Annotated in this window: 74 protein-coding genes (1 of these 74 running past the window's edge); 13 read left to right on the forward strand and 61 right to left on the reverse strand. The window is 54.0% G+C overall.

Translation table 11 applies throughout. The annotated features are described in order from the left end of the window. Nucleotides 1-2: 2 nt before the first annotated feature. The 27 genes from H8F22_RS31085 to H8F22_RS31215 form a co-directional block, all read right to left on the reverse strand. Nucleotides 3-158 carry a hypothetical protein gene (locus tag H8F22_RS31085; protein WP_194941090.1) on the reverse strand — a complete coding sequence of 52 codons (156 nt, stop codon included), beginning with the start codon at nt 156-158 and terminating at the stop codon, nt 3-5. Nucleotides 159-520: 362 nt separating this feature from the next. Further along, nucleotides 521-1,390, reverse strand: a complete 870-nt coding sequence (gene rpoH, locus H8F22_RS31090; protein ID WP_078465964.1) for an RNA polymerase sigma factor RpoH — start codon at nt 1,388-1,390, stop codon at nt 521-523. A gap of 51 nt (nt 1,391-1,441) precedes the next feature. Beyond that, entirely contained in the window at nt 1,442-1,930 is a 489-nt protein-coding gene (locus H8F22_RS31095; RefSeq protein ID WP_194941091.1) for a hypothetical protein, read from the reverse strand. Between the two features lie 101 nt (nt 1,931-2,031). Then, nucleotides 2,032-2,184: a hypothetical protein gene (locus H8F22_RS31100; protein ID WP_161952149.1), complete on the reverse strand. Its 153-nt coding sequence runs from the start codon at nt 2,182-2,184 to the stop codon at nt 2,032-2,034. A 110-nt stretch (nt 2,185-2,294) separates the two neighbouring features. Continuing rightward, nucleotides 2,295-2,750: a hypothetical protein gene (locus H8F22_RS31105; RefSeq protein WP_194941092.1), complete on the reverse strand. Its 456-nt coding sequence runs from the start codon at nt 2,748-2,750 to the stop codon at nt 2,295-2,297. 76 nt (nt 2,751-2,826) lie between these two features. Further along, nucleotides 2,827-3,402, reverse strand: a complete 576-nt coding sequence (locus tag H8F22_RS31110; protein ID WP_194941093.1) for a hypothetical protein — start codon at nt 3,400-3,402, stop codon at nt 2,827-2,829. A gap of 90 nt (nt 3,403-3,492) precedes the next feature. Continuing rightward, the gene (locus H8F22_RS31115; RefSeq protein WP_078465969.1) at nt 3,493-3,846 is read right to left on the reverse strand and encodes a hypothetical protein; all 354 of its coding nucleotides are present in this window, start codon (nt 3,844-3,846) and stop codon (nt 3,493-3,495) included. Nucleotides 3,847-3,892: 46 nt separating this feature from the next. After that, nucleotides 3,893-4,528, reverse strand: a complete 636-nt coding sequence (locus H8F22_RS31120) for a hypothetical protein (RefSeq protein WP_194941094.1) — start codon at nt 4,526-4,528, stop codon at nt 3,893-3,895. A 542-nt stretch (nt 4,529-5,070) separates the two neighbouring features. Then, nucleotides 5,071-5,403, reverse strand: a complete 333-nt coding sequence (locus tag H8F22_RS31125) for an Arc family DNA-binding protein (protein WP_011923151.1) — start codon at nt 5,401-5,403, stop codon at nt 5,071-5,073. Nucleotides 5,404-5,799: 396 nt separating this feature from the next. Beyond that, nucleotides 5,800-6,156: a hypothetical protein gene (locus H8F22_RS31130; protein WP_078465972.1), complete on the reverse strand. Its 357-nt coding sequence runs from the start codon at nt 6,154-6,156 to the stop codon at nt 5,800-5,802. A gap of 955 nt (nt 6,157-7,111) precedes the next feature. After that, nucleotides 7,112-7,423 carry a hypothetical protein gene (locus H8F22_RS31135; RefSeq protein ID WP_116827200.1) on the reverse strand — a complete coding sequence of 104 codons (312 nt, stop codon included), beginning with the start codon at nt 7,421-7,423 and terminating at the stop codon, nt 7,112-7,114. Between the two features lie 20 nt (nt 7,424-7,443). Beyond that, nucleotides 7,444-7,926, reverse strand: coding sequence for a hypothetical protein (locus tag H8F22_RS31140; protein WP_194941095.1), 483 nt, complete (start codon nt 7,924-7,926; stop codon nt 7,444-7,446). Nucleotides 7,927-8,270: 344 nt separating this feature from the next. Then, complete coding sequence (locus tag H8F22_RS31145) at nt 8,271-8,960, reverse strand: hypothetical protein (protein WP_011923146.1); 690 nt, start codon at nt 8,958-8,960, stop codon at nt 8,271-8,273. 67 nt (nt 8,961-9,027) lie between these two features. Next, on the reverse strand, nt 9,028-9,354 hold the full coding sequence (locus H8F22_RS31150) for a hypothetical protein (RefSeq protein ID WP_011923145.1): 327 nt from the start codon (nt 9,352-9,354) through the stop codon (nt 9,028-9,030). A gap of 50 nt (nt 9,355-9,404) precedes the next feature. Further along, nucleotides 9,405-10,322, reverse strand: coding sequence for a hypothetical protein (locus H8F22_RS31155; RefSeq protein ID WP_011923144.1), 918 nt, complete (start codon nt 10,320-10,322; stop codon nt 9,405-9,407). A gap of 136 nt (nt 10,323-10,458) precedes the next feature. After that, nucleotides 10,459-10,788 carry a hypothetical protein gene (locus H8F22_RS31160; protein ID WP_078465977.1) on the reverse strand — a complete coding sequence of 110 codons (330 nt, stop codon included), beginning with the start codon at nt 10,786-10,788 and terminating at the stop codon, nt 10,459-10,461. Nucleotides 10,789-11,060: 272 nt separating this feature from the next. Beyond that, the gene (locus tag H8F22_RS31165) at nt 11,061-11,660 is read right to left on the reverse strand and encodes a hypothetical protein (RefSeq protein ID WP_078465978.1); all 600 of its coding nucleotides are present in this window, start codon (nt 11,658-11,660) and stop codon (nt 11,061-11,063) included. Between the two features lie 87 nt (nt 11,661-11,747). Continuing rightward, the gene (locus tag H8F22_RS31170) at nt 11,748-12,533 is read right to left on the reverse strand and encodes a hypothetical protein (RefSeq protein ID WP_194941096.1); all 786 of its coding nucleotides are present in this window, start codon (nt 12,531-12,533) and stop codon (nt 11,748-11,750) included. A gap of 114 nt (nt 12,534-12,647) precedes the next feature. After that, complete coding sequence (locus tag H8F22_RS31175; protein ID WP_194941097.1) at nt 12,648-13,589, reverse strand: hypothetical protein; 942 nt, start codon at nt 13,587-13,589, stop codon at nt 12,648-12,650. Nucleotides 13,590-13,680: 91 nt separating this feature from the next. After that, the gene (locus tag H8F22_RS31180; protein WP_169922128.1) at nt 13,681-14,091 is read right to left on the reverse strand and encodes a hypothetical protein; all 411 of its coding nucleotides are present in this window, start codon (nt 14,089-14,091) and stop codon (nt 13,681-13,683) included. A 263-nt stretch (nt 14,092-14,354) separates the two neighbouring features. Beyond that, nucleotides 14,355-14,633, reverse strand: a complete 279-nt coding sequence (locus H8F22_RS31185) for a hypothetical protein (RefSeq protein ID WP_078465982.1) — start codon at nt 14,631-14,633, stop codon at nt 14,355-14,357. Between the two features lie 125 nt (nt 14,634-14,758). After that, the gene (locus tag H8F22_RS31190; RefSeq protein ID WP_078465983.1) at nt 14,759-15,115 is read right to left on the reverse strand and encodes a hypothetical protein; all 357 of its coding nucleotides are present in this window, start codon (nt 15,113-15,115) and stop codon (nt 14,759-14,761) included. 77 nt (nt 15,116-15,192) lie between these two features. Further along, nucleotides 15,193-15,840: a hypothetical protein gene (locus tag H8F22_RS31195; protein ID WP_194941098.1), complete on the reverse strand. Its 648-nt coding sequence runs from the start codon at nt 15,838-15,840 to the stop codon at nt 15,193-15,195. Nucleotides 15,841-15,900: 60 nt separating this feature from the next. Beyond that, nucleotides 15,901-16,233 carry a hypothetical protein gene (locus H8F22_RS31200; RefSeq protein ID WP_078465985.1) on the reverse strand — a complete coding sequence of 111 codons (333 nt, stop codon included), beginning with the start codon at nt 16,231-16,233 and terminating at the stop codon, nt 15,901-15,903. Between the two features lie 66 nt (nt 16,234-16,299). Then, nucleotides 16,300-16,563, reverse strand: a complete 264-nt coding sequence (locus H8F22_RS31205; protein WP_078465986.1) for a hypothetical protein — start codon at nt 16,561-16,563, stop codon at nt 16,300-16,302. A 157-nt stretch (nt 16,564-16,720) separates the two neighbouring features. Next, nucleotides 16,721-17,230: a hypothetical protein gene (locus tag H8F22_RS31210; protein ID WP_194941099.1), complete on the reverse strand. Its 510-nt coding sequence runs from the start codon at nt 17,228-17,230 to the stop codon at nt 16,721-16,723. Nucleotides 17,231-17,713: 483 nt separating this feature from the next. Next, nucleotides 17,714-18,412 (reverse strand): hypothetical protein, encoded by a 699-nt coding sequence (locus H8F22_RS31215; protein ID WP_078465989.1) that lies wholly within the window; start codon nt 18,410-18,412, stop codon nt 17,714-17,716. Nucleotides 18,413-18,655: 243 nt separating this feature from the next. Between H8F22_RS31215 and H8F22_RS31220 the strand changes: the two genes are divergently transcribed. Next, complete coding sequence (locus tag H8F22_RS31220; protein ID WP_078465990.1) at nt 18,656-19,084, forward strand: hypothetical protein; 429 nt, start codon at nt 18,656-18,658, stop codon at nt 19,082-19,084. Nucleotides 19,085-19,217: 133 nt separating this feature from the next. Here the strand turns inward: H8F22_RS31220 and H8F22_RS31225 are convergent, their stop codons facing one another. From H8F22_RS31225 to H8F22_RS31290, 14 genes are all read right to left on the reverse strand, one after another. Continuing rightward, nucleotides 19,218-19,661 carry a hypothetical protein gene (locus H8F22_RS31225; protein WP_078465991.1) on the reverse strand — a complete coding sequence of 148 codons (444 nt, stop codon included), beginning with the start codon at nt 19,659-19,661 and terminating at the stop codon, nt 19,218-19,220. A gap of 31 nt (nt 19,662-19,692) precedes the next feature. After that, the gene (locus tag H8F22_RS31230) at nt 19,693-20,214 is read right to left on the reverse strand and encodes a hypothetical protein (protein ID WP_078465992.1); all 522 of its coding nucleotides are present in this window, start codon (nt 20,212-20,214) and stop codon (nt 19,693-19,695) included. 65 nt (nt 20,215-20,279) lie between these two features. Then, nucleotides 20,280-20,645 carry a hypothetical protein gene (locus H8F22_RS31235; RefSeq protein ID WP_078465993.1) on the reverse strand — a complete coding sequence of 122 codons (366 nt, stop codon included), beginning with the start codon at nt 20,643-20,645 and terminating at the stop codon, nt 20,280-20,282. Between the two features lie 169 nt (nt 20,646-20,814). After that, a complete protein-coding gene (locus tag H8F22_RS31240; protein ID WP_194941100.1) occupies nt 20,815-21,297 on the reverse strand; it encodes a hypothetical protein in 483 nt (160 codons plus the stop codon). A 28-nt stretch (nt 21,298-21,325) separates the two neighbouring features. Continuing rightward, entirely contained in the window at nt 21,326-21,748 is a 423-nt protein-coding gene (locus H8F22_RS31245; RefSeq protein ID WP_194941101.1) for a hypothetical protein, read from the reverse strand. A gap of 132 nt (nt 21,749-21,880) precedes the next feature. Further along, nucleotides 21,881-22,453 carry an oligoribonuclease gene (gene orn / locus H8F22_RS31250; protein WP_194941102.1) on the reverse strand — a complete coding sequence of 191 codons (573 nt, stop codon included), beginning with the start codon at nt 22,451-22,453 and terminating at the stop codon, nt 21,881-21,883. 76 nt (nt 22,454-22,529) lie between these two features. After that, the gene (locus H8F22_RS31255; RefSeq protein WP_078465997.1) at nt 22,530-22,991 is read right to left on the reverse strand and encodes a hypothetical protein; all 462 of its coding nucleotides are present in this window, start codon (nt 22,989-22,991) and stop codon (nt 22,530-22,532) included. A gap of 97 nt (nt 22,992-23,088) precedes the next feature. Further along, nucleotides 23,089-23,706, reverse strand: a complete 618-nt coding sequence (locus H8F22_RS31260; protein WP_153045978.1) for a hypothetical protein — start codon at nt 23,704-23,706, stop codon at nt 23,089-23,091. A 990-nt stretch (nt 23,707-24,696) separates the two neighbouring features. Then, entirely contained in the window at nt 24,697-24,912 is a 216-nt protein-coding gene (locus H8F22_RS31265; protein ID WP_078466001.1) for a hypothetical protein, read from the reverse strand. Between the two features lie 834 nt (nt 24,913-25,746). After that, complete coding sequence (locus H8F22_RS31270) at nt 25,747-26,265, reverse strand: NADAR family protein (RefSeq protein WP_011923119.1); 519 nt, start codon at nt 26,263-26,265, stop codon at nt 25,747-25,749. A gap of 217 nt (nt 26,266-26,482) precedes the next feature. Then, nucleotides 26,483-27,073 carry a glutathione S-transferase family protein gene (locus H8F22_RS31275; protein WP_078466004.1) on the reverse strand — a complete coding sequence of 197 codons (591 nt, stop codon included), beginning with the start codon at nt 27,071-27,073 and terminating at the stop codon, nt 26,483-26,485. A gap of 168 nt (nt 27,074-27,241) precedes the next feature. Beyond that, complete coding sequence (locus tag H8F22_RS31280) at nt 27,242-28,039, reverse strand: hypothetical protein (RefSeq protein ID WP_078466005.1); 798 nt, start codon at nt 28,037-28,039, stop codon at nt 27,242-27,244. 187 nt (nt 28,040-28,226) lie between these two features. Beyond that, a complete protein-coding gene (locus tag H8F22_RS31285; RefSeq protein ID WP_078466006.1) occupies nt 28,227-28,553 on the reverse strand; it encodes a hypothetical protein in 327 nt (108 codons plus the stop codon). 75 nt (nt 28,554-28,628) lie between these two features. Continuing rightward, nucleotides 28,629-28,946 carry a DUF5983 family protein gene (locus H8F22_RS31290; RefSeq protein WP_078466007.1) on the reverse strand — a complete coding sequence of 106 codons (318 nt, stop codon included), beginning with the start codon at nt 28,944-28,946 and terminating at the stop codon, nt 28,629-28,631. A 296-nt stretch (nt 28,947-29,242) separates the two neighbouring features. On the opposite strand from H8F22_RS31290, the gene H8F22_RS31295 reads away from it, so the two are divergent. Further along, complete coding sequence (locus tag H8F22_RS31295) at nt 29,243-29,938, forward strand: GNAT family N-acetyltransferase (protein ID WP_169904092.1); 696 nt, start codon at nt 29,243-29,245, stop codon at nt 29,936-29,938. 351 nt (nt 29,939-30,289) lie between these two features. Here the strand turns inward: H8F22_RS31295 and H8F22_RS31300 are convergent, their stop codons facing one another. Next, nucleotides 30,290-30,610 (reverse strand): hypothetical protein, encoded by a 321-nt coding sequence (locus tag H8F22_RS31300; RefSeq protein ID WP_169904091.1) that lies wholly within the window; start codon nt 30,608-30,610, stop codon nt 30,290-30,292. Nucleotides 30,611-31,125: 515 nt separating this feature from the next. Between H8F22_RS31300 and H8F22_RS31305 the strand changes: the two genes are divergently transcribed. Together H8F22_RS31305 and H8F22_RS31310 are read left to right on the forward strand one after the other, a co-directional pair. Beyond that, complete coding sequence (locus H8F22_RS31305; RefSeq protein ID WP_169904090.1) at nt 31,126-31,428, forward strand: hypothetical protein; 303 nt, start codon at nt 31,126-31,128, stop codon at nt 31,426-31,428. A gap of 52 nt (nt 31,429-31,480) precedes the next feature. Then, nucleotides 31,481-31,669, forward strand: a complete 189-nt coding sequence (locus tag H8F22_RS31310) for a hypothetical protein (protein WP_169904089.1) — start codon at nt 31,481-31,483, stop codon at nt 31,667-31,669. A 61-nt stretch (nt 31,670-31,730) separates the two neighbouring features. On the opposite strand, the gene H8F22_RS31315 is transcribed toward H8F22_RS31310, so the two are convergent. Further along, nucleotides 31,731-33,044, reverse strand: a complete 1,314-nt coding sequence (locus H8F22_RS31315; protein ID WP_169904088.1) for a phospholipase D family protein — start codon at nt 33,042-33,044, stop codon at nt 31,731-31,733. A gap of 122 nt (nt 33,045-33,166) precedes the next feature. On the opposite strand from H8F22_RS31315, the gene H8F22_RS31320 reads away from it, so the two are divergent. The 3 genes from H8F22_RS31320 (at nt 33,167) to H8F22_RS31330 (ending at nt 34,781) form a co-directional block, all read left to right on the forward strand. Next, complete coding sequence (locus tag H8F22_RS31320; RefSeq protein ID WP_169904087.1) at nt 33,167-33,598, forward strand: hypothetical protein; 432 nt, start codon at nt 33,167-33,169, stop codon at nt 33,596-33,598. 106 nt (nt 33,599-33,704) lie between these two features. Continuing rightward, nucleotides 33,705-34,217, forward strand: a complete 513-nt coding sequence (locus H8F22_RS31325) for a hypothetical protein (RefSeq protein WP_169904086.1) — start codon at nt 33,705-33,707, stop codon at nt 34,215-34,217. A 180-nt stretch (nt 34,218-34,397) separates the two neighbouring features. Further along, nucleotides 34,398-34,781, forward strand: a complete 384-nt coding sequence (locus tag H8F22_RS31330; protein WP_169904085.1) for a hypothetical protein — start codon at nt 34,398-34,400, stop codon at nt 34,779-34,781. A 435-nt stretch (nt 34,782-35,216) separates the two neighbouring features. On the opposite strand, the gene H8F22_RS31335 is transcribed toward H8F22_RS31330, so the two are convergent. The 3 genes from H8F22_RS31335 to H8F22_RS31340 all read right to left on the reverse strand — a co-directional run bounded on the left by H8F22_RS31335 (nt 35,217) and on the right by H8F22_RS31340 (nt 37,278). Then, the gene (locus H8F22_RS31335; protein ID WP_169904084.1) at nt 35,217-35,675 is read right to left on the reverse strand and encodes a hypothetical protein; all 459 of its coding nucleotides are present in this window, start codon (nt 35,673-35,675) and stop codon (nt 35,217-35,219) included. A 90-nt stretch (nt 35,676-35,765) separates the two neighbouring features. After that, nucleotides 35,766-36,143 carry a DUF6283 family protein gene (locus H8F22_RS33255; protein ID WP_222937097.1) on the reverse strand — a complete coding sequence of 126 codons (378 nt, stop codon included), beginning with the start codon at nt 36,141-36,143 and terminating at the stop codon, nt 35,766-35,768. Between the two features lie 148 nt (nt 36,144-36,291). Then, nucleotides 36,292-37,278 carry a ParB/RepB/Spo0J family partition protein gene (locus H8F22_RS31340; protein ID WP_169904083.1) on the reverse strand — a complete coding sequence of 329 codons (987 nt, stop codon included), beginning with the start codon at nt 37,276-37,278 and terminating at the stop codon, nt 36,292-36,294. A 168-nt stretch (nt 37,279-37,446) separates the two neighbouring features. Here H8F22_RS31340 and H8F22_RS31345 point away from each other — a divergent pair, with 168 nt between their 5' ends. The 3 genes from H8F22_RS31345 to H8F22_RS31355 all read left to right on the forward strand — a co-directional run bounded on the left by H8F22_RS31345 (nt 37,447) and on the right by H8F22_RS31355 (nt 39,519). Continuing rightward, on the forward strand, nt 37,447-37,830 hold the full coding sequence (locus H8F22_RS31345; RefSeq protein ID WP_194941103.1) for a hypothetical protein: 384 nt from the start codon (nt 37,447-37,449) through the stop codon (nt 37,828-37,830). A gap of 205 nt (nt 37,831-38,035) precedes the next feature. Next, a complete protein-coding gene (locus H8F22_RS31350; RefSeq protein ID WP_169904081.1) occupies nt 38,036-39,025 on the forward strand; it encodes a hypothetical protein in 990 nt (329 codons plus the stop codon). A 26-nt stretch (nt 39,026-39,051) separates the two neighbouring features. Continuing rightward, nucleotides 39,052-39,519 (forward strand): hypothetical protein, encoded by a 468-nt coding sequence (locus H8F22_RS31355; protein ID WP_011923104.1) that lies wholly within the window; start codon nt 39,052-39,054, stop codon nt 39,517-39,519. A gap of 21 nt (nt 39,520-39,540) precedes the next feature. Here H8F22_RS31355 and H8F22_RS31360 read toward each other — a convergent pair whose 3' ends face one another. Both H8F22_RS31360 and H8F22_RS31365 read right to left on the reverse strand, forming a co-directional pair. Beyond that, nucleotides 39,541-40,038 carry a hypothetical protein gene (locus H8F22_RS31360; protein ID WP_169904080.1) on the reverse strand — a complete coding sequence of 166 codons (498 nt, stop codon included), beginning with the start codon at nt 40,036-40,038 and terminating at the stop codon, nt 39,541-39,543. Nucleotides 40,039-40,220: 182 nt separating this feature from the next. Further along, nucleotides 40,221-40,859, reverse strand: coding sequence for an SOS response-associated peptidase (locus H8F22_RS31365; RefSeq protein ID WP_011923102.1), 639 nt, complete (start codon nt 40,857-40,859; stop codon nt 40,221-40,223). A 226-nt stretch (nt 40,860-41,085) separates the two neighbouring features. Here H8F22_RS31365 and H8F22_RS31370 point away from each other — a divergent pair, with 226 nt between their 5' ends. Next, nucleotides 41,086-41,493 carry a hypothetical protein gene (locus H8F22_RS31370; RefSeq protein ID WP_169904079.1) on the forward strand — a complete coding sequence of 136 codons (408 nt, stop codon included), beginning with the start codon at nt 41,086-41,088 and terminating at the stop codon, nt 41,491-41,493. A gap of 542 nt (nt 41,494-42,035) precedes the next feature. Here the strand turns inward: H8F22_RS31370 and H8F22_RS31375 are convergent. Further along, on the reverse strand, nt 42,036-42,254 hold the full coding sequence (locus tag H8F22_RS31375; protein ID WP_169904078.1) for a hypothetical protein: 219 nt from the start codon (nt 42,252-42,254) through the stop codon (nt 42,036-42,038). A 523-nt stretch (nt 42,255-42,777) separates the two neighbouring features. Then, nucleotides 42,778-43,149, reverse strand: coding sequence for a hypothetical protein (locus H8F22_RS31380; protein ID WP_169904077.1), 372 nt, complete (start codon nt 43,147-43,149; stop codon nt 42,778-42,780). Nucleotides 43,150-43,169: 20 nt separating this feature from the next. Between H8F22_RS31380 and H8F22_RS32995 the strand changes: the two genes are divergently transcribed. Both H8F22_RS32995 and H8F22_RS31390 read left to right on the forward strand, forming a co-directional pair. Further along, nucleotides 43,170-43,880 (forward strand): CPBP family intramembrane glutamic endopeptidase, encoded by a 711-nt coding sequence (locus H8F22_RS32995; RefSeq protein ID WP_169904076.1) that lies wholly within the window; start codon nt 43,170-43,172, stop codon nt 43,878-43,880. Between the two features lie 12 nt (nt 43,881-43,892). Continuing rightward, nucleotides 43,893-44,510 carry an HAD family hydrolase gene (locus H8F22_RS31390; protein ID WP_324188505.1) on the forward strand — a complete coding sequence of 206 codons (618 nt, stop codon included), beginning with the start codon at nt 43,893-43,895 and terminating at the stop codon, nt 44,508-44,510. Nucleotides 44,511-45,327: 817 nt separating this feature from the next. Here the strand turns inward: H8F22_RS31390 and H8F22_RS32800 are convergent. The 11 genes from H8F22_RS32800 to H8F22_RS31445 form a co-directional block, all read right to left on the reverse strand. Further along, nucleotides 45,328-46,125, reverse strand: a complete 798-nt coding sequence (locus H8F22_RS32800) for a hypothetical protein (RefSeq protein WP_228759031.1) — start codon at nt 46,123-46,125, stop codon at nt 45,328-45,330. Further along, complete coding sequence (locus H8F22_RS31400; protein WP_169904075.1) at nt 46,125-46,862, reverse strand: hypothetical protein; 738 nt, start codon at nt 46,860-46,862, stop codon at nt 46,125-46,127. The genes H8F22_RS32800 and H8F22_RS31400 overlap by 1 nt, the downstream gene beginning before the upstream one ends. Nucleotides 46,863-47,074: 212 nt before the next feature. Then, the gene (locus tag H8F22_RS31405) at nt 47,075-47,608 is read right to left on the reverse strand and encodes a hypothetical protein (protein ID WP_169904007.1); all 534 of its coding nucleotides are present in this window, start codon (nt 47,606-47,608) and stop codon (nt 47,075-47,077) included. 76 nt (nt 47,609-47,684) lie between these two features. Continuing rightward, nucleotides 47,685-48,059, reverse strand: a complete 375-nt coding sequence (locus H8F22_RS31410) for a hypothetical protein (protein ID WP_169904074.1) — start codon at nt 48,057-48,059, stop codon at nt 47,685-47,687. Between the two features lie 129 nt (nt 48,060-48,188). Further along, nucleotides 48,189-48,671 carry a hypothetical protein gene (locus H8F22_RS31415; protein ID WP_169904073.1) on the reverse strand — a complete coding sequence of 161 codons (483 nt, stop codon included), beginning with the start codon at nt 48,669-48,671 and terminating at the stop codon, nt 48,189-48,191. 100 nt (nt 48,672-48,771) lie between these two features. Beyond that, nucleotides 48,772-49,053, reverse strand: coding sequence for a hypothetical protein (locus H8F22_RS31420; protein WP_194941104.1), 282 nt, complete (start codon nt 49,051-49,053; stop codon nt 48,772-48,774). 58 nt (nt 49,054-49,111) lie between these two features. After that, entirely contained in the window at nt 49,112-49,612 is a 501-nt protein-coding gene (locus H8F22_RS31425) for a hypothetical protein (protein WP_169904071.1), read from the reverse strand. Between the two features lie 131 nt (nt 49,613-49,743). Then, entirely contained in the window at nt 49,744-49,956 is a 213-nt protein-coding gene (locus tag H8F22_RS31430; protein ID WP_169904070.1) for a hypothetical protein, read from the reverse strand. 65 nt (nt 49,957-50,021) lie between these two features. Continuing rightward, nucleotides 50,022-50,498, reverse strand: a complete 477-nt coding sequence (locus H8F22_RS31435) for a hypothetical protein (protein WP_169904069.1) — start codon at nt 50,496-50,498, stop codon at nt 50,022-50,024. A gap of 144 nt (nt 50,499-50,642) precedes the next feature. Further along, the gene (locus tag H8F22_RS31440; RefSeq protein ID WP_169904068.1) at nt 50,643-50,978 is read right to left on the reverse strand and encodes a hypothetical protein; all 336 of its coding nucleotides are present in this window, start codon (nt 50,976-50,978) and stop codon (nt 50,643-50,645) included. Between the two features lie 74 nt (nt 50,979-51,052). Further along, nucleotides 51,053-52,274, reverse strand: the 3' portion of a protein-coding gene (locus H8F22_RS31445; RefSeq protein ID WP_194941105.1) for a phosphoadenosine phosphosulfate reductase domain-containing protein. The gene runs 605 nt beyond the window's last position; the window shows 1,222 of its 1,827 coding nt (coding positions 606-1,827); its start codon lies off the right edge, out of view; the stop codon is at nt 51,053-51,055.

The raw sequence follows: 52,274 nt of genomic DNA on the forward strand, positions 1-52,274 counted from the left end.
TGTTAGGTCTGGAGCGCTGGCTCAGAAGGTACCCATTGAACTGGGGTTTGTTGCCGGCGGCCACCGTAATTGGCAATGCCATAGATGCCTTTGCACTCATCCGCTGTGATGATAGTGATGTTCAGGCGGGCATCTGGAGAGCACGTAACCTTGTTCATCCTGGGGCTCCTTTTGTGAGAACCGTAATTCTCAGTCGGAGCCCCGCGTGCCAGAAGTGGGTAGGTTTTTAGCCGAGAGCTTGGCGGCTATTGCCAGTGATCTTCCGCGGCGCCGTACCAGGGCGTTATGCCCGCATCGGTGATAGAAGTTGTCCTGAACAAGCCCCGCATGCCCCCCGAAGCGAGGCGCTGACCATGTCCAGAGTAACGTGAAGGCTCGCACAGCCCGTGAGCTGAACCTTCGATTACCCACCCGGCCTGTTGCAGGCGAGCGCTCGACTTCCGCCAAGGTGGCACCGCTCCTGAGCCAATTTGCCAACTGAATTTTGTCTTTGATTTCCAATTTTAGTCTACCTTCAGGGTTACGCTGCCAGAGGAATGGCGACCTTGAGCTTGGCTAGGGCCAGCTTTTCGATTTGGCGGATACGCTCAGCTGATACGTTGTACTTGGTCGCCAAGTCATGGAGTGTCGCTTTGCTCTCCGAAAGGAATCGCTGCGCAAGTATGTCTCGGCTGCGCTCGTCCAAACTGTTGAGCGCCTCATGCAAATCATCTGTCGAAGTGTCGGCCTCACTCTCGTACTGATGGGCAGGATCGTAACGGTGGTCTCCAATCTGATGGGCCGGGGTGAGGTATGCCGATTCATCATCTGCATCTGCGGCAGGGTCAAACGACGTGTCGTTCCCTGCCATGCGCGTCTCCATCTCCTTAACGTCGAGTACGCTCACATTGAGGGTGTCGGCGATGTGCCTCGTCTCATCGGCAGTAAGCCAGTTGCGGGACCGGGGTTGCTTGCGCAGATTGAAGAACAGCTTTCGCTGAGCCTTCGTGGTCGCCAGGCGAACCATTCGACCGTTGCGGATAATGAACTCGTTGATCTCTGCGCGAATCCAGTGGACTCCGAAAGTGATGAGTCTGACCTGAGCTGCGGGATTGAATCGCTTCACGGCTTTGATCAGCCCGATGTTGCCCTCTTGGATCAGATCGCTTAAAGGCAACCCATATCCTGAGTAGCTTCGCGCGATATGCACGACAAAGCGAAGCTGGGATGTAACGAGTTGGCGCGCTGCGTCCATGTCATTGTGCTCTACAAGTCGCTCAGACAAACGTCGCTCTTCCTCGGCACTCATGTTTGGTATCGAGTGAATCACGGTCAAATAAGCATCGAGGTTCGATCCCGGGACCATCGGGATCTGGGCTGCCGCCTTGGTAGATAGTGTTGAAGTGTTCAATGTTGCATTCCTGGAGAGAGTGGTGGCCCGCCGTCCCGGCGGGCAGTCTACTTAGAGAGCGGCAAGCTCTTCATTGATGATGCATGTCAGCTTGTCGCCATGTTCCTTGCGTACAAGTTCGCCAAGCATCGAGGTGTATGCGGCCTTAATCTCGTATGTTTTACCGTCGCTCAGCTCAAACACAATCTTCTGCTTGATCGATTTCCTCAGAGCCTTCAAATCCTCCAACTCTGCGGCCATAAGCCCAATAGCTTCCTCAAAAAAACCGAAGTCATTGGTAGGTACGGGCAGAGGGAAGTCGTCTCCCGGTGCTAGGTCGTAGCCTGATTGTTTGAGTGCAGGGCACACAGCTGATACCGCCTCGTCAGTGCATGACGTATCGAGGTGTCCCAGACCTTGGTCGACCAGGTGCCCGACTTTTACTCCATTGATAATCAAATCGGCCGACCACATGCGGCCATCCATTCCATTCGCTGCCTTGAAGTTCTTCAGAGCGATGCCAGCCTGAATGGAGCGTTTGATGTTGTCGATCAGTTGCATTTTTAGTTCCCTCAGAAGTTTATGAGGGGATTGTGGGGTGAGCCTGGGTGTGCCAGAACCACCTTCAACTAGATTGGGATTGTCGCGCGAACTTGAGGATCCTAAGCCTTGCGCCAGAATGCGATTAGGCTGTCGGTGCCCCAATAGCAATCCTCTGCGAGCTTCTTGAAAAACTCCTTTCCGTCGTTGTAGCGGACATCAATCAAGCCAGTTACTGGGCGGCCTTTACGATCCCAAGATACCCAATCCTTCATGGTTTGTTCCTCCAGTTCCCGGAAGTCGGTGTCGAAAATGAAATTGCTGTTCGGCTCAGTCTATTGACCCAGGCGCTCTGAGTGCTACCCAAACTGGGGATCAAAACCCTCTAAACTCGGGTTTCTTTAGCAAGCAACGGCGCCGGTTGAATACGCTGGGTCAAATATCGCCCGATCAGGACCGCGGCCACAACATAAGCTACCCAAGACAAGCCCTGGGTGAGCGCCGGGGTTAAGGGGTCAACAGAGCTCACCATGCTAAGCAGCGCAGCTGCACTACTGCGCGCCAGGCAGTCCATCAGCAAGGCCAGCATGAAGATGCGTGCATCGGCCCAAGTAAGTGACCATTTCGCATTTTTGTCGGCATCGGGATACCAGTGTTTGCGAGCCAGCTGCATCAGCGGGGTTACGACCAAAGATGCAAAAACCAATGCAACGGTTTCGTTCGGCGCTTCCTGAATCAGACCGGTATGCAGCAGGGCGAGGACGGCAACGTTCGATAACAGAATGCTCAGTACGAACCCGGCCCAGGTGTAGTTCACGCGGTTGCAGAACAGATATTTCATGATTGGCTCACTTTCTGGATGGCTAGAAGTTGAAGATTGAATGGGATTCAGGCATGCCAGAATCCCCCGCGTGGACTTAGGCTGCGATTATGTCTGGCGTCTTTACCCACATGCCGCTCGCATTCTGGTAGCCAGCGGCGTGAAGCATGGTGCGGCCCAGACGTGTTGCCAGAAGGTAGCCGTCGTCTTCAATCCCTTGCAGTTCAGTTGTGAGGCCAGCCTCATGAAATGCTGCCAGGCACTCCTGCGTGGTTGTCTCGCGGTTGGCCATGGCAACGTACTGGTCGAAGGTCACACCAAGCTTGAGCATGGTGCCGTTAGCCTTGAGGAAGTCCAGTTCATCGACGATGTTGGAAGCGAGCTCAAGCTCTGCCCGAAGGCCCAGTCCAGTCAGCCCTAACTTCTTTTCCGTGATGCTGCAGGTGCTGTGCATGAATAAGATGCCCTCAACCCTCGCAGTGGCCGTAACGAAGAAGCGCTCTCCATGCCGATTGGTGACCAAGCAGGCAAAGACCTGTCCATCCAGGGAGTAGAAGAGGATGCCGCCAGCAAAGCGCTTGTAGAAGCCGCTCTCGTCACCCGTGGTTGGTGTCTCTGCAACGATCTTCGCCGCGGGAATCCACTTGTTGCCTGGGGTGATGATGTGTTCCATGTTGCGCTCCTGATTAGTTGATACCCCTATTAGAAGAGCGTCCAACGTGTGCCAGAAGCGGGCGGAACAGATTTAATTCACCCGGGTTTTCTAGCTCGCAAGAACCAATGTTGGGTTCTTCTTTCGATTCCGGATGTTGGCTCTCAATGCTTTAAGATCGGCAGCGGCGTCGTCGTGGTAATCGGCGATGACATAGCGACGACCACTGTCCGTCGTGATGATATCGGCACCAACAGTCTTGATCCGAGTTGTTTGGATGGGTGTTTCGTCTTCAAAGCCGATTCGGCCGTATGTGAAGCCGCCGGCCTTTGGCAGCAGCTGTGCACCATCATGCACAAGTCGAAAACCTGATATCACGCCATCGGCCTTTTCTTGTTTGGCACGATCGAGAGCGGCCTGGATGTGCGGGGCGTGCTTGGCGAACGGTGGATGATGCTTGCGCATGAAGACCTTCCTGATTTGGGGAGGGCGCCGGGCCCCCTGGTATGCTCTACGCGGCCACTTTGTTCTGTTCGAACCGCCAGTTGGCATGCTCGCCGCCTTCGGACTCCTGTTCGAGACGCTCGCGGGAGAAGTTAGTGGTGCCTTCACCCATGGTGATGCTTACCAGCTGCGATACGTGATCAGCAGTGAACTCTCCCTTGATCCCAGCAACAGTACGATCGGCGTCGTACATAGTCTGGGCTGGGATAGCAGCCAAAGTGGCCTCCATTGCAGGAACAAGCAGATTGCATTGCTGCAGGGTGGTGATCAGGTCGACATCCCGCTGGATGCACACCGCGCTCCCGCTCGCGATCAAGTCACACAGCGCCTGCATCTCAGAGCGTTGGCTTTGGCCGTTTGGGCCTCGCCCGTGTTGTCGAATGGCATGGTCTACAGCCTTTTGATAGGAACGCTCGGAAATCCCGTCGAGGACAAACGTTGCAGCAACTGCATATGCGCTTGCGAGCTTAGGATCCCAATAGGAGGTTGTGTAATCAGCGAGAAGGATGACCTTAACAAATTGCTCCGATCGGCCCTGAATGCAAACCCGAGCTCGAGCGCTCACATTTCGGACAACGCCTTGAGCGTTATAGAGATGAAAGGCCTGGTTGAGGTTTAGGGGGGTGGCTTGTGCTGTTTTCATCAGGACTTGCTCCAGTTAGTTAATGGAGCAATGGTCAACTGGTCTTTCATGTGGCAGAAGCCGTTGAGGTGAATTGCCTAATGGAACTCCTTGTCCTCCGGAGCCGCCGTCGGCCAGTGCTCACAGCAACCCTTTCGCTGGCACCGGAGGAACTTTGAAATTCCCACTGCTGGCTCTTTGTCACAAAGCACTGTTCGAAGCCCACAGGCGGGATTTGAACCATCCAGCACGATGTGTGCTTTCTTGGAAAATCTGGTGTCTGGCCGGGAAAAAAAGCTGGCGTCTCGAAAAGCCGCTTTGATGATGTTTACGGAGGGCCCTGCGTCCTTAACGATGACTCCTTCTTCGCCTTGGCAGCTATCACACAGTCCAATTTGTGAAGCTTCGAGTTCGGTCCAGCAACTGTCACAGTGCTCTAAATCGTGGTCCATACCTTTCTCCTTATTTCTGAGCGGGACGTCGGTGGTGGCGATTGATAGACATAAAAAAGCCCGGAGCTAGCTCGTTTTACGAGGTTCTTCCGGGCTTTGTGCGAGTTGGTGTTAGGCAACGCGCGACTGGGAAACTTCGGTTAATGCCGGCTTGATGGTCATCAATTCCAGAATGGCTTTCTGGTGCGGGCCATGCATGTTCCGGAAGGCCTTAATGAGTTGCTTCTCGCCTGCAGTCAGGCTGGAGGCATCAACCTGAATTGCGGCTGCTTGGGATTCTTCCGCCAAACTAGTCTCCAGGCGGGCAATGATCTCGGAGTTCATGCTTCGATGGTGTACTTTGGCTATGTCGGCAATCTGCTCACGCATTCCGTCAGGGAGGCGGACAACGAACTTGTCAGCTGTGCGGCTATTGAAGGGTGCTAGCTTGGGTGTGGTCATCATGTGTTCCTCTTTTCATGCCGTCGAGTTCGGCTCATGTCGCACAGTTTTAGGCTTGTTTGTGCGTGCCACCAGCACCCCGAAATATCATTATTCCGTATGCCTAGTGGCTAAATAGTATTGATATGGAGCCGAAACGCCAGCCAAAACAGGTTCCCGAATTTCAGGATGTTTTGGACGTGCTCAGCGCATTCACCATGATCCTGGTGCAGCGCTTACAGCTGACAGATCCGGCTACGGCATAGTTTTGCCCTGTGTCTTCAGTCAGGGTTACGCCGCAAAGGCTTGTTGTCCCGGCGGAGCGAAATAAGTGAGTAACGCACCCGCCTGCACTAGGTTCATACCGACAGTAGCCAATCCATGCGTCCGCTGGTTCAGGTACCCACAGTCGAGTGGCCTTCAATGCATTTGCCCGCGCTCGTTGAGCACTTGTGCAACCAACCGATTGTTGATCAGAACGTTGGCGACCAGTTGCTCGCCACGGTTACTGATGAGCTGCTCAAGGGCGTTCTGGCCCTGCAAAGCAAGCTCAGTGTCCACAAAGACTGGCGACTCTGTAGGTACCAGGGCTTCAAAGGGGATCTCAGCAACACCCATACCGGTGTGCAGCTCAGATACCTTGATGTGAGTGCTGGAGGAGAGGTGACGATGAATCGCGAAGGTGAAGGTCTCGCCGGCGATGTCGGAGTCAAAGGTAGCGAATAGCTCAGCAGAGCTTATGCCTTCGCGGGTGGCGAGATTGATTAGCTGGTTCAAGTGATGACTCCATCTGTAAGTTGATGGAGCCATCATCAGGTCTCCCAGCATGTGCCAGAACCACCTAGTGGGAATAATTCAGGAAGCATTAGTCCATGATTAATGAGTCATTCCAGGGGTGTTTGCTGGGTGGCTTTTAAATCTGAGCTGAGGAGATCGAGCCCTCGGAGTGGAGATACCGCGGTCCTGTGCCAGCTGGGTCCACTTATCTCCAAAGGTCTTACCCAGCCAGCTCTTGACGTAGACCTGGCGGTTCTCAATTTCCAGCGTTGCGGTTGAGCCCGGCATCACGCTGTAGGTACGTAGTGATAAGCAGTTGTCCTTGGTGACCGTAACAACCCGAACACGCATTTTGGGTTGAAACTTGGAGACCTTGAATGCGAAAGCTTGCTCGTCATGGCCAGACTCAATCAGGAGAGACTGGATCTGAAGAGCTGATTCTTTGGTGGCCGCCGTCCTGCGAAGTGAGGATCGTACCGTGGGGAGTCTGCGAGCGAGGAGTAAAGCTGAGACTGCGCAGCCGGCCCAGATCAGTGGTGCCTGGAACCCGGGTAGCAGATTAACTGCGGTCACTGCAGCTGTTGCGATGATTAGGGTCAGGTGGATCCGCGCTTTTCGCCTCTCTCGCCTGGATTCGAATCTCAAGTCCAGAGATGAAGCGATATCGACCCCTCTAGCTAAGTCCTTGCTGTCGAGAATTCCGGTTTTACTCATTTTTTTTGCCGGGAGGCGGATGCCCCCAGCCAATCCTGGTGGCTGCGTTAGGAACAGGTATATCTAAAAGATGGCGGCGATGCCACCGGAAATTGAATTCTAATATTGGCAATCGAGCAGGTTCTCGCAGGCTTGTTTCAAGCGGCCAACCCACCAAATTGCCAAGTCAAAGCCAGGGCGCATACCTTCACCCACGGGTTAGCAGCGAGTAATACGGACTGCGCGGGCTCACGCCACACAGTCAATGAGCGCCATGAAGGTTTTCGAGTGCCTGTGGATCTGGATGCCAGCCGGCCAGCTGGCAGGCTGCATCGAAAGCTGCCATGTCACCGGAGAGGCGGAATTCGGCAGTCATACCCTGGATCTGATGTGCACGATCCTTCATGCCGCTCACGGTCACTGCAATCGAGTTACCGATGACGCTGGTCATTGCCGATGTGCGCAGGACGTCGGCAGATTCAATCATCTGAATTGCCATTTCGTCCATGCAGGCTGCGATGGCTGTCAGGTTGGTTTGAGCCGCTTGAGTGTTGATGGTTGGTGCCTGGATCATATTGTGTTCCTCTGTGTCAGTTATCGAGTGGCCGGGCGAGTAGTGCTCTGCGACCTTGGTGGTTCGTAGATACGGGCAGCCTTGAGCTCTTCTGTGGCGCGAATGAAGGCGGCAGCTTGTTCGTCATTTAGTGCAAATACACCGGTACCGCGCAGCGTTTTCAGTCCCGATGCGGCAGCCATTGCCTCGCCGTAGCTCAGGGTGCTCAGAACCGGCTTAACGGTGCCGTCGGCGGTGGACAAGTCCACTTCAACCAGCAGATTGTTGCCTGCCACTTTGAATCGTACGCTTGGCTGGTAATCGGGATTGAAGGAGGGCTGGTGGGAGCGCACTTCTTTCATTCCCATGGCCAGACCTTCAAAGAAACCTTCCGCCCAATGCGTGCACACCGTCCAGCGTGTGAAATCGTCACCGAAGTGGCTATACGCGTGCTCCGCAGATGCCACGGCAAGGCCTGCTCGGTCTAACGCCCTGGCCAACACTCTCTTGACGCTCTTCAGCATGGTCTCTGCCTCCTCAGTTGTTACCAAGTCATTGCTTGATGGAGTAATTCTGTGGCCATGTTCTGTGTGCCACAATCCCGCAGAATTAGCAGATAGGTGCTGCCGGCGGTGATGCATCCTTATCGGCCTGCCGTTTTGCCTTGCGAAGGCTCGCAGAGCGTTTTGACTGAGCCGACTTGACTGCCGCCTCAGGGCTGACAGCTTCAATTGAGTAGATATCGCACTCCGAATAGTCAGGATCGCTTGGCGACCCGCCATAGCTCCAGCTGCCATTTGGGAAACGAACTACCGTCCAAATCCTGCTCATGTTTGATACCTGCGTTAAGTGGGTGAATAAAATGCCGTTACCCGGCGAGTGCGACTTGTTGATCTTCAGCAGACCAATCAGTGATATTCCGGTAAGAGTTGACCATTGAGATCAACTCTTGTGGGATGACGACCGGCCTGACTGCACCCTTGCCAATTCGGACGAATCGGAGCTTTGCGGTGATGCGCTTGATGACCTTTTGAATGCCCGGTGTCCCCAACCGCCGGCGCGATGATTGCCAGTTCAACTCTGAGACTTCACGTGCCTCGCAAAGGGATTTCACCGCATATCGGGCTTGGTCGAGGATCGGGCGAGCCTCTGGTACCTCTTCAGACATCTCCCAGGCGGCCAGGCGGCATGCTGTGTCGATGCACATCCAGCCAGCCTCATTGAAGAGTGACTCATTCGTGCAGGTCGGATGAGCAGGAGTCATCTCTCGATAACTCCAAGAGCCATCCATGTAGTTGTGACTGGCGGTAGCCTTGAGAGCTGAGGGGTAATCGCTATTGACCCTACCGTAAACGTAGGAAGGGCCCGTGTACTGGATGACTGTGTAGTAGTCGGCAATGCGCTGAATCAGCAGTGCTGTGGCTCGACGGATGTTAGATGCAGTGACATCGTCGGCCATCCCCAGTTGAGCGCGCAAGCGGATGCGATCCAGGGGGGCAAGTGATCCAACATCCTTCGCCCCTCTCAGTGTTTGTGCTGAATCTGGTTGATTTCGCATGATGCGCCCTCTTAGTTGATGGTCATCATTGTCATAGTGTGTTGCGCGTGGCAGAAGCTCTTGAAAATTAAGATTCGCGAATTTCGCCGCTGGCCCTTGGTCCGTCAAAGTTCGGGTATTTGGAAACAAACACCTTGTTGTGGGCCTGGATCATTTCGGCGGCTTCGCCAGAGATCCCCCAGTGTGCCGGGAGGCAGCGTTTTCCAGTGAAGGTCGAGCAGGGGTCAACCAGTCCGTACTCCAGATCTAAGTCTTCGCTGCCGAAGCACACGAGCACTTCGGGCGCATCCAGTTCTGCGTACATGTCGTAATCACTGAGAGGGTAAGTGCCCCACTTCAATTCCGGGTGCATTTCCTGAAGAGTCTTGAGGAGTTCCTCGGTCGAGGGTGCCATTTCATTTCCTTGGTGCGCCAGCGGGCAGCTTATTGAGATTGTCGAGGGGCTCAAGCGGCAAAGCGTTCAATGCCGAGTTGATTGCGCTTGTTGCCAATCACGTTGAGCGAAACCCCAATCTCTGTGGCCAGCACGGAGTCTCGAACGGTACCTAGTCTTTGCACCTGTGCTTCAGTCCACTGATGCCTAGGTTTTGGGGTCTGAGCTTCGATGCTCAATGCGTTCCTCCGCAACATTACTGTCTGTAGGGTTACGCCCAGTTGATCTGCTGCTTCCCGATCGGTCATCGTGCCGAGGATTGCATCACGTTCGGGTGTCCAGCTACTGGCCCGACCACCAACGAAAGCGCCGATCTGAAGTTGCTGGCGCTTGTAGGCAACGGAGCTGCTCGAGATGCCTATCGCTGAAGAGACGTCTTTATCGGACATCGTCCCGAGCAACCTGAGGCCTTCCTCAGTCCATACCACTTCTTGTTGAGTTACCAGGGCAGGGATTTTCAGTTCACTTCTACGAAGGGTTACGCAGCTCCGGCTGACCCCAAGTAGTTTGGCCAGCGTCTTGTCCGGCATGGTGCCGAGCATCTTAATTTTGTCTTCAGTCCACTCAATGCGGGCGTGGGTGTTGAAAGCCGAGATTTGCAGCTGAGCCCGTTTTTTAGTGACACGCTTATTGCTCACGCCCCAGATCCTGCCGAGTTCATAGTCACTTTTAGTGCCGAGGAGTTTGATTCGATCAACCGTCCAGAACTTGACCTTGGGTGTAGATTGTTCTTTGGGAGCAGCCTTAGGCGCGGCTGGAAGCGCCCCATGCTCCGGGGCACCCTTGGACCGGGATGGCTTGATGTTGAGCCGAGTACGCTTGCTGGAGACGACACCAATGGTAATCCCAAGCTTTGCGGCTACAGCGCGATCAGTATCAGTACCGAGGAGCGCGAGAGCTTGATTAGTCCAGGTGTAGGTGGGTTTCATAAATGAGCCTCCGTTGAATTTCAGAATGGGCTCATTTTCCTGTCACCTAAGGTGTGCCAGAAGCGGCAACATATGAAATTTTCCTTCGAGAAAGCAAAAGCCCTCCACGTTGGGAGGGCTCATTCAATTCAAGCGGTCAGGCGGCCAGCGCAGCGTTCGGGCCGTAAAGAAACTCGGCCCCCACCACACTGATTCCTTTCAGCTCGCACATTCCGTGATTTCCATCTACCTCGATATCCAGGCCCTGAACCGTGTACGACACCTGCAGGTGCTCAAAGACTTGCTCCCCCATCACTTGATCAATCAGTGACTCAAGGGTGGGGTAGTTGCTCTTGAAGCCTTCCCACGTATCGGAAACCCGGCAGCAAGCTTCGACTCCATCGTCCATGGCCATGTAGCCGCAGTGGGTCTCGGTAGTACCGAGGGTCTTGAATTCGGTGAGGATGATGGTGAGAGAGTTAGCCATGTGTGGACTTCCTGTAGTTGAGTGATAAGTCATCTTCAGTCATGTCATGGTGTGCCAGAACCCCCAAAAATTGATCACTTCAGCTACGCAAGTCGGTGCCGTCCTGTGATCCAGTATCCCGATCGTTGGAATGTGTCTGGCCCAAACCTGGACATCAAAGTGCTGATGTCGTCTGCTTGAGGCACAGAATCGGCAGTCGGTTGTTTAGGTGGCATATGGTGAATCGTGCTTGAAGGAGTTAATCAGGGGAGGAACGCGAACGAGCAGTTATGTCAGGCAAAAGTTGGGGCCTCAATGTCTCCATCAAGGATCGCTACCATCAACCAGCCCGCGTCGGGTTGCGACCCCCGGGCCTCGACCAAATCTTGATGAGCCATTTCCATTGAGAGGATCTCAAAGCTGGGTCGATCAGCCCAATGCTCTTGGTCACGGCTGTGAACTTGATAGCCAACGATCGCCGGTGCCAGCGCCGTAATTGGCAAGTGCTTCACGACGACCTTCTCGAAGCTCGACAGCGCGCGGGCGAAAAAACCAGATTCGGGAGGGCAAAGCGATACAAGGTCTGCAATGGTCATTTGCTGAATGGTCGCTTTGCCGACAGTCATACGCTGCCAATACTCGTTGAACTGCTCGAGCGGGCGAATCCCCGTGGAGTCCAACACAAGATTGTTTTTTGGACTGAGAAGGGCGCAGTGGCGCATTTCACCGTTTTCAACGACAGCGACTGCTTGCCCGGTCTCGGCCAAGATGTTCAGGGCGACAGTGAGGAAGCTTGCTTGAAGGCACGAGGCTTCTTGCTCCGCAGGAAGCTCAATGATCAACGCTTTGGGGCCAGTGCAGAGTTTCATAACGAGCAGTTGAATTGGCTTCATAGGGCCTCCTGAATCAGTGAGACCTTATGTTCAACGTCATTCGGTCGTGCCAGAAGCCAGCGAGGCTGAATCGCCGGCCCCCCAAACCTATTGCTCGGTTGCAGGTTGCGCAGCATCCAGCTCAGCCGCTTGCTCTGGCGTACGAGCGAAAGGAGGGATGTGTTCGAGCATCTGCTGGCGGTCATGAGTTTCTCGATCAGCCGCAGCGGACGGCAACATCTGCATGCCGATCAATTCACGACTGACCTGGGCGTTCGAAGAATCGACCATGTTTTGAAACTGTTCGCTGATCCTGGCGTTTCTGACCTGGTTCATGATCATTGGCACGGCATGAACTACAGCATTGATCTGGTCGAGAGTGTCTGCTCGATCCATCGAATATTGTTCGGCTGGTGTAGGAACGCCAGTGATTCGGGAGACCAAGGGCGAAGCGACGTTCCAACCGATGTTTGCTGCACCAGAGCCGATGAAGCCAATCAGCACTGCTGCGCTTAACATTTCAGCGAAAGTGAACAGGGTTCTCCGGAACGGGTGCAGCTTTTTGCGAGCTTCGGCTTCGTCCTCGGCTTTGCGTTTTGCACCCAGGTCGCGAGCTGCAGATATCATTTCGACCAGCTTGTCTGCTTCTTCACGGGTAGTGAAATGAGCGACTGTTTTCGAGCTGGAGTGGTCGGCAACCACGTAGGAGAGAGGTTGCTCGTAGCCTTGGCGGGTATCTACCTCGTCCAGAGAGCGGAGTGAGTAGCTGAGGCTGCCATAGCCGCTTGCGATCTCAACAGCAAAACCCGGAGCCAAAAGTCTTATCGACCCACGCTCGCTTGCATCGACAGTGATATCAGATGCCGTTGCAAATATTGTTGGGTTGCTTTCCATGTGAGGATCTCAATGAACTAGTGATGCCTCATTTTGAAGAGTTGCGCCCTCTCTGCAACCCAAAACCATGTTATGGAATTCCGGATAAAATTCCATGCTCATGACGACTACGGATCAGGAAGGACACCCGATGCTCGATTTGGCACCGAAAACGACAAGTTGAAGAAGCTCCAGAGCCCGTGCCGTATCGATCTCGCTCAGCTCGTCTCGGAAACAGCAGGGGCATGGAATTCCATCGTCTCCCGATGCAGATGGCGAGGAAGTACACTCTTGTGAACTGCCAAGCCACCCGCATTTCTCGCACTCTGCCAGGTAGTAGCGCGAATTAAGTGGCACACGTCCAAGGCGGCCCTGGTGCATTGCAGCTCGCAGCACAAAGCCTTCGTCTGAAGGGGCATCAATGATGGCCTTGAGGTCGGCCGGCTGGATCAGAATTGGGCAGCCCAGTGATTCGGGGTGGTCTTCACCATCACCCTGCCAGACCCAGATGGAAGGCTCATCACTCTGGTACAGGCGGTATAAGTTGAGCTCAGCCTGCAGTCGGGCGATCGTTTTATCCTGCGCTTTCGCATGCTGAACCAGACGATCGAACTTGTAAGCAGGGACAGAGCGGCCCTGCTCAGTTGAATTCGAGCTGTCCTGAACGGGACGGATAGTAACGCCAGCCCGATTACCTGAGGTGCATGCCTTTCGGTTGATATCCACCTGATGCACTAACTCATTTGCGATCTGAATGCAGTGCTCCGCGTTGAAGGACTGACATCCGCCTGCAGAGGGCCCATCATTCAGCAGCTGGCGTATCGCCTTGGAACCCTGACTGATGCAGTGATTGAAGCCCTCGATATCCCATGCGGCCGGGCTGGAGGGCTCCGCAATGTGAGTTGAGTTCAGCATAGCGAGGAAGCTTTCGGCGGCGCTTTTATCGACTTCCGGTGAGGCAATGAGAAAAGGCTCCACTGTCTGCTTCAGTGAAGGCCACAGCAGCTTCAGGGCCTGGAGTGTATTCAGTGAATGGTCGCTGTCGTTGCTGTCTACGGACGTAGTTGCTGAAGTCATTGGCTCAACTCGGTTTTAAAGGATGGGGTGGCTGATCGTTAAGTCAGCCCTTCGAAAACAATATGCCGAGATGACTCGTGCCAGAACCGGGTCAGGCAGATCCTGCAGTGACAATTCCAAGCTGTTGGCCAGCCTCTCGGACTAGGTCGAGTGAAGCGTTGTCATACCCCCAATAATTGAACTCGCGTTCACCTGGTGGGACTGTTTTAAAATACTGATGTCGGATCTGATCCCCCGACAGAACAAAGTCACGGATCGCCCGCACGAAGTCCCTCAATCCGCCCCCATGGCAGAAGTCTGGCCAGCTTCCATCGCTGTGCGTATCAACGACTTTCTGGGTGTACTCGTCCAGGATCAGTACGCGTTCGTTGTGTAGGCTCAGTTCTGCAATCCGTCCGCTGGCTTTGTGCAGGAAGAACTGCCGGCCATGACTGGCAATTGCGTTTAGAAATGAGTTGGCGATGGCGAGACGATGCTCTTGAGTCTCTGAGAAGGTTGTCACGGCGGACTCCTATACTGGATGTGGTAAAGGGCAAGATCAGCTGAAAGGCAGCATTTCTGGCAGAACATCTATGGCCTCGAACTCTCGTCCGGCTGCATTCTCCGCAGCGCGTGTGCGGGCCAAAAGCCGCTGGGGTATCAATGACTGGGCGTCTGACCAGGCGCGGCATCGGTGAGCAGGGAAAGCCCCCAGTAGTTGCGGAAAGGACATTATCCCTTATAGGGAAGGCCCCCAGCGAAAACCGAGGTGCCTAAAATCACGCCTCAAGCTGCTGCGCTTGTTGCTTCGTAGTCAATTCTGTTCTGAGTGTTGCCATTCCAGCCGCGGGGCTTTTTGTCATCCCGGTATTTGAGGCTGAGGATTGCCGAGTGGCTTTGGGACTGACCTTTGCTCAGATGCGCCAGGTGGGTCTGGGCGTCGCGGTAGGTCATTTGTTTGCATTCCTCGAAGAGGACTGAATCGCTGCCGCTGGCGGCGATGACCAGGTTCCCGACGAAGCTGACTTTTCGGATCAGAAAGCGAAAGTCATAGAGCGCTGCCATGGTGTTTCTCCGTTAGGTTTCGATGAGGTCATCATCAGCCCCTACGGGGTGTGGCAGAAGCGGCTAAAGCGAGTCAATTGGGTGCCTATCTCAAAGGACAGGCACCCCCACAATTACTGGGTTGGTTACTCAGCTGGCTTTGCTTTCTTGCGGGTGGGTTTCTTCACAGGCTCGGCCGGTGCGAGTTTTTGAACCGCTTCGCTGATTGCAGACTTGTTCTGGTCGATCCAGCTAGATTCAGGAGCAGGGTCAGCATCGATTTGCAGCGTAACTTGGTCCACCAGCCTGGGATTGAAACCACGTGGCAATCGGCTTGCTGGCGACAGGTTGAGCAGGTGGCGTGTCCAGTATTGCTTCCATTGCCCTTTCGGGCGGGCGAATTCCGCAGCGACCATGCCGGCCACCGATGACTTACCAGCGCCACCCTTGGAAAACAGGTTCGCCTTGTTGCTGAAGAGATGTGCCTTGAGCGTTTGAGTCACTGATTTATCCTCACAATCTTGTCGTGCCGGCGACGGTCTTGCCGACGCCAGCGTGGTTGAAGTGTACCGCAATGCCTTCAAGGGGGCGTGCAGGCCGGTAGTCCAAGGGTGCTGGCCCCTTGATACAAAGTGTGCACGGTGCCATCCATAAGCTGCACCTGAACCCACGAGTGCCCATCGCATGTGTAATTGAAGGCTAGCGCTTCGGCCGTCATTGCCTTGGCCTTAGCGAGCGCCTCATCGTAGGTAGCCCACTCATGGCTGTCGGACTTGAAAGTCAATACTGTAGGGGTCGAAGCGTTCGGACCCTCTGTGCCGTACTCAACGTTAAACGGTGGCAGGAAGACGGAAACGTGGAGGTTCGGGTCCTCATACCAGTCCGGAAGATCCTGCCCCAAGCTGGTGCCAATCACCGCCAAGGTGTAAGCGTGAACGAGGCTGGAGCCCATGTAAGATTGACCGTCAGGTGTCTCGACCAACCAACGGCCAGTGCCGATTGGACGGCTAGACAGCTGCCACTGAGCTACCAAGGGCATGATGGCGAGGAGGGTGTTAGGGTTACTGACAGCTTTTGGGGTGTCGAAAGGTCCAAACTCGCGGCGATTGAAAATTATGTCGCACTGCCAATCATCCCGCGGGGCGCGAATAAGGCCTTTCTTCGAGGGCTCAAGTGCAATAGCGAGGTAGAGGCTGAGCAGGTTGCCTTTGAGATTCTGGAGTTGCATATGGGTCACCAGTTGAAGTTGATGACCCATAGTCCGTCTGGATTGGATGTGGCAGAAGCCTCACCAGCCGCGATTTCTATTCAGCTTGGTCTGCTCCATTTGGTTGGCCAGAAAGGACTTCGCTTTAACATCCAGCTGCTCGCATGCCTTCGCACTCCCGTCGCCCCATTCCATGACTGAGCCACCACCCGGATTCGCGCCATGCCAGCTATTTTGAGCGGCTTCCTCAGTGGCGTGACCGGTTGAGACCCACTCAAACTGGTCCCCGTACTCGACGTCCCATTCAGAATCGTGGTCATCGTCATCATCGTTGATAGGCCAGCACTCATAGAACGCCAGCGACCACTTGCCATCCTTGGACTGCCAACAAATGTTTTCCCGGTTGAAGCTCATGCTCTTTTCCCAGCTATTCGATAAGGGGCCGGCAGGGCTGGCCGTTACTATAGGGGTGGATGCGCCTTAGTAGTCTTCGTCGTCCTGAGCGATTTGAGCCATTACCCAGTCCCAATAGTCGGGGACTGTTTGTTCACCAACGGGGTTTGCTGCGCTCCAGTCCGAGCGCAGGTAGTGCTCGTGCTCGCCAGCCTCAAGGAACTTGGCCACGAGCTCGCTGCGAGATAGCCCGAAATCCTCGTAGTCGTAAGGGAGTGAGCCGGTATTGGTGTACACCTCAGCTGTGGATTTGTTCGGGGCGAATGTGGCGGTAGAGGTAGGATTATTCACGGTTAGCTCCCTGATTTTATGAGCTATATTCCGTCGAAATTAAGGGTGCCAGAACCCTCCCGCTCAGAAATTCAGTGAGCGACCGATAGACCCTCAACTCTACGAATCTCAGGGTCGGATCGGAATGCCGGGGGCCTGACCGCACGTGGTTGCTGAATTAGGATTGAGCACACTCAATTTTCGAAGCGACCCAGTTCCAGTAGCCCTGCAAGGTGTCACAATTCAAGACCTCGTATCTCCAGTCTTCCTTCGTATACAGGCCATGCTCACCTGCTGCTGAATACTTCGTCGACAATTGCAAAGCATCCAGTCCAATGTCTGGTTTCCGTTGCAGCAACAGGGCGGGGATACCTGCGACGAAACCCTCAAGCAGGGAAGCAAAACCAGGGGCCCCGGTTTCCGCCCAGCCATAGACCTGATCTTTGGGTTCAGCAAAATTGTCGAACCGCACCCTGCTCAGTATTTCGCTTGACGTGGTGTGTGAGAACTCGAGAATGCAGACATCGAAACATTCAAGCAGTGGCTCAAGTTCCTCTGCAGTTTGAACCGGGTGGCGGTCGTGAGAGTAGTTGCAGACTGCTTTAAGGGTCCAGCCTGCGATCTTGAGGGTGTTGATGAGAGCGTGGGCCATCATCACTGTTGTTGCTTCTGGCGTTGGTTCTGACATTTGGCACCTCCTGATTTTGAGGATCCCAGGATGCTTGGCTTAACCGTGTGCCAGAACCAGGCGAGGAATGAATGTTAGAGAGGAATTGCAGTTCCACTCAAAGTGCAGGCGACGTCTCAGGCTTCAAATATTCCGGAGAGATAGCGTCGGCGGGTATGTCCAGCCCCCACCACTCAAGTACCTTCTCGCGGAAAAGGGCCCAGTCAGCTACGGTGGTCGAACCGTGGGTACAGAGCCTGCACTCTGGCGAGCCAGCAAGCTGTTCGGTAATAGTGTTGTGAAGGTCGATACCTCTCTCACTGAACCGTCCGACAGTGCTGGCGTCGCTGCATTGGACCCAAATTCTGTCCCGCAGCGGGGTGGTTTCAAACCAATATTCGAGAGCCAATTTCGTTACTCCGTAACTGGCCATTTCGGCCCGTGTGACACCAGATTTTACCCGTAGGCGTGGATTGAATCCAAGGTGAGGCTCTTAATCAGGGCTCACCGTTCCTCGGCGAGGATCTCATCGATCAACTCGCCTGTAAGCATTTCCATTTCCGCAACGCGCGCTTTGGTACCGGTGACGGTATCGAGCTGCTCAAGGTAGGCATTGAGGTGGCGGTATATGGCCAGCGGCTTGGGCGGTGCTGTCACCTCTTTGTAGAAGGGGCTAGTCATCCCGAGTTCGTAGGCAAGACCGGATAGAGCAGCTATCACGACCTCTTCAGCGGCGAGTGCCCAGTTCAAATCCAAGGTGCTGATGTCGACCCTATCCAGTAGGCACCCATTTGCCCGGAACCTCTGCGTTAGCTTGCTGGATGTAGGAAATCTCTCACCACGGGTATGCTCAATAGCCAGGACGTCGATGTACTCAGCAACCAGTTCTCGGTCCTGCCTCAGGCGTGTGTAGTTTATTAGTCGGCCGGCGTGGAAAATTGCGCTAGGACCACCACTGTTGGCTTCCACGATATCACTGTCGCTGCGATGTCCTTCCAGATCGCTGTAGTTCATTTCTGTACGCAGATCACCGAAGCAGCTGAGGTCAGGGTTTCCTGCCTCTAGCTGGGCGTCACAAGGCTCCAGAAAGATAGCCTGCAGAACGTCCATACGGCACGTGAATTGGGAGGGGAAGGTGAGCATGACCCCCTTAACGAAGACGTCGACGTTGTTAAGTGCGGGGCGGGCAGTGATGAGGTCCATAATTATGTCCTTATGCGAATATGCTTATGCTGCGGTCACTTTGCCAGTGCCAGAAGCCCATGGCAGGTAGTTAAGCTGGCCGCCAAAGCCCCATCCCCTATTACATACCCGCTTTTGAAATGACGAAACTGGATGCAGTCGGGGAGGACGCTGAATGTATCGATATTCGGTAACAGGGTTTTGGGTTGCTGTACTGCTGCTGTGCTTTATGTTGGAGGTCTTCTTCAATTGCAGGAGTCACCCATGCAAGTCAGTCAATTCAAATGGGACCGCTTTCATCAAGTCGATGTGTTCAGCCTGGTCGAGGGTGATCAGGTCATCGTTGCAGGCAGCATGGTCACCGTAGCAGCCCCAGCTTATGAAAAGGATGGTCAAGTTCACCTGCCGGCCGCGCCAATCGAGCAAGCAGTAATTTTGGTAGACTTCTCCGATACGGCTGCAACTCGCGCCATGGATTACGTAGGGTCTTCAGTCCATGACTTCGGGGACGGTACGGCGATCATTGCCGAACTCGATGGGTCTACAGACCTGGTCTACTCACCTCGACTGCCCAAAGCAGAGCTAGAAGCTTTCTGCCAAGAGCATCTTGAGCGATATCGGGCGTTTAACTCCCAGCACAGTGAAGCTATCGAGGAAGGTGAACCGGTTCCCATGGAGCCATGGTGGGCTTGATACGAATCATCACCCCTCGCTCTCAATGAGTTTTGATTTGAGTGAGGGAGTGGGTTGACCCAGATAGGGTGTTATTGGCTGATAGTACGAGATACAAGCTGGTTTCAGAGTTCAGAATGCCCTAGGGAACGTCTCATTCTGGCTTCGCAGATCCCTGCGCCGCTAGTGACGCCAGCAGCTTATCTTTGGCGATCGACACAGTAGGAATTCCCGCATAAAACCGATAGATCTGATGGGTTACAGATTCGGCTTCTTCTCCGGTATCTCCTGCCCTGATGGAGAAAGAGTCACGCTCCTGCAGCGCGATATCGGTGATCGCCGAGAGTTCAGGCTTCAGCAGGAAGCCCTTGAGCAGCACTGAGCCGAACTTGGTTTGACCTTCAGGGGAAAGCCTTTGGTATCCATCCCAAACCATCGCGTACTGCCGTGCGCTCATCTCAGAGTGCTGCCAGTAATAATCTGAGCTCTTAGAACCAGCCCAAATCGCGCAGCCGGTTGCCAGGATGAAGAACCAAGTGCTGGCAAAAATGGATTTCTTGGTCGCTGCAATTGGTTGTTGAGGTTGTTCGGAGAACATTTGAGTCCTGATAGTGTTTAACCGGGGGCACTCAACGAGATCGAATGCCGAACGTCTGGTAAAGAAGGATGAGGCCTCGGCTGTAACGGCGGTATTCCTCATCGGTTTCGAGGTGGTCAGCATACCCAACCCCGAACTCTCGAGTAAGCCCTTTGCGTAACACCCAATCGATGAACAGTGGTCGCATCACCGTTTCTGCGAGTCCGCGCGTTTCGTGCACCCAGCACAGTTCGGCCGCCGGCGTGACTACTTGTACCAGGGAGCCTTCACCCTGGATGTACTTTACGGCCCAAACATCTGGCGTCGTATCCATAGCAATAGAGAACCAGATATCTCCGCTGGGTTGATCACTGAGCTTCGTTAGCGAGCGTTTTCGATAGGCATTGCTGACCATGCCTTCAAAAGCGAAGCCAGGCGTGAAGGTCGCACGATCAGTACCAACAATCAGGCGAGGTCCGAAATAATCCAATTGATCCCGAAGGATCTTGGACAATTCCGGGCCAAGCCGGCGCATGTAAAAAGGCTCGACGTAAACTTTAGGCTTGTCGGTCATAGGATTCCTCAAGTAGGAATGGAGTGGTCGGGTAACACTGCTCGGTGAGACCCAATATCACGGCACTACGTGGGAACAACGGAAAGCCTGCCCAGCGCCTGGTGACGCTTCAACCGATCAGTTGTAACGGGAACACCATCTGCAAAGTCGCGAAAGAGGCGAGCAGCTTCTTTGTTGACCAAGCCTGGCAGCGCGGACGCATTGGTAAGTGCAACCAAGCAAACAAGGCGGATTGCAGCATTAATCCGACTTCGCTCCGTGTCGACCTGGGATGGGTCAACCGGGAAGGGCCGGCGCGCTTGATCTATGGCCACGAGACACTGGTGAGTGGTGATGATGGAACTAAGGTCTATATCGGTCCCCGCGAGAACCTCGGCAAGAAGCGAATTGATTTCATCAGTGCGAGGTAGGACATTTTCAACGTAGCTCATTGGGGGATCACCCACTGACAGCGAGCTCCAGATAATAACCCAGGGGGAGTGCATTCCATTCCGGACGTAGGCATCGAAATTCAGCAGGCTCGTTTGACCTCAAGCCTGACCTTTTGTAATCAGGCGTTGAGAGGGAGAGCAAATAGCCTACAGGGACTCACTTCGGGTGCTACCGGGGTGAGAGGGCTCGTGCCTCAGCCACTGCTGCACGGAACGCATCCTTGCCGTCCAATCCCATAAACTCAAAAAACTCCTCCTTAGGCAGGGCATTCAGCCAGCTACGGTATTCCTCATCCGACATGTCGTCGATCATGTCGGCTAGGCTCAGGAGCTTAGGTAGCAGGCTCTTGTAAGCGTCGTTCTCGCTCAGATCCTCAGGCGCAGTGGGTGCTGATGTCGTCACCTCTTTCTCGCCTTGTGCTGACGTTTTGCGTGATGAATATCCAAGTGCGATCTGGATGATCATCCGCTCAGCTTCCTGGAACTCATCACCCTCGACTGCGAAAGCCATGCAAATGCTGGCCAGCTCATTCATCAAGCTGCTCGGTGGTAGCTTTCCGTGCTTTCTCCAATGGAGGACATCGGCGGACAGCTGGCTTAAGTTTGCCTCCACAAAACCGCGGGCGGCCAGTCGTTGAATCTGTGCAGTCATGGGTACAGGCCTCACTTAGTGATTGGGGTCATTCAATTGGAGCCAGGTTCAACGCGCTCAGCATGTTGTTGTGAGCATTACCAATTGTTGGGATGTATGCGACGGCGTGGCCTTCAGCATTCGTCCAGCGAAAGGCCAAGTAGAAATGGTACTCAAGAGGACTGGCAGCGCCCGGCCAGCCCGCCAAATATCCTTCAGCAGCTACATTGCCAACGTTATGACCGCCCCATGGGCGAATACCGGCGATCTGAATTGTTGTAGCGTTTCGAGCGCCTTCCATCTTCTCCCGGATCTGAGCCTTGTTGTGCGGGTGCATAGGCCTTTGGGGCATGAAACGACGAATCTGGCGGATTTCATTCCTCAGAATTTGCTTCCAGAAATAGGGGCGGTCGACCTCCAGTCGAAAATCAAGGCTGACCAGATCGCCGACCTGGAATTTCGGTGTAGGCATTGTGGCTTCAGCTGAGCTGAATGGCTGAGTAGGGGAGGTGACTCGTGTCATTGGTATGGCCTGGGTGCTTGTAATGTGTCAATCCTAAGGGGCATACGGCTGTGCCAGAACCCTAGGTCATGAGCAGCTGTTTTAATCACGCTCGATCAGTGGCGCGAGCAGTGCACGGTATGTTTTGGCCTCCGCCACTGACTCAAGAATGTCAGGCAAGGCTCGATGCTGCTGGCGCTTCGAGGGTTCGAAGGAGGGGGATACCGTTTTCAGGAATTCTTTCACTGAGGAGATATCCAGATTCCGGTAGTACAAGAAGTCGTGAAGTTCCGGCATCTGGGCTTCGATGAACATCCGATCGAAGTGGATGCCACTCCCACACAGCGGCTCGACTTTCTTGGTGACACCGTTCTGCCGGTAGAACTGAATCAGTTGGTGTTCCGCGGCCTTGAGAGTAGTGAAGGACTTGACCACCTCATCGAAGAGTCCGTTATTCGTATGCATGCGCGTGACAGCCTCATCACTTAGCTCGAGGACACTAACCATGGGCTGCTGGATCACGATTGAGGTACTGGCCAGCACAGTGAAGTGTTCATCAGTGACCACTGCCCCAATTTCGAGGATACGGTGTTCGTAAACTCTACGGTCGAAGAGCTCAGTAAAGCCTGTGGTTTCCAGGTCAAGCCATGGGAGCCTGCGTTGAGATCGGGTCATTGGGTCATCCTCCATAAATTGATGTGCCCATTGTCCAGCCGGCTTGGGTGTGCCACCACCCAAACTACGCTGCCATTCACTCGTTAAAACTGGCCCTCGGGTCAATGCAATGCTCCGGTGGAATTCCAGCTAGAGTGCGAATGGCATCGAACTCCTGAACCGCCGCCCACGCCCCGTTACCCGGATCAATGCGCCCTGATACGTACACTGGGAAGGGGACGCGCTCGACTTCACCGTATGCCCTGGGATTGGCGAGCATTTTGGCCAACTGCGACTCGTGATCCAGATAGGCCTGCTTGTTGAATTGAGCAACCAGTTCCTCTGTAAGGATGTCAGCACCGCACGCGATCAGGCCGACCTGGCCGTTCACCAGCCGCTCGAATGCTGCCTGGTCTTGATGGTAGACATTTGGGTCGTACTGTTCAGGTGTGAGGCGGATAGACAGTCGGTGCTTGGCACCGTTGCTCAGCTGTACCTGGTAATGGTGCTCACCGCGATATGCGCTGAGGAAGTTGAAGACAGGGGATGTGGTGCGCATGGTCAGCTCCGGAGTTTGATGAGGACCATGCAATCGTAAATGCCCCTGCTAGTGCCAGAAGCACCAAGCTTCGCCAGGGGCGTTGGCACTAACAGATCTACTTGTAGCTTGCTGCCGCATACAAGAATACTAATACCAAAACGATCACACTCGTACTAAGGATTCCAAATGTAACTGAACGCATGCTCTTCCGTGTGTTGAGCGCAAATGTCGGGATGTATGTCATCACACCGAAAATCAACAGCAAGCTAACATACCCCAATAGAATGGAGAGCAGGCTAGGATCGTTACTTGAAAATAAGAACGGAATTGCAGTGATGCTTATGAATATCAGGCAAAGGTCAGCGCCAGTGTCGACTACTCGCCTCAATACGTCGTGACACCATAGAAAAGCCCCATTTTGAGGCTCTTCAGTGCTATAAAACAAATATGTGATGCAAGCCAGGATTGCGCTTCCAGCCAGCATCAGCGTGATTGTGCTGATGCCTATCTGCTCGTCTAAAACTTTGTTCCCAAACACCGACAAACTTTCAGCCTGGGTGATGAGCGTGAGCAGTCCCCCGAGTGCGAAATAGAAGATCATGAAGCCGGCACGGTCGGCCAGATGCTTTTTCAGGTATCCGAAGTTGAAGCTGATGTCCTCTCGGATTGGAAGGATTATCTTGCTGCGCACTGAGTTAAAGCTGCGTTTTAAACGCTCAAAAAAGACTGCCATAAACATCCCTATCGTTGTGGAACGGAAGAAACCGATCTGTCCTAATTCCCAGACTCTTGTGGGCAACTAGCCCCGCTTAGAAATCGACGTACGCTCGGCCACCAAGTTAGCCCTGTGCCGGTCTAGAGCCATATCCAGCTTCGACGCGGCGCTCTCAAGGTTAGTGCTTAGCTGGCTGGCGGGGGCGAACACGTCCCCCGAGCTTGAAAGCTGCAGAGCCCTCAATTCTGCAAGGGTCAGTGTAACCTCAGACTCCGACTCAAGCTCCTCTTGGGTGTATTCGCTGAACAGTGTCATGCCTAGTATCCACTTCCTCAGTTGGGAATTCATTATCCCTGCCACCTGAGCATTAGCTAGCCAAAGCGGAGGCCTGAAAAAGTTTTCACAGCAGGTTCTGGCACGCGAATTTTGATGTGAGGATTGCCTCCTCAACGAATGCTGCCATCCGAAAGCGCCGGTGGCAGTGAATCAACGCAAGGCGCTTGTACCAACTGGAGATTCAAACGTGGTCACTCACTACTCGCAAGACCTTGGCACCTCTTCCTGCGGCCGGACCGGTTCAACCCTGGCCATCACCCAAGAACGTGGGCAAGTCTCGTGCAAGACGTGTCTGCGCTCGATGGAGAAGGCAGCACCAACACAGCTGACTGAGGGCCAGTCCGCGCCAGCTCAACAACCAAAGCCGCTGGTCACTCAACCTCAGCGATCGGTACAGCACGCGTCGTCCAAACTTACCGCTCGTGCATCCTGGGGTAATCGTCTGGCGCAGATGCCCGGTCGCAACCGCATGCCGCGCGGCAATGCTCAACAGGTGTACATCTGACTTTCCGCTAGGGCACCTAGACGGGTGCCCACTACACTTCCACAACCCTTTGAGTGCATCACTCTCCAAGCTGACGCTCTCAAGCTCGTTGCCCGCCTCAACAGGATCCTTGTTATCTCCTATCTCTTCACAAAACGTGAACTAATTTTGCTGTCTGACCTGCCCCATCAGTAAGGCGGAAAGTTCTCCACCTGATAGTTCCAAGCCTCCATTTGCTTTTTCTTTGCCATGTACTCAGGTGTCTGGGCAATCCCGTGCTCGTCGATGCCGTAGCGTTGCTCATCGCTCAGCATGAGGGGTAACACGTACACCACAAAAACCACCATTGCAGCGCCTACAACAGCTGAGAAGCCCAGGCCGAATACTAATCCGCTTACAACCATGCGCTCACTCCTAAAAGAGATCCGGTAACTCATTATTGTCCGCAGCTAACCGTGTCGCCAGCATTCCCGGCCTATTGGATGATATTACGGGACATAATTGCTCTCGACTGAGAATTGGTCACCCTTGGCTTAGCCCACAAAAACATGAATGACTAACGCAGTCAGAAGGGTCGAGCCAATCCATGCCAATACACCAAGGATCCAGGCGGGAAGCCCCTGTTTGAAAGGGTCCCAACCCCATGTCCAAAGTGCAACCATAGGAAGCCAGTGCAGTCCCGCCTTAGGGACATCCTGCATGTTCCCACCGATCACAGCAGTAATTGCTGCCAGAACGAGGAGGGTGGTTAGCAACCACCTTGCTCCCCTGATTGTTCGCTCAAGTGGAGGCTCTACTAGCTCAATGCCGAGTACCTTCATACCGGCAGCGCCAATTTGATGGCTTGAACTTTTGTGGGCCTGGTGTAGGACTGTTTCAGAATTGAGCCTGGCAATCTCATGGGGAATCTCTGTCACGATGTGAGGCCATTTATAGGCTAGACATCGCTCAGCGCCAAACCAAAATGACAGGCTCGAATTTACGCTGATCGCAGAATATGCGGGGGACCTGCGACGGAATGGAAGCCCTCCAGGTACTCAGCATGCTGCCGGGTGCCTGCCTTCAGGTTTTTGAGCGCCGATTCCTGAAGGCTGAGGCCATCTACCCTGGCCCGCTGGCCTTCGCGGTAGGCCAACGATTTTCTATCTTGGGATCTGATCATGATTGACTGCTGTGTTCGGCTCTACTTTCTAGACGAAGAAGTATCGGCAGGATTTATGTCAATTTGAGGGCCGCGCTTATGTATACCGCCTATGGGGGTGGCCCGCGTTGATCTCGGCTACTATTTTCGACCTGACGCTATTGAGCGCCAGCCCAAGTATGTTCGAGCCGCGCCAGTTGCGCCGGTCCAGGATGCGTGGATTGGACTCCCAGAGTTTTACGCCATAAACCCCATCACTCCCGCTTGCCTCAACAAACTCAAGATCACCTGTGTTGATCATTTCAAGTTTGAGATCCTCATGCTGAGTGAACTTGGCATACAGAGCATGTAGAAGGATTGCTTCCCGCCTCTCAACCCAAACAGCCTCGACGAAACCATCGACCTTGCGCCCAATAGCTTTCTGTTCAGCGGGATCATGGGTAGCCATGATTTCCGCAGCGCGGACTTCATCTCCAAAGAGGCGGGCCTTCGCGAACATGAGCATCTGTTCGACGCAATTGAAGATAATCCCCTTGACCGTGAACGGGCGCAGGTACCAGTTGCTGTATATCTCGCTCTTGTGGTGGAAGAGCAGGAACCCATTAGCAACCTTCACGGCCAAACCTCGGACAGCAATAGCTCCACAAACGTTGCCTCACCACTGAAACTACACGAAGCGAATTGACCGAGACTCCACCTAAGCGCCCGCACATCAGCCAAGCAGTCTAGGGTTTCTATGGGCGTTAGTGTGAATGAGATAGTCACAGTCATCTGCAATGGCCTTTGGCGAGGGTGTTTGGGCCAACCTAGGTTGGCCCCGTGATCTGCAAGCCTTAAGCCGCAGCGTTCTCAGATTTGTGCCCGAGGCTTGCTTGGAAAGATCGCAATGCAAACAAACGGTCTGCATAGGCGGACAGATCACGGAATGTTTTGAGGCTAAGCCCCGCTTGTTTTGCCGCCCAAAGCCAAGGACCAATTGTGACGTCCATTACGCTGATTTCATTGCTCGCGAAGTAGGCGTACCCCTGAACCATGCTATCCATTTGTTGCAGGTACTTACGCATGCTTGTCTGTGCGGCAGCGTCACCTTCTTTGGCAGCTTCCAACAGGGGGAAGAGTTGCTTATGAAAGGAGCGGACCTGCTTGCGGTAGATGGCACGACTAGCGGTGTTGGCAGGGAGCAGTGGGGGCTGGGGGTGTTGCTCGTCGATGTACTCGATGATGATGTCGAGTTCGCCGGTTGTCACGTTCCGATCACTGAGCGCCGGGGACTCAACGACATCGACTGAAAGCGCCAGATCGGCATGCTGGGCCATGTCCAGCTCGATGTATTCCAGACCTTTGACTTCGGCTGCAAAGCGGACGATATGCGATTGTACGCAGCTAGCAGAAGTGAACAGTTTGGTAGTTGAGGAAATGGACATTTGTGTAGCTCCGGATTGCTTGGCTGATGGGTGTATATTAAAAGCTCTTGTGTGTGCCACCAGCTACCGAGCCCGGAATTAATGACTTTCGCATACCCGATCTTGGGGAATGAATGTGGACCAACCCGGCTATTGGCCAGGTCGGTAAGTTGACTTGATTATGACGCTTTAGGCTGCCGTTTTTACGAGCGGCGGCGCCAAGTACACACCTTGGATTGCGCTTTCACGTTCCGATGTGGTCAACGACCACCCAAGGGTTTTTGCAATTGCATCAACTCCCTGTTCTGCCTGTTCGATTGTCGCGTAGTAGGTATGGATTCCAGCTGGGCCACGGGCCGTTTCCGCGATGTGTGCCACACGTTGCTTGCTCTGTGCTTTAGTCACGACCAGCACCAGTGCCGACAATGACGTGTGAGGGTAGTCCCCGCTGATTTCGCTAGCCACAGAGAAGGCGTCACGATCATTCAGATTTGATCCCATTCTGGCTGCGCGTGCCATTGCGCATTGCTCTTCGGAGATGAAGTCCAGAGGCGTTGCCGATTCAATTCCTGCCTCGGGGCTCGGATACACAGGCACACCGGAGTGCCAGCCATGGAAGCGGAGCTGCATCATGAAAACACCCCACTCTCGAACCGTCAGCTGTTTAGGCATCTTGGAATGCTCAGGCTTGAAGCGCTCGTAAAAAGCGTTGTCCAGGATTTGAAGCATCATTCGAACTGCACGGTTGCACACCTGGTGATCACAAGAGTCACTAGCGTTGCCTTCGGGCGTATCCGCGAATGCCTTCTCCTTGGCTGCAACAGGTAGGAGAAGGCGCAGCAGTTCAAAGGAGTATTCCAGGTACAGTTGATTGCGTGCAGGACTGAACGGCTTGCTCGCGATCTCCCCGGCGATGTGAGGCGCCCGGATGTCTGAAAGCAGCTTCACCAGCGACTCAACTGTAAATTTTGGGGTCTGGGAGATCATGAGGTTTGTCCTTGCTGATTTAATATGAGGCCAGTTTCAGTCTGTTTTTGCTGTGCCAGAAGCAACGGTGGCACTCATTTGTTCCCCTCAAATAAAGTGCCGGCAGCGGCCTTGATCTCCCAAGGCGGGGACTCAATTAAGGCGCTGCTGACCCATGAATCCGCAGTTCGGCCTTTGCTCGATAAGATCAGGAATTACTCAGGATAACGATGAAGTGATTCCCGCTGAAGGGGCCTTCCCCAATTGCAACCCTGAGCTTATCGACGACGTGCTCCCACCCGGGCATGTCGCTATCGGAGCCCTCACCGGTCATTGATGGGTCGACGAAGATTGCAACGTCAGCAATGTCGCCTTCGCTGACCGGGCCTTGCCGGGAATGCCATGTCATCGCCTGAGAGTTATTGAGCCAGCTGATGAATTCCGGCTGTGCGAACAACTCTGGTACGGACAGCTTGATGCCCGTGATAGTGCTGGGAACAGCTGATGCAATTGCGTGGCGGATTTGAGCGGACATGGACGAACCTCTTATTGAGTCGGATTGGGTGGTAGCTATGGCTTGCATGGGAAGCCAGCAATTACTGATGGGTGATCACCAGCTGTAAGTTGGAAGTCCGTCGACCGCATCAACAGCCTGGTCAAGCTGCACCCATGTCCCGCTCCAGGTTTGTCCGCTAGCTGAGCAGGGGAGATCTTTCGTTTTCAGCCATGCAGCGATGTCCTGGAGGCACCTAGGGATTTCCTCCCCCGCGGCAACCTTTTCCTCGATGCTTTTCAGGGAGATGAAGAAGCCGTACGGCCACGCTGCGCAGGGAACCCAGGCGTTCTCATTGCCCAAGGCTGTGAGCGTCGCTGCAACCTCTTGAGTCAGGTGGCTGGTGCTGATTACAGGAAGGGAGATCAACTCCATGGGGGCATACCTCATCGCTTGATTGATGAGCCATATTCAGGACGAAATCGGTGTGCCAGAACCCCATAATCGCTAGATAAACCGGGCAGATTCATTCCCCCGGGCAGGGCTTGTAATGGTTTCCCTGCCGTGTGCATATCGGCAAAGCCCTCGTGTAAGGTCGGGGTCTGGAATCGCGTGTCATAAGCCAAAAGGTAGCCCTACTTTTTGGCGAGGGGTGGGTACCTTGTTATATTGCCGCGAGACCGACAGGCCGGTACCAGCCCCGCAGGATCATTTACCTATTGAGGATGCAAATGCCAATCTCACTTTTTGACAGCGCGCCGCCGCCCCGGGATGTTACCCATCAGGTCCTGCAAATGGTCGTGTCCAATCTGACGGAACTGAGCATGCTGGCGGTGCCGCCTAGCAACCACCTCTATGAGATCTACAAGTGGGCTGTCCCTGCTGAGGTGAATCTCTACATTGATCGAATTGGGCAGGTGCCGATCGCTCCTGTTGAGTTGCTTGTGGCATTCGATGAAGAAACCCCGGGGCATGTCCTGGGGTTTCTGATGTACTTGCCTGTACCGACACATTCCGATGCTTGTGGTGTTACCTACATGGCTGTGCAAAAGACGCACCGAGGGCGCGGGATCGGTTCGGCAATGATGAAGAAGGCAATCGAACGGTACCCGCACGTCGAGCTGACCTGCCCGGTAGCAAAGGTTGGCTTCTACGAGCGACTAGGGTTCCAAGTGCTTGATACCCACAACACCCAGGTGGTCATGAACACGAGGAGCGCCAGCACTGAGGGTCAGATGGCGATTGTGGATGTGGAACCGATTTACCGCTCCAGCCAGGCCCTTGAAATCAGAGACAGGCTTTTAGCGCGCTGGGGCCGGAAGGAGATGGTGAATGCTGAATCTCAATTGAACCGGCACGTAGCCCAGCTTCAACGGCAGGCCGTCGCGTTTGTCGGGGGCAGGCTGGGTAGTGGAGTGAAGGCCTAGCCTCAACGCTCTATCGGGCCGCCAAAACGAGACCCAGCGAATCGATTCGCTGATGTGCCTCTTCCACGGAATCGCAACAATCAATCCAGAAGTCAGGATCTGCTAGGACTGATATGGCGATCGGTGGAACATCCGGGGACGCTTCAGTCTGAGGGCCTACAATGACTTGGGCGCCGCTGCGTAAATAGTTGGCCATGTCTGTGCGGGTTTCTGGAAACACCTTCAGGACGTGTGCATGCTGTGCTGGGGATAGCCCTGTAAGATCAGGCGGGGACGATAGAAGCTGTTTCATTCTATTGGGTTCTCATTGGCAGGGTTGACCGTCTTGCAACCGGGTGAATGGTAACCAGATTACCGGAACTCAGCGCACTGGCGGTCGGCTTCAGTTTGAGCAAGGCCTTCAGCTGCTTTGCCGGCCTCAACAAGGTCCGTGTACATTTCCTCAGTGTATCCCGATTGCGCCATCTCACCGTTGGACCAGCCGGCATTGAAGCCTGCGTCGCACTTGGAAACAAGAACAATCCCCCATACCTGATCGCTATCGTCCTTCTCGTCGGACGCATAGTGCGGACCTGATGAAACCAGCCCCTCGATCTCGTTGGACCAATAGAACTCTACCTGAGGCATGTCACGGCCGAGCAGGGTGAAGGGGATGAGCGGTGCGCTAGACATTTTGATTCTCCGCAGATGCTTGGATGGAGTAAGCATGAGAGCTGTTGCTGCGTGACACCATCACTCGCATAACTCTGGGCGCAGTCGTAGATCCACTAACTCTCCGAGGGTCAGCTCCCCGGCCAGGTACCGATTCAGTTCAGGCAATGGTTCGGACCCGACGCCAACACCGCTGAGGTCTTCTCGAAGCCTCAATTGGCGAAAAGCCAGTGCCCGGGATCGCTGCTCAGGGTTGAGGAGGGCGGATCTAAGAGTGCGCTCAACTGTGTCGCGGTCAGTAATTGCCATTAGTGAGCCTCAATGGGTGTGGACTTGGCCAGGCTTTCATCATCTGCATGGTCGACAGTGAGGCTAACCCATGCACCCTGCATTCGATACCCAACAAGAGGTTCAACAGCGTCTACTCGTAGCTGGCGGAAAATCATCGACGGGCTGTTGGCACGGTTTTAAGTGACCGAAGATTACTGCGTTGAGAAGATGCCCATCCTGGGCAGCGAATGTTGTTAGAGGATCGTATGGCTGATACACGCAAAATGACCAAGGCTCAGAAATTTGTAGCAGACATGATCAAACACCGTGGCTTGGAGTTTGTTCAGCTGAGCATGCAGGTCGAGGTAGATGGTGACATCGGGACAATCGTCGGAATGAACGACAGCGCGAACCTCAACGTACGATTTTCAAATCAGCTAAAGTACGGGAAGCATGTTCACAACTGCCATCCATGCTGGAAAGTGAAATACTATAGTGCTGAGGGGAAGTGCATCGCTCACTTTGATGGTGATAAGTGTGTATTCCGCCCTGATCAGACTGTTGAATGAACTTTCACATCCAGCGGCCAATTACACGTCCTACTTAGTCAAAGGCTAAAGAATGCAGTCATCAGACGAATCAATTTCTAAAATTACTATGTTCACAAAGGGCTCAGATGGGGTTTGGCTACCTGTGATCATTGACCCGATGGGTGATGCTGATAGAGAAAAGGACATCGAGCAGTATCTCGAAATTCAACGGGTTGAGCGCCAAACCCTGGAGAGCCAGGGCGAAAAGGTTCTAGGCTAAAAACAGTGCAATTCGCGCTGTGCAAACGTAGAGAACAGTTTGATTTGACCAGCTTTGCCGTTCAGTCATCACTGATCAAGGTCGCTACTAGGATTGGTTGGTTGCTTCGGGCGGTGAACATCATCGTGACCGAAACCTTGCTATACAACCCTCCAAAATACTCATCAGCATTCACACCGGCGAGCCGCTGTTTCAAGGGTGTGGTGCTGGTAATGTGTTTGGATAGGAGGTTTTCGAATGCATCGTGATCCGAGTCAATCCAAGCTTGCAGGTCGGTTCTCAACTGGGCAATTGGCTTGAGCTTCTTGCCCTTTGTTTTAGCCCTTGGAAGATGCGTTCCAAGCACTTCTGTTTTCTTGATGGAATAGCTTAGAGCCACTGAGAGCAGCTTTACTCCGTTGGGTGCTGAGAGCTTCACAACCATCGTCGTGTCCGAGGACATTGCTCTGAGGTCTTCTGGCTTCACAGAAAGCTCAATCTGAACGGTCTTGAATGGCGCAGGCAGGATTCCGCGAATCTTCATGCTCTGAGCTATCTTAGTTATCTGCCTCCCAGCCAGGCGAGCCCAGCCGACATGCTTCTGATTGAGGACGCAAAGGCATCGAGAGCCCTTATCCAGCGGAGGCAGGATCTTGTTTCGCTTCTTCCAGCTAAGCAGGTCGACCCCGGGCTCAAACCGTAAGCATGGCGATGCTTTGGTAGGGGTTACAGTGCCTAGATGGTTAATGCCAGACGGATGTGCGGATTTCACTGTCTCTTGGAGTTCAGCAAGGGCTGCCGATTTCCTCGATCGCCTCTCACCCTCCAGGCGAAGCTCTTGAGCATTTAACCGTTCCGCATTCGCTCGTTTTGCATCAACTTCAATGGTGCGAAGTGACTCATTGAATCGCTCGTATGCCTCCTTGCCGCGCTCTACATCCTCAGCCATCTGGTGGAACCAATCCCAGTCGACCTGAACTAGATCTGGATCAGTAGTCCATTCCCGCACCAAATTTCGTACTGACTCACAGGTTTTGTCTCGAGCTGAACCGTCGAAACAGACACTCAGCTCCTTGTTCCACCTCCCTCCCTGAGTCAGGTTTTGGCTCCCTAGGGTGACAAACTCATCCTCATCCATGATCACTTTTGCATGCAGCTTCGGCACTACGAAGACTTTACACTCCTTTTTGAGTAGCTGTTTGAATGCATTCAGCTTTGACGCACCGCTGAGAAAATCGCGGAGATCGAAGCGTGTATAGAACGTAGCTTTCTTGTTCGCGAGCAGCGTTAGAGTAGGGTTCTTCGTGATGTAGGGGGAGAGCACGGTAAGTTGAGACTGAGCACTGGTGATCTGTTGAATCCACCGCGGGGCCATCTTCGTTCGAATGCGGATCATCGGTCCTACCCTGGAAAGCCGGAAATGTACGTTAGGCCCAGTATATCGGCAGCTTAACTCTGTGGTCGCGTGCACATGCACCGTTAGAATGCTCACCAGACTCCGTGACTGGAAACGAATCAATGGATGTTCACCACTTAGCACCACCAGAGCTGGCAAGATTGGCAGCGAGCTCGAGAGAGATCTTTGAAGGCATTCTGGCTCAATCACTGGGCCACCAGCGCACGCTGGGTACCTGTCTGTATGCGGCGGTGATGTGCGCGGCGGTAATCAACCGCTTTACGAGTTTCCAGGCCGCTGTGCGTGGGGGGGATGGTGATTCGGATGGGGGGCTCTACATCGACTGGGTTGGTCATGGTCACTATTGGGTGGAGGCGACAGCCGGCGATCAAGCCTTTGTTGTCGATGTCACTGCGGACCAGTTCGGGCTCCCCAAGGTAGTAGTGGCGCCCCTTGAAGATCTGCCAGCCAGGTACATACCTGGTGATCAGAAAGCAGTGGATGAACATGCTGCTGAGCTGATGCTTGAAATCCAGTCGGAACAAGCCGGGTAATGCGATCGGTTTGTTTTGGTTACATGCTGTTGGCACGAGCATTCGTGCAGTTATCCTTACTCTCACAGCCCCGAACGGGGTACTGATCACATTCGGGAGCGTCATCGTGAAGAAAACTGATATTGGCGTAGGGCGGTTCTACACCGACGGCAAAGCGGGTCTGCGTGAAGTTCTTGCTGAGGGGCCGCAGTTCAAGCTGTACGAAGCGGTCGCAGATGAGGACTGCCTCCGTTATAAGCCTCATGTGAGTTCGGGCGGCATTCCTGCTGGGACCGAAAGCAACACCACTCGAGTTTCATTTGCCGCCTGGGCCAAGTCCGAAGTCCTCCCGGATGATGTAGGCCAGTGGCTTATCAATCACCAGTCGATTTCCATCGCTAAGAAGCTATCACCGGGGCAGCGAGCCTTCCTCGCGACGTTTGATCGTGATCTAAACCTGACAAGCAGTATTAGTTGCCAGCGTGGTGAATTCCGCTCTGCCAAGTCTTGCCGGGAGAAAGGGTTAATCGCTGAAATGCCTGAGTCATTGGCTAAGGATATGGATCATTTCGAAATCATCTTCACCGGCCTGGGCCTGGCCGTTCTAAAGCGTGTCCTTGAGGATCCCGCGTACGCCTGAGATGATCTGCATAGGAGCCGGACAATGGGTTCCAAACGAAAGGGAAAGCAAACGCTGATCAGGTTTTGTGTCCTCGCTATATCAATTGTTGTAGCGCAGGCCGCGACTGCAGCTTTCCCCTGAATTGCAGGCTCTGCTAAAAGCCCTCGCTGGGCTCAACAAAGTTTGAGGAAAATCTCGATGAATGCCGAATTTCACCCGGCAACCGTTACCGCAAAAGATGTGATGTTGTGCTGGAACCCTGGCACCGATCAGGTAGCACTGGTGCGGTGGCCAGATAAAGCTAACAACAGCCGTCAATATCGATCCTCGGCCCTGGCCTGCTATACATATATCCACGAAATGTCTTTTGAACAGCGCAAGACTCAGATTTTCGTTTCTGCGATGCATCTGATCGCTCGCGATGAATGCGATCCAAAAGCGGTACACCGGGCCCTAAGCGGGCTCAAGGAATATTGCGCCGGCTGCGCGCCGGACATGCCTGTTTTGGCAAAAGGTATTGAGCTTCCATTGGGTAATTTGTACCCGGAAATGGAGTTCAGCGACGAAGGTGCTTCGCGATAGGATAATTGCCGTATACGTGTCCCGTACTTCGAAGCTTCGGCTATGGGAGAGGCGCTGTTTAAGGACGGCGACACCGTATATCGCGCGGCCGTCGTGGGTGGGAGCAATGCAACTGCTCAGTATCTGAAATCCAAGGGTGGTAAGTGAAAAGATGACGACCGCAAGCAAGCATGAACTGGAGCCATACTGGGGGATCGTAGGTGCTGGCTTGGCCAGCCGGCGAGCAATGCCGGGAGCGATGAACATCAGCCCTGAGCACAAGGCCCCGCAATACGTTGTAACGCTATGCGAGGCTCTTCTCGCGCAGTTGCAGTCTGCGGGTGCAAATGACGTAACACTGAAGGATTTGACCCGCTTGGAGCGTACTTGCACTGGTGCTGATTACAAGCACAAGCTCGCCCTGCGGTGCTTGCAGCTTGAGCGCCCGGTTGAGGCTTAGCTCGGCTGGGAGCTTTCGTAGTTTTCAATCCAGTCTTCCAGCCCCTTGGCCAGGGTCTGAAGACGTTGGGCTGGCTGGATTTCAGTGAACACTGGTCGAACTAGCCAAGCCTCGATCTGTACGATGATCTCGTTTATCTGTTCTTCCCCGCCCCAGTCGCAGTCCTGGTATTTCTGCTTTGTGAAACAGAACCATTGCACTTCGTCATCAGACTGCAATGGGGAGTAGTGCTCGAGCATTACGGTTTCGATTTTGCCTGCCAGCTTGACAACGCCAACTTTCATGGTTTCGCTGACTGATGCCAGGGTGCCCGGCGGCATACTGAGCAATCGGTCGCCAATCAGAAAAGCCAACTCCTGCATGCGGTTCAGGTGGGCGTCGTACTCAGGAAACAGTTGCGGCGGCTGACCTGGGCGATAGATGCCAGTCGTTGTCAGGGCTTTGTTCATTTGCATGGTGGCTTCATCAATGGCTAAGAGATGAGCCATCGTAAATCGCGTTATGGCGTGCCAGAAGCCAAGCGCCAGCTCCTGGCTTGTTGAGGATCACTCGACGGTTGACTCCCTGAGCTTGTCGAGGACGTCTGGATAGTTCGAGTGCAGCTCTGGCCAGCCAGTGCCGGGGTTGAGTGCCTCTGCTGGGAGCTTACCAGTGCTAACGAGATATCGAATGCGAGGGTGGGCATGCCCTACCTTGGCCAGCCAACCGGCGCAGGCGAATTCCTCTCCCACCCGGCTTTGGTGACATGCGAATATCGGGTCGAGATAACTTGGACCCATCCCATTGATGTCCGGGCTGCAGTTTCTCAGCCGTTCAGCCTTCTCCAGATCAAAATTGGGAATGTCTGAGGCTTCTTGATTCACTCGCCAAGGACAAGAGCCGCAGGGCTTTTTGAGAGGGTTCAGCGCGCATGAACTGGACACGGGTGATCACCTTGATCTGGGCGGTTCAGAGACCATTATTATGCCTGAGCTGTGAATCGCCACCCTAGCTCAGGGGCTAAACACGGCGGCGGCCGGTTGAGCTGCTCCGTCTAGTTTTCCCGCGACGGAGTAGCGGTGGCGTTGGGAGTTAGTTGGTGGCGACTGCTGGCAGTGCATCCCCGGTCGCAGTGCGATGTGCATTTCGTAAGTTGGCCAGCGCAGTGAACAGAGCTTGTAGGTCGCCGCCGAGTTTCAGCTGCAGTGTTACTTCGCCGGGTGTGTCGCCCATCATCGGCAGCTCTTTCTCAAGTGCATCTGCGAGAGTGAGCAGCGCAGGGACAGACGCATCGAGATCTTTGCGGCTGAAAAGGGGCGAGGGCGCCGAAGTGTTCTTGGGTGTGATCTTCTTGTGGCCGTTTTCGCGTGCTTTGGCCAGTTGATCTCGCATGTGAACTACGGTGTCCGCCCCTTTCAGCTGGCACTTGAGATCTTCGTTGATCGCGCGCTTAACCGATACCTGTCCGGCCACAACCATTTGTTTTACTTCAGCTGGTACACGGTCGAAGTCCAGCATGGTGCGCACATGGCTCTCCTTGACGTGGAGACGGGTGGCAATCTCAGGGACGGTCATCTTGAGCTCAATCAGTTCGCGATACGAGTTGCCCAACTCCACAGGCTTCATGGCCACCTGACGGTTAGAGTTCAGCTGGCGGATGATGATCGACGCAGGGTCCGCATCGGTTTCCATAACCCACACCTGCTTGATGGTGCAGCCCTCGGAGATGGCAAGCATCAGGCCAGCGTAGCGAGTAATGCCGGTCACCACTCGAAGCTTGCCGCTTTCTGGTACCACAGTCATAGGATCGACGTGGTCGCCAGCCTTGTAAGCATTGGCGAAGCTACGGATCTGGTCCGGATCCAAGGATTCACGACGGGAGTCGGACATGTAGCAAACCAATAGAGCGACGGGTAGTGCAAACGCGTTGTTGCGTTTCGGGGCGAAATCGAGCCCGAGTTGTTGGTTCTTGATCAGGGTCTGGGTTACGTCGTGAAACTTGCGCAGAGAATTGCATGCGGCGAGGGAGTCGATGGCATGAGGGGTGATCAGGTCCGCGGCGATGTTGGGGGTAGTCATGAGGAGTTCTCCTGTTAGTTAATGAGCCTAGTTTCCTACTGATTTAGGTGTGCCAGAACCATACTTTAAAAAAATACGTAGCTTGAAAGCCCGTGTGCTCAGTAAAGAAAACGGCATATTTTTTACTTCCTTTAAATCGGCATGACAGAGTTTGTAAAAGTTTAGGAATTGGCTTTTATTTTCCATCCGGCCAAGTTAGATTGTTCAGGTGTTTTCTTTTGTGGTGGTCGTGAGATGTCGAGACATAAATTCTATTCTTTTTGTACGGATTCAAATGTACAGGTGTATTTTTGTATTTTCGCTCTGGGTTCGATGCTTGGCATTGTGGTATTGATGTTGCTGGCTAGGACTTCAGGTGCTTCGATCTCTGGAGTGGACGTAGTTACCTATATGCATTTTGGTTTGCTTTCATCACTCTTCACCTGGTTTGCATATTGTGAATTTTGGGTGGGGTGGAGATTTCCGAACAACCTATTAACAGATGCGGCTGCTGTTCTCCTCGTTGCAGCAGCGCCTTTGCACTTGCTGTTCTTCCCACTTATATTCAAATAGTTCAGGCTTTTTGGCGTCATTTTGTATTGTAAAATAGTTAGTTAGGTAGGATGGGCCTCAGTGATTAACAAATCTACTCATTGACCTATGAGTTGCGGAATCATGTGTGAGATTTTAACGAGTAGGCATGCCCAAAAAATCAATAGGGAATTTCAGGGGGCGCAGGTTAGGATAGGTGTCATACCAACTTGCCCAGCATGACAATATGAACGACCAGACAGTATTGAACCTTACCTCTATGGCCAGAAGCATTGAAAATGCAGTGGTGCAAGATTCAAGATCAATCATGGCCGAGTGGGTTATTAAGTCTATTGAAAGATTGGCTAAGGAAGCGGGGCTCCTTGAGAAGCTAGTGACTGATGCCGCAGGGGACGTGTCCGGACCATTGACCCTGATATTCGCGATTCAACTCAAGCTTGCACCTCTGATCGGAGCAAAGATCGGGGTGGCCTGCACGAAGGGACATCTGGGACGGTGGGAGTTCGTGGATATGCCCAACTTAAACGAGCAGTTTTCGACCGTGCGCGAGATCGCCGTAGGGGCGATCGGAACCCTTGATCGGGACTCAATGGAGCGTTTCGGGTACCGAGTGACGGACGTATTCAAGCAGGTTGTCGCCACCGGCGAAGACCAGCACCAAGCAAATGCCCGGGTTTATGCTGAGAAGGTAGGCTTGCATCAAGCTGGTGAGGCTCCTGAACGAGAACAACCTGCAGCTCCGAGCGCCCCGACAGCTATCGACCTGACGGAGGCCTGCGCAGTCCTTCAAGCCGATTTTGCTCGTGACGGGCTCGATGTCCATAGCCAAGATCTCATGAAGATCTTCTTGGATGAAGTGCGGGCCCTTAACTTGGGCAGTCAGGTTGCAACCCTTCCAGATGGCCACATCTACTGCGACCTGTCACTGCTGTATCTCGCGCATGCCAAATGGGTAGGAATAATTGCACAGACTTTGGAACTGGCATTGTCCGAGGACCTTGAGTCAATCACGGTCGCACCAGCTGCGACGCAGACCCTAAAAAGCCTCAAGGGCCTTGGGTATTTGCGAATCCGGGTGATGGAGGCTGAGACCTCAAATAAACGAGGCTTTGGCGTACTGGAGCCTATATTTGAGTCAGCTCGAACAGGTGAGTCGATGGAGCAGGCGAGGGTCAGGCTGCACCACCAGAGCCTGGGTCTTCGTCCGGTGAAGTAGCACCGCTCAGACCCAGGGCAAAAAAAGTGAAGTTTTTGTTAGGCCAGTTTGAGGTGCATGAATCAGGTTTGAAACATAAGCTCGGCGTTCAATTTCCCTTTGCGTGCCGGCTAATGACTACCGCAGCGGTCGGGCTCCTCGCCCAAACTACCAAATCGCGACGCACATGCCTGTGGCTTGTGCTCGCAACGCTGGGCACAACTGTTGCCAGCTCACTGATCAGCGATTTCGAAGACAGCATCATGCTCGGGATAGCTGCAACCGTCCTGCTGTTGGTCGTGAACTGTCTACCCTGGAGCTTCAAAATCCACGGAGACACACCCGTTGAACTTCTGTACCTGTCCGACTATTTCAAGCCCGTGTTGATAGCACTTACCGTAGTGGTAGCTCTTGCATCTATGGGGGGAGGTAGTGACACCTGGAGCGCCATCTCATCGCTTCTGATGGTGAGCACCGCACTGTTACCTTTGCGCAAAAAGCTTCTACGAGCCTGAACGCTAACCCTGGGCCGGCATTCAGCTGAGTTTTGAGCGCCAGGCCGGCCCCGCTTCGGCAAGTTTGGCCGCCTCATCAAGGCTCCCGCTGCAACCCCACCAGGTAGATCTGTCCCACGCTCCGCCATCAAGGCATCTGACGTCATAACGAACACCATCCGGGAATTCAGCAAACCAGCGAAGTTTTTCCGCCTGGATCTTGGCCTCAAGCTCATCATCGGAAATAACGTAGTCGTTTGCCTGCTCGCGATGCTGGGCCTGAATGGATTTGATGATCTCAACGCAGGATTCCCAGTCACGGGAGATGATGAAGGGCAGGTCCCACCAATGCTCCGTCTCAAGCGACTCGCGGTCCTCATTTGGAGTTTGGTCAAAGCACCGACGCAATGTGGGATTTAGGGGAAACCGCCCTGCGACCAGTTCTTGTTTTTCGGGCCAATGTACTGGCTGGTATGTGTCGACCTCGACAAATTCATCTAGGAAGAGGATTTTCCGGGTACGTTCGGCCGGCTTGGTCATTGTAGGGCCTCTGATTGGGGATGCGTTGAGGATAGCTATCCTAATGATAACCCCGCGGTGTGCCACCAGAACGAGCTCACCGCCTGGCAGTTTCTTGGCGAATGGTTAGCTCGGTCTGAATTTCGACCCCACACTATGGGGTGCACCGTCACAAATCCGTCGGTAGGATCTCGTTAGTTGCCTTACTTCGGCTTGGCTTCTGCTTTGAGCTTATCGCCTGGATACAAGCGCATGAACTCCATGGACTGCTCTGGGGTGGCGCGTAGCCAGTCGTTGATCAGCCCGTTAGGAAGGATGACAACGCTTCGTTTCTCATCGTCGGGTTTGTGGTACTGGTTCATGAAGTGATTTTGTGCGTTCACCGTCAGCATTGTGAAGCTGAGTAGCCGGCCTTCAGGGCTGTGCCATTCATCCCATAAGCCGGCGATCGCCATGACCCCTTCATCTGAGCGGGTAATTCGGGTGGGCACTGCTTTGCCGCTTCTCCAATCGGGTTCGTAGATCCCCGAGGCAAGGATCACGCAGTGTTGCCCTTTCTTCCAGGCATCACGGAAGGAAGGTTTGCTGCTGACCGTTTCAGATCTGGCGTTGTAAGTTCGTCGTCCAAGATTCCGGTCTTTAGACCAAAAGGGGAGGAGACCAAACTGGCCAACTTGGGCTTCGAGTTCGGACTGATCATCATCGGTTGCTTCGCTGCCACGAAGTCGGATGAAGGGACCAAGGTAAGTAGGCCATAGGTCATGTTGGTATGGTTCTGTAGGGGCGACCCCGAAGCCTGCAAGAAGGCGGTCTTCAGTTGGGGCTTCGTAGTGTGAGCACATAGTCAGTCTCCAAAGAGTTGCGTCACAGGATAGACCGCAAGCGACATGTTCTGTCGCGGAGTGTTGGTAGGGCCACACAGGGATCGGCCAACTGAACACCGGAAATGGGACTTGAATTTCCCGGCCGGATACATAGTTCATCTGATAGCCGCTCGTCCAAAAGGTGTGACCCACCCACTCTGGATAGGGTCAGCAGATGTAGATCCGATTTTTGCAAGGAGTACAGATGACCGCGCCAATGACCATTCTGGCCGCCGCGTTGGACAAGGTTCAACACGATCCAGCTGCATGTTCGCTGCCGGCACGCGCACAGGCAGAACGCGCGGCGATTCTGGTAATAGCCCAGTCTATTGAGGTGGCGGGGGAGCCAGCACATCACGCCTCGAGTGGCTTGCTTCCCTACGTTGGGGAAGTTACAAAAGCCAAAGAAGGTTTGCGGGTCGCGCTAGAGGAACTCGACGTCGACGCGCCGCCTGACAGGCGAGCAGTGCTTGTTGCCAATTTCGAGCGGGCACAGGACGTGTATTACCAGGCAACTGCAAGTGTTGCGGAGATCATCGGCCGAATCGTCAATGCTCCACCAGAACGAAGGGGAGAGTGTGTTGACTCTGATTGGTCTGCGGGATATGTTTGAAGCCAGGCCGCGAGAGACGGCCTTTATGGGCCCTGCCCCGCGACCCTTTGGGTGGCACCGTAGGAACTAGCCAAGAAGCCTCTGCTTCTCTCACCCATACCAAAAGCCCGCATTCAATGCGGGCTTTTTGGTTCTTGGCTTCCGCAGTCAAGCCTTCCGGACGTCCAGATCCCCCGGCATGGACGCCCCAAGATCAATTCCAAGTAACAGAGCGCCGCGAAGAATCGCTTGCTCAGCATGGCAAGCATCAGACATATGGACTGGTCGCTCATCACCTTCAAGGGGAAATCCTGCAGCCTTCCGAATCATTTTTATGGCGAAACGAAAGGCCTCGGCACTTGGCTCAAGATTCTCCAAGGGGACAGTTAGTTGCTTTGTTGGTGCGTGGTATCTCATGAGTGCTTGTCCTGGGCCTAATCGAATTTTCGACAACTGCGGTGTTTTATCCTTTGGAGGCCCAGGTCTGAGCGAGGCTGAACAGAGCAAGTATGGGGCCGATACCAATCGCTGCTCCGATTCCTGCGCCCAGGCTGGTCAGCTGCTCACTCGTCGTCAACTGCTTCAAGTTTTCCGAAAAGCGCGATTTCGCCCAGATGCGTCTGATCGGGCAGCATGTGTTCTAGCTCGCGTAGGATTTTTTGAGCCAGGCCCAGCGCTTCGTCTCTCGGGATAATCAAACGAACAAGGTCCGGGTAATGGGACTTCTCGTCCAATACTTCTTGGCCCTTCCCGATTGTGAATTCTTGATCGTTGCAGCGCATAGTGCGGATTCCTTTAATGCCTGTTGAACATGTCTGCTTGGGTATTGGCCGTATCTGCCTTTGGTGCGTTCAGCGGGTGGCCCAGCTGACGGCGAATCTCACCAAGCCAGGCCTTGTAGGGGGTGTTTGCTCGCTCCCCCCAGGGGTAGGCATCAGTTAAAGCCCTTCGTAGCGCTTTCATATCACTGCGGCCTACATTGCGAATTACTGCCGCTACCACCGGCGCAGCTGCATCTGCCCACGACATTGTATTTAGCTCCTGGTGATCAACTTCAACGGCGGTACCAGTTTAGCTTGAAGCATCTGGCATCCGCGGGGATCTGGTCCGGCACCCAGCGTAGGCAGTCTAAGTACATACGTTCAGGCTTGCTTGGACTCGGCCGAGTTGCTTGAACCAGATAGGCCGATCCACCAGAAGTCACAATGTAGTCGCCGGCGCTCAAACCTTCCGCACCGTCAATGTACAACTTGCAAGGGGTAAATGGCTGACGGCGGCTCGCCATAGTTGGATTACCTATTGATCTCAATGCTTTTTTGAGTTGGGAATGCTTATGCGCTCGATCGAGACCCTTCCAAGCTCGGCTTTGAATTGAAGGTCGTTATCAGCTTCGTGCGCAAGGCAGATCAAGGCCCGCGCCATGCAGCTTGCAGCACCTTCGGCCCCGAGAAGCTGAACTGCTGCGGCTATTTGCTCTGAGAACAGTCGATTATCCATCGTGGGCCATTCCTTGCTGTTGCGGACAGTGCCCGCGCGGTCATATCCATAGTCGAGCATAGCAATGAGTGCCACAAGCCATAACAACGCTGCAAAAATCACCGCCTGCCTTGCCACCCTTTTGGCACTCCTGTTTTGGCTAGATCCTTTGATGAGCGGCGGTAAGATATAGGCATTCATTTCGCGAAAGGATGCTTAGCGTGATCAACGCCATTTCCCCAGGTTACCCGCCCATCGATCAAGCTCGTTACTCATGGTGGCGGCGTTGTTTGATTGGTATCACGGCTCTATTTCTTGCCCTGGCAATACAGACCTGGATATTCACGGTCGTCGGGAAGGAAGAATGGAATTCTCTTTGGCTGATGCTTGCACATGGCGCAACAGCCGTAGCACTTCTGTTTCTGGCCGCGGTACAACTCAGAGACTCAGGTGGGCTCCGAGCGCTTTTAGGCCATGGCCTTGGGCGAACCTTAAAGGTCTATCTTCCGATCGTAATCGTTATCTATGTTGTCTGCACAAGCCTGGACGTGGGGCTAGGTTACGGCCGCGAGACTTTCATGATTTCGTTCTTGGGTGGCCTCTCAGCCTTGGAAAAGTTGCTTTGTCTGGTGATGCTGCTGGCGCTCCCCCCTATCAGTGAAGAGCTTTTATACCGCCACTTTTTGATGAGATTGTTCCCTATGAACAGTCGTTTCTGGCAGTGGACTGCAATCCTGATCACCAGCACGTTGTTCATGTTGATGCATAGCCAATACGCGCATTGGCCGTCTTTTGCCTTGATTGGGTCTTTGGCTGTGCTTTTTGCCTACGCACGCGTGCGCACTGGTGGCATTTTGGTTCCGGTTCTCTTACATAGTTTTGCAGAGATATGCGGCATGCTGAGCGACACAGTTCTGAGCCAGTTGGTATAGGGAAGACATTAAGTGGAAGCCGTCATTTTCGATGCCTTTGGCACAATCCTTCGCATCTGCGAAGGCAAGCACCCATACCGTCAGCTCATGAAGGCCGGGATCAAGCAGGGACGCAGGCCCAGGCCGGAGGATGCGTCCCTACTCATGTCAGGTGGCTATGGCTTGGCAGAGGCGGCAGAGCTGCTCGGGATTGAAGTAAGGCCTCAGGAAATGGCTCGCCTTGAGGCGGTGCTGAGGGCAGAGGTGGCAAGCATTGAGCCATATGCAGATGCAGTGCTGTGCATCAAGGCCATCAAGGCCATCAAGGCGGCAGGGATCAAGGTTGGGATCTGCTCTAACCTGGCGATGCCCTACGGTGCTGCGGTGACCCGGCACTTTCCCGACCTGGATGCTTACGGGTTCAGCTTTGATGTAGGGGTTCTAAAGCCCGATCGACGCATTTATGAGGCTGTACTGCGAGATATGGGCGTTGCTGCGGAAGATACCTGGATGGTGGGTGATTCCCAGCGGTGCGATAAGTACGGCCCCGAAGCGCTTGGAATTAAAGGGCACTTTCTGCAGCGGGCCGGCGGTGAGCTGCCTGACCTGTTGGAGTTTCGCAACATCGTCATCCGTGCACCCGATCTGTGATTACTTGTTCAGCATACGCTCCTGCTCAGCCACCAAAATGGCCCGACCGTAGAGGTTTGTGGAGATGTGGGACAACACCAAGCTCCCGATACTGCAGCCGATAAGATTTTGGAATGGAACCCAAGCGTCAGTGCCATACAAGCGAGACAAGATTGAGGTTATTTCCAGAGCATTCAGCCCCCACGTGAAGAAACTAAGCAGGGCCCCGAGGGACATGACGAATGACATGAACCAAAAGAATCGAGCTGCAAATTTACCGACAGTGCTTGCAACCATAGCTATCTCCAGATGGGTTAGTGATTTGAATGCATTGTGCCCTTGCCCTCAAACGAGTGGAAGCCAAAGGCCGTCTAGCAAATTCTCGATGTCTGGTCGCAGGAATTAACAATCAGTCACCTTCAGCCAACCCGCGGTAAAGCATGGATCTTTTTGGATTTGGCAATCTGAACGGTCACGTTAATCTGTCTAAAGGCTAGTAAATTCGGGAGGGCAGAGCTTTGAGGTTTTGGACAACAGCTGAAGAGAAGGTACTCAAGGAACTCTACGGGGACACTCCGATGGCGGAGTTGACGTCCATCCTAAATCGAGAAGTAGGGTCGATTCATGGTAAGGCTAGGACCTTAGGCATTAAACGCAGCGACACTTTCCGAAATGGCCAGCACGGCGGCCGTTTCAGCTCAGGAAGCAATTCCGGAGAGTCCACCCGTTTCAAGAAAGGGAGGAACCCCCACGCGAATACGCGGGGAAGGGATTCTGGGCAGTCGCTTGAGTAGGGATCCCTCTTTAGGGCAGGGATCACACCAGCCGAACAAATGTGCTAATCATTCTGAGCTTTGAGCATTTCCAGATGTGCTTCTTCTTCAACTGTCGATTTTCCGTTCGCACTCCGCCAGGCAATTCTCAGTTCGTAGAGCGAAATCAGCCCCGCGTGAGTCGGTCGGAAATACACACCTGAGTCATCAGAACGGATTTTCTCTAGCAGCCCGCGTTCATGAAGGTCGTTCACGATCTCATCGAGGTCGCTGAACCGGTCAGCTTCCTTCGGCGAAACGTGCAAACCCTCAGGCTTGTTGGCCAGCCAAAGCACCTTTTCAGGATTGAAAAGGTTTTTCGTGCCGGGTCTTCCTGATTGCTGGGTTACAGGCCTTGTTGTGGGAAGAGTTGCCTGAATCACTGGCTGCGATGGTTGTGGAGCTTTGATCATCAGTCCTTGGCTACGAGCCCAACCAATGACCTCTTCCTCAAGCCAGTCTGGCATCACCAGTTCGTCGGCGATCTTGCCCCACTCAGCGTGCGTCGCTCGAGCCAAAAATGCAGAGCAGGAAAACGCCTGCGGCATCCGTGGAAAATGGAACTGTTCATCGCAATGGGTGGCTAGAAACGCCGCCAGCCCATCACCACCCTCTGGAATCTCTACATTGGCAACGAGCACGCGGGCGTGTGATACGGCAACTGACATGAACGCTCCGTAGATGTCGTGTACCTCAACGCCAGCCTCCCAATGAAGATGTGGTTCGAACATGTACCACTGTGACAATGAGCGATTCAGATACTGGGAGATATTACGGATTAATCGTGGCCCGGCCGGCCGCGTAGTGTTATCAGCGTCGTTCATTATTCGATTTCCAGCGTTCCGTTGGCGGCTACTTCTTTACCCTTGGCCGTGATGCGAGCCAAGCCATTACCGATCACTTCGAAGAGCCCTAGCTTGAAGCCTTTAGCGATTGCGTCAGCGGTCAGTGAGGGTACTGCGTACTCAACCATGCCGGAAGTGGTTCTGGCTGCGCGCGCAAGCGTTTCTGGAAGATGGTCGGTTGGTTTAGCATCTGGGTCATACTCGCAATCGAAAGCGACCTCAGAGAGCAGAACGCGTCCGACAAACTCCCCCACCGGGTTGGCCCGGGCAAAGGAAGTGCCATCCAGTATCAAGGTGTCCTCGCCCTCAATGCGCTTCCACCAGATCCCAGCTGATGTTTTCTGAAAACCGTAGTAGTCCGGCGTCATGTCGAAGCGGCCGCACTCAGACATTGTGGGGTCCTGGATGTCATCACCCTCAAATTCGAAGCGAACCTGATCGCAGTTGAAGCTCGCAATGTTAAGGGCACTGATGTCAATAATGGACGGTTTGTTCGATAGCAGCGGGGCTTGGGTATTCCACAGATCCTCGCTGAGCTCCTGTGCGTTTCCGATATCTATCACCCCATTCTGGAACAGCCCAAGGTGCAGAGTGCGATCACGTAAGAACACTACAGAGACGGGCGAGACGATAATGGCCAGATCTGTCCGACCTGCCAGTTTGTTGTCGTAGGCTTCTGCAGCGGTCTGGAACGCTGGGAGGTTAGTCAATTGCATTCGGGCTCTGCCTGTAGTGATGTTCGATGAGGGTAATGATCAGGCCGATCTAGACGTGCCAGAACCTCTTACTGTGATTACCCAGTAGAAAGCCCATGCTCTACACAGCAGTTTCAAGAGTCGAATAGGACTCCAAGGAGAACTAGGTGAGCCCCAGCATCTTGAGTTCCCGCCCCAGGTGCTGAACCGATTGGACTGGGATAGTGCTCGGGCTATGGCAGCGGGGCGTTTGAGCCGGGCACTTGACCCAGAATCCAAGTGAGGATTTCATCTGCCCCATCGATCAGTCCGATTGAAGCCTCTGGCCATGTGTGAGCGTCAGCGGGCGTCTCACCGTCGTCGTTATCGCAGACCACCAGCATGAGGCCATCGGGCAAGTACAGGTGCCATGCGACCCCCGTACCACCTGTGCCGTCGAGCGAGAACCCGTAGTAGGTTGGTTCGCACGGCGTCACGCCGTCCGGCATCCGAAACGGGTTTCGAATTTCAAAACCTTCATGGTGGAATGCCAAGAGGGTTGGATCGTAGACACGTGGAGGGATCTCATCTGCCAATGCTTTCGGTGCTTGGCTTGAAGGTTGGGGTTCCAGGGCCTGCGCGCGGCGTGCAAGGAGGATGCTCAGGTATTGCGCGTCATTGCTCACGTCGGTTGGCTCGCAGCTCAGCGCGGTCTTGAGGGCGCTTTTAAGCCATTCGCTAGCCGTTGGTGATTTCAAGACTTCGGTGATGTGCTGTTCGATGGTCATGGCACTGCCCATAGCTGGGATTGAAGGAGAGTGGTCGAGTAGGGCAGAGGGGAGTTGTCCAGCCCCTTTTTGATCGCTATGCCGTTTGTGGGTGATTGAGGTGGATCCGACGGGCATAAGAGCCATTCACGTCTTTCTCCAATGCTTCGACGTAGAGGGTCACAGCATCAGTCAGGCTTTCATCAGTCATGGCTGGATCGAAGCGCTTCATGTTGGCGCTAAGGATGTTGCGACCCTCGCTGTCATAATTGCTGACCAGCATCAGGCTTTCCGACCATGGCTCGAGAGAAATTGTCGCGGTCTTATCGCCAACCACAGTCTCATAGTCCATTCGGGCAATCAGGCAGCTAATTTCCATGTCTCGGGCAGGGGCGACCTTCCAACCAAGGGTGGTAAGTACCGCCGCGATGCGGGATTTAACAGCGGTGTATTCGGTAGTGAAAGTGGTCATTGGTATGGGCCTGATCAAAGAGTGTGTTGTTTCGATGGGCTTATGATCAGGGCGTTTAGCCTGTGCCAGAACCACCAACTCACAAACTTTCTCAGGCCCTGTCGCAGACATCTCTAGGGCTGTAGTTTCCTAGGCTTGGGCTTGAATCGTCGTTGGCGGTGTGAAACTCACAACCTCCCATTCTTCCAAGGAACCGTGATCGACCAGTTCCTCGATGACCGTTGGACCCGGGACATCAATCCATTCTGCCGCCCTCAGCCAGGCAAGGAATTCAATCTCGGTTTGGTTGGATCGAGCCTGCAGGCTCGCCAAGCCATCCTCCAGTTCAACCACCAGATCAACGCCCCAGTATTCGGGGTCACGATATTCCCGGGCCTGATTCCTGATGACCTGCGAAAGATGGCCACCGTAATAGCTCAAATCGCTTGTTTCGCGCCAGCCAGGTTGGAGCAGCAATGCTCGCGCCATACTGGTCGAAATTGAAAAGTAGTCAGGGCCGCCCACGCTTCTCTCTGACACGAATTCCCAGTACAGGGGGCCAAGCGTTGGATGGGCGGCAGAAACAACCACTCCAGTGCGGGTTCGGCGTTCGTCGTCGCGTTCGATGTGCACGGTTTACAGCTCCTGAAATTGTTCAATGAACCAATGTTATGGTGATTATTTCGTGCCAGAAGCCGGCAGCAAAATGCCCCCGGCTTTCCTTTGATGATACTTAGGTCAGGTTGGCAGCCCACTCTGGGATTTCATGAGATGTGATAAGTCCAAAACCCACTGGGTCATTGAACAAGTCGGCGTTTGCATCAAGGAGCGACTCCTCCAGGTCGGCCATCTCGTGGCGGCAGGCTTCGGAATAGGTGGAGTCCATAGAGCGCATGCGTTGAATCTGAGCAAATACAAGCTTCTGGCTTTCGGCATCGATAACGATCCGAGTCATCCGTTCGTGCTCGTCTGCTTCGAAGATGTGGCCCCAGGTGCCGCTGATGAACTTTGACATGGATATTCCCTTGAATCGTCGCTGTTGATTGTTGCGAGATGGCGTCCGCCTTTGAGATTTATGCCTGTAAGCGCTGCCAGATCGGAAAGTCCTGCAATTGAGGGGAAACAAAGGACTGAGGAAAGTCGAGTGCTGCTCCGGGGGCTTCTACATCCAGCCATGCGGCCGAGGTTAGCCAGGCGGTGAATGCGTCGACATCCTGCCCACTACGTCGCTGCAGCGACTTGAGAACGCCTCCAAGGGTAGTGGTGGTCGACCAAGTGCAGGCTTTGGTTTCGTCGATGTCGTGCTCTTGCTGAAACTGCTCACTGTCGAGCATCAGCTTTGTCATGTGGTCGCGATGACTCCACGCCATGATTCCTTCTCGCCAGCCTTTGCGCAGCGTCATTGCGTCCTCAAGGTTGGTCGTTAGCGTGTAGCAGTCAGGGGCGTTATGGTCCGAGCCATCGACAAAGCACCAGTAGACTGGGCCCAAGGTTGGATGGCTGGCGCTGATCACGACGGTTGCCTGCACACACTGGGCAACAACAGTCAGTGAAGGGAATGCATTGATCGACATGGGTGACTCCTCAAGATTTGATGATTCATCTTGTGGCCGATATCGGTGTGCCAGAAGCCCATCATGAAGGTTCTGTCAGGCATAAAAAAGGCACCGCGAAAAGAGGTGCCTTGGTGTGTTTGGAGTGGCGATCAGCTTGGATCGCGGCACTCTTTAAGCACCTTGTCGGCTGTCTCACGGGAATTCAGACCTTTACCCCACGCCTGCTGGACGTAGAAAGGCTGACCCTCAACGATGCCCGCGGCGTCGGAGTGCGAGATATCCAGGTCATCGGCAACGAACTGGGTTACCTCACCCTCCCACACGCTGTAGGTCTGAGTGTTGCTCTGATCGGGAATAGTCATGGCTGTGTTCCAAGTGGCTTCAAGATGGAACCATGTTCAAGCCATATTAGGAGTGCCAGAAGCACCTAACGTTGCGGTGGGGTGCAAAAAGCTAACCGGTCACCTGCCAGGGTGTACAGAGACTTGCCGTCCGTAACAGCCTCGGTTCTGTGAAGCTTCATGTATTTCTGCAGGCGCCTTTGCTCGATCTCGTTCAGCTCCGCCCCGGGAACATGAATACCCACAAAGCTAAGCCACTCAACCGGATCAGCAGAGGGGATGCGATCCATAGGGATTGGGCGCAGCTCAAGCTTTTGACCCGCAGTCGCATTGATAATCAAAGGCTCGATTAATGTCCGATGTACGGGAATGGACAGGCACTGGCCGATCGCCGCCTCTGAATAGATTAGTTTCCCGTCCTTGAGTTGCACGACGAAGTTGACGCCATCTTGGTCGACCATGCCCAAAGGCGAGCCAAGCTCGATAAGTGCTGCCAGCCGCCGTTGGCCAGTGAGTACGCTGATTCCGTGTGCGCGGAGGAGAAGGGATACGTTCACAGTCATTTCTTGTTTCACCTTAAATTTCGGATACTTCAGCCTTGAACCACCAGATCCAATGCAACCCAAGCCTGAACCGTCGCTCTGTCCGTGCTCAGCAGATTACCGGAGAAGGGTGGTTCAGCAGATACGACGCCCGCTATAAGCCTATCAAGCTGCTGCCGGCCGCACGATATTGTCAGGCTCAGGGTGGAATTTATCGCAGAAGGATTTTCGCCGGTCCTTATCGATCCAGCGCTCGTACTTGCCCGGGTTTCCGTCAGCCAGGACGTTGATGGCACTGTAGTGATCACCGACGAAGGCCAGATCTTTGCCTTTGGCCGGGTCGCGGGCTACACACTGCACCCAGCCATCAGCGACATAAGTTATCTCTTGCCAGATGGAGCAGCATGCGAACCGAACAAACCAACCAGGTTGGACACCGAGTTGCTTGAGGTCAGTATCCGAGGTGCAGCGGGTGATGGTGACTGTCGTGGTCTGAGTCATGGATAAAGCTCCTAGTCGATGAGCCCAGTATCAGGGTGGGGGAGGTGTGCCAGAACCTTCCCCAGAGGAATCAGCTACAGCCAGAATGAAAGCTGCTCGAGGCTCGTTGGTGAGGCTGGGAGGACTGCCGGCGCTGGTTCCGTGTCGAATTTGGACTGGAGAGCCTTCAGAAGGGCGTGCGGGTCATGCAGCACGTCTTTTATCCCATGAACAAAGATCTGGTTACTCATTTTGGCCATACGATTCCATTCCCCAAGCCCGCCCTTGTAAAGGGTGGCCGTACCTAGCCCTACGAAGTAGTCGACCACCAACATGGGGTTATCCAGCGGTGCTATGCGATTAAGGGCATAGTCGAGATCGAAGCCCATAAACAATTCTGCACCTTCCTCGTCGATCTCGAACTCATCTCCGACGTTGGCACTTTGAACAATCGTCCCGTCAGCCAGGGTGGTCGTAGCTTCCCAGTCGACCATCGCATGGGCGAGGTTGCGGAATCCGCGCCAGGCGCTGTGATACTCAGCGTCGGCAAATGGAGCTTCAGCTCGGAATGCGACATCCTTCTCAGTGAATTTGGGAATCGAATCCAAAGAAGGAATTTCAAATCGCATCCCGCGCTCATAGATGTCTTTGTACGCCCTCAAAGCCGAGAAGCTATTTTGATACCCATATCGCGCGCTGATAAAGTCAATTGCAATGATTTGACGCTCGTCCAGAATAGTGAATCGTGGAGCAATCCCTAGGCGACCGGATTCAATTTCTTCACGGATTTGGACGGTCAGCATGATACGCAACAGGTCGAGACAATGTTGTGGGCTGTACGAGTTAGGGACGATCTTGATAGTGCCTGTTTCTTCGTTAACAGTGCGAGCAAGCCAGCAACGAGCGGACGGGTCGAAGTGCTTTGCCAGCATGAAGGCACGGAGGTCACGAAGAGGTGCCATCCAAGAATAAACCCCACCCTCAGTTGCGATAATGTTGTCTGCGCTAGTGTCTTTGGAGATTTTGCCGCAGGTCCAGCATCCAGTGCGAGCCCCGCATGCTGGCCGCGCTTGCTCGGTGCCGCTCAAGTACATATTGACCATGCACTCGCCACCGTTCGCTTCGCGATATATCTCCACTAGCTCATCAAAGTTGTCGTAGGTTGAGAACTTGCCAGAACGAACATAGCCGATGTATGTGAAGACATCGAAGGTATCCCAATTGGCAATGGGGCTAAGGATCATCTGGCCGTTGCCCATAGCGTCTACCGCTTCGGTAGCGCTCTCGCCGCGCTCCTTCATCTTGGAGGCCCGAGCG

It is taken from the genome of Pseudomonas mucoides (assembly GCF_015461845.1).
Classification (GTDB): Bacteria; Pseudomonadota; Gammaproteobacteria; order Pseudomonadales; family Pseudomonadaceae; genus Aquipseudomonas; species Aquipseudomonas mucoides.

What these genes read in the sequence shown, in the direction of transcription:
- H8F22_RS31235 (WP_078465993.1), bottom strand. Translation starts at nt 20,645, where the DNA reads ATGAGCTACGTTGAAAATGTCCTACCTCGCACTGATGAAATCAATTCG.
- H8F22_RS31220 (WP_078465990.1), top strand. Translation starts at nt 18,656, where the DNA reads ATGCAAGTCAGTCAATTCAAATGGGACCGCTTTCATCAAGTCGATGTG.
- H8F22_RS31100 (WP_161952149.1), bottom strand. Translation starts at nt 2,184, where the DNA reads ATGAAGGATTGGGTATCTTGGGATCGTAAAGGCCGCCCAGTAACTGGC.
- H8F22_RS31215 (WP_078465989.1), bottom strand. Translation starts at nt 18,412, where the DNA reads ATGGACCTCATCACTGCCCGCCCCGCACTTAACAACGTCGACGTCTTC.
- H8F22_RS31260 (WP_153045978.1), bottom strand. Translation starts at nt 23,706, where the DNA reads ATGGCAGTCTTTTTTGAGCGTTTAAAACGCAGCTTTAACTCAGTGCGC.
- H8F22_RS31150 (WP_011923145.1), bottom strand. Translation starts at nt 9,354, where the DNA reads ATGGCACCCTCGACCGAGGAACTCCTCAAGACTCTTCAGGAAATGCAC.
- H8F22_RS31165 (WP_078465978.1), bottom strand. Translation starts at nt 11,660, where the DNA reads ATGAAGCCAATTCAACTGCTCGTTATGAAACTCTGCACTGGCCCCAAA.
- H8F22_RS31120 (WP_194941094.1), bottom strand. Translation starts at nt 4,528, where the DNA reads ATGAAAACAGCACAAGCCACCCCCCTAAACCTCAACCAGGCCTTTCAT.
- H8F22_RS31175 (WP_194941097.1), bottom strand. Translation starts at nt 13,589, where the DNA reads ATGACTTCAGCAACTACGTCCGTAGACAGCAACGACAGCGACCATTCA.
- orn (WP_194941102.1), bottom strand. Translation starts at nt 22,453, where the DNA reads ATGACCCGATCTCAACGCAGGCTCCCATGGCTTGACCTGGAAACCACA.
- H8F22_RS31085 (WP_194941090.1), bottom strand. Translation starts at nt 158, where the DNA reads ATGAACAAGGTTACGTGCTCTCCAGATGCCCGCCTGAACATCACTATC.
- H8F22_RS31185 (WP_078465982.1), bottom strand. Translation starts at nt 14,633, where the DNA reads ATGGCAGCGCTCTATGACTTTCGCTTTCTGATCCGAAAAGTCAGCTTC.
- H8F22_RS31375 (WP_169904078.1), bottom strand. Translation starts at nt 42,254, where the DNA reads ATGCGCTGCAACGATCAAGAATTCACAATCGGGAAGGGCCAAGAAGTA.
- H8F22_RS31155 (WP_011923144.1), bottom strand. Translation starts at nt 10,322, where the DNA reads ATGAAACCCACCTACACCTGGACTAATCAAGCTCTCGCGCTCCTCGGT.
- H8F22_RS31430 (WP_169904070.1), bottom strand. Translation starts at nt 49,956, where the DNA reads ATGACTATTCCCGATCAGAGCAACACTCAGACCTACAGCGTGTGGGAG.
- H8F22_RS31370 (WP_169904079.1), top strand. Translation starts at nt 41,086, where the DNA reads ATGACCGCGCCAATGACCATTCTGGCCGCCGCGTTGGACAAGGTTCAA.
- H8F22_RS31095 (WP_194941091.1), bottom strand. Translation starts at nt 1,930, where the DNA reads ATGCAACTGATCGACAACATCAAACGCTCCATTCAGGCTGGCATCGCT.
- H8F22_RS31245 (WP_194941101.1), bottom strand. Translation starts at nt 21,748, where the DNA reads ATGCCTACACCGAAATTCCAGGTCGGCGATCTGGTCAGCCTTGATTTT.
- H8F22_RS31225 (WP_078465991.1), bottom strand. Translation starts at nt 19,661, where the DNA reads ATGTTCTCCGAACAACCTCAACAACCAATTGCAGCGACCAAGAAATCC.
- H8F22_RS31290 (WP_078466007.1), bottom strand. Translation starts at nt 28,946, where the DNA reads ATGGAGTTGATCTCCCTTCCTGTAATCAGCACCAGCCACCTGACTCAA.
- H8F22_RS31380 (WP_169904077.1), bottom strand. Translation starts at nt 43,149, where the DNA reads ATGAATGCCTATATCTTACCGCCGCTCATCAAAGGATCTAGCCAAAAC.
- H8F22_RS31405 (WP_169904007.1), bottom strand. Translation starts at nt 47,608, where the DNA reads ATGACCATCGAACAGCACATCACCGAAGTCTTGAAATCACCAACGGCT.
- H8F22_RS31435 (WP_169904069.1), bottom strand. Translation starts at nt 50,498, where the DNA reads ATGACTGTGAACGTATCCCTTCTCCTCCGCGCACACGGAATCAGCGTA.
- H8F22_RS31335 (WP_169904084.1), bottom strand. Translation starts at nt 35,675, where the DNA reads ATGCAAATGAACAAAGCCCTGACAACGACTGGCATCTATCGCCCAGGT.
- H8F22_RS31295 (WP_169904092.1), top strand. Translation starts at nt 29,243, where the DNA reads ATGCCAATCTCACTTTTTGACAGCGCGCCGCCGCCCCGGGATGTTACC.
- H8F22_RS31230 (WP_078465992.1), bottom strand. Translation starts at nt 20,214, where the DNA reads ATGACCGACAAGCCTAAAGTTTACGTCGAGCCTTTTTACATGCGCCGG.
- H8F22_RS31410 (WP_169904074.1), bottom strand. Translation starts at nt 48,059, where the DNA reads ATGACCACTTTCACTACCGAATACACCGCTGTTAAATCCCGCATCGCG.
- H8F22_RS31265 (WP_078466001.1), bottom strand. Translation starts at nt 24,912, where the DNA reads ATGGTTGTAAGCGGATTAGTATTCGGCCTGGGCTTCTCAGCTGTTGTA.
- H8F22_RS31110 (WP_194941093.1), bottom strand. Translation starts at nt 3,402, where the DNA reads ATGGAACACATCATCACCCCAGGCAACAAGTGGATTCCCGCGGCGAAG.
- H8F22_RS31330 (WP_169904085.1), top strand. Translation starts at nt 34,398, where the DNA reads ATGAATGCCGAATTTCACCCGGCAACCGTTACCGCAAAAGATGTGATG.
- H8F22_RS31305 (WP_169904090.1), top strand. Translation starts at nt 31,126, where the DNA reads ATGGCTGATACACGCAAAATGACCAAGGCTCAGAAATTTGTAGCAGAC.
- H8F22_RS31275 (WP_078466004.1), bottom strand. Translation starts at nt 27,073, where the DNA reads ATGTCCATTTCCTCAACTACCAAACTGTTCACTTCTGCTAGCTGCGTA.
- H8F22_RS31105 (WP_194941092.1), bottom strand. Translation starts at nt 2,750, where the DNA reads ATGAAATATCTGTTCTGCAACCGCGTGAACTACACCTGGGCCGGGTTC.
- H8F22_RS31315 (WP_169904088.1), bottom strand. Translation starts at nt 33,044, where the DNA reads ATGATCCGCATTCGAACGAAGATGGCCCCGCGGTGGATTCAACAGATC.
- H8F22_RS31320 (WP_169904087.1), top strand. Translation starts at nt 33,167, where the DNA reads ATGGATGTTCACCACTTAGCACCACCAGAGCTGGCAAGATTGGCAGCG.
- H8F22_RS31440 (WP_169904068.1), bottom strand. Translation starts at nt 50,978, where the DNA reads ATGACTCAGACCACGACAGTCACCATCACCCGCTGCACCTCGGATACT.
- H8F22_RS31200 (WP_078465985.1), bottom strand. Translation starts at nt 16,233, where the DNA reads ATGAGCTTCAACCGGGAAAACATTTGTTGGCAGTCCAAGGATGGCAAG.
- H8F22_RS31360 (WP_169904080.1), bottom strand. Translation starts at nt 40,038, where the DNA reads ATGACCAAGCCGGCCGAACGTACCCGGAAAATCCTCTTCCTAGATGAA.
- H8F22_RS31170 (WP_194941096.1), bottom strand. Translation starts at nt 12,533, where the DNA reads ATGGAAAGCAACCCAACAATATTTGCAACGGCATCTGATATCACTGTC.
- H8F22_RS31280 (WP_078466005.1), bottom strand. Translation starts at nt 28,039, where the DNA reads ATGATCTCCCAGACCCCAAAATTTACAGTTGAGTCGCTGGTGAAGCTG.
- H8F22_RS31135 (WP_116827200.1), bottom strand. Translation starts at nt 7,423, where the DNA reads ATGATCCAGGCACCAACCATCAACACTCAAGCGGCTCAAACCAACCTG.
- H8F22_RS31340 (WP_169904083.1), bottom strand. Translation starts at nt 37,278, where the DNA reads ATGACTACCCCCAACATCGCCGCGGACCTGATCACCCCTCATGCCATC.
- H8F22_RS31125 (WP_011923151.1), bottom strand. Translation starts at nt 5,403, where the DNA reads ATGATGACCACACCCAAGCTAGCACCCTTCAATAGCCGCACAGCTGAC.
- H8F22_RS31285 (WP_078466006.1), bottom strand. Translation starts at nt 28,553, where the DNA reads ATGTCCGCTCAAATCCGCCACGCAATTGCATCAGCTGTTCCCAGCACT.
- H8F22_RS31145 (WP_011923146.1), bottom strand. Translation starts at nt 8,960, where the DNA reads ATGCGAAATCAACCAGATTCAGCACAAACACTGAGAGGGGCGAAGGAT.
- H8F22_RS31195 (WP_194941098.1), bottom strand. Translation starts at nt 15,840, where the DNA reads ATGCAACTCCAGAATCTCAAAGGCAACCTGCTCAGCCTCTACCTCGCT.
- H8F22_RS31425 (WP_169904071.1), bottom strand. Translation starts at nt 49,612, where the DNA reads ATGTCGATCAATGCATTCCCTTCACTGACTGTTGTTGCCCAGTGTGTG.
- H8F22_RS32800 (WP_228759031.1), bottom strand. Translation starts at nt 46,125, where the DNA reads ATGAACGACGCTGATAACACTACGCGGCCGGCCGGGCCACGATTAATC.
- H8F22_RS31160 (WP_078465977.1), bottom strand. Translation starts at nt 10,788, where the DNA reads ATGGCTAACTCTCTCACCATCATCCTCACCGAATTCAAGACCCTCGGT.
- H8F22_RS31115 (WP_078465969.1), bottom strand. Translation starts at nt 3,846, where the DNA reads ATGCGCAAGCATCATCCACCGTTCGCCAAGCACGCCCCGCACATCCAG.
- H8F22_RS31310 (WP_169904089.1), top strand. Translation starts at nt 31,481, where the DNA reads ATGCAGTCATCAGACGAATCAATTTCTAAAATTACTATGTTCACAAAG.
- H8F22_RS31420 (WP_194941104.1), bottom strand. Translation starts at nt 49,053, where the DNA reads ATGTCAAAGTTCATCAGCGGCACCTGGGGCCACATCTTCGAAGCAGAC.
- H8F22_RS31140 (WP_194941095.1), bottom strand. Translation starts at nt 7,926, where the DNA reads ATGCTGAAGAGCGTCAAGAGAGTGTTGGCCAGGGCGTTAGACCGAGCA.
- H8F22_RS31365 (WP_011923102.1), bottom strand. Translation starts at nt 40,859, where the DNA reads ATGTGCTCACACTACGAAGCCCCAACTGAAGACCGCCTTCTTGCAGGC.
- H8F22_RS31400 (WP_169904075.1), bottom strand. Translation starts at nt 46,862, where the DNA reads ATGCAATTGACTAACCTCCCAGCGTTCCAGACCGCTGCAGAAGCCTAC.
- H8F22_RS31240 (WP_194941100.1), bottom strand. Translation starts at nt 21,297, where the DNA reads ATGACTGCACAGATTCAACGACTGGCCGCCCGCGGTTTTGTGGAGGCA.
- H8F22_RS31255 (WP_078465997.1), bottom strand. Translation starts at nt 22,991, where the DNA reads ATGCGCACCACATCCCCTGTCTTCAACTTCCTCAGCGCATATCGCGGT.
- H8F22_RS31300 (WP_169904091.1), bottom strand. Translation starts at nt 30,610, where the DNA reads ATGTCTAGCGCACCGCTCATCCCCTTCACCCTGCTCGGCCGTGACATG.
- H8F22_RS31350 (WP_169904081.1), top strand. Translation starts at nt 38,036, where the DNA reads ATGAACGACCAGACAGTATTGAACCTTACCTCTATGGCCAGAAGCATT.
- H8F22_RS31210 (WP_194941099.1), bottom strand. Translation starts at nt 17,230, where the DNA reads ATGTCAGAACCAACGCCAGAAGCAACAACAGTGATGATGGCCCACGCT.